Source organism: Demequina aestuarii, from assembly GCF_000975095.1.
Taxonomy (GTDB): domain Bacteria; phylum Actinomycetota; class Actinomycetes; order Actinomycetales; family Demequinaceae; genus Demequina; species Demequina aestuarii.
This window is the reverse complement of sequence record NZ_BBRD01000001.1, coordinates 691,602-749,154: the sequence shown is the minus strand read 5'-3', so window position 1 is coordinate 749,154 and position 57,553 is coordinate 691,602. Positions and strand designations below refer to the sequence as shown.

The window sequence follows — 57,553 nt, the reverse complement described above, 5'->3', positions numbered from 1 at the left end:
CGCGTTTCGCGACCAACAAGTGGGCACTGATCTTCCCGCCTGCCATCTTGGGGCTCAACATCCTCGAGGCCTGCATCCGCGACTTCCAGGTGGGAGCCATGCAGGCGGACGGCATCGTCGACGGCGTCTACATGATCTCCGGCTCGTGGAACTACATGAACGGCATCGCGGGCCTCATCAACCTGGTGGCGATCACCGGCTGGATGGGCATCTACATCTCGAAGGACAAGTCCAAGGACATGATGTGGCCCGACATGATCTGGCCATGGATCATCGCGTACGACCTCTGGAACTTCGCCTACGTCTACAACTGCGTGGGCGACCATGCGTTCTATGCCGGTGCCGCTCTGCTGATCAGCTGCACCATCCCGGCGTTCTTCATCCGCAAGGGAGCCTGGCTGCAGCACCGAGCCCACACGCTCGCACTGTGGATGATGTTCACCATGGCGGTGCCAGCGTTCGTGGGCGACTCTCAGTTCTCGGTCGAGGCCTCGCACGACCCGGCCGCTCTCTTCACTGTGTCGGCCATCGCGTTGGCGGCCAACCTCGCCCTGGCGGCGCTGCAGATCACGAAGATGGTCAAGCGTCGCAAGAACCCGCTCAAGGAGGAGATCTACGACGACACCGCGGCCTACCGCCGCGTCATCGAGACGATCCCGGGGTCGGCACGCATGGAGGACGCCCGCAGGGAGCCCGCCACTGTCTGACGCTCGTCATCGTCAGAGGGGGCACGGCGGATCACGGCGCGGTCAGTGCGCGGGCGAGAGATAGAGGCCCGGCGTCCAGCTGTCGGGGCCGAACGCATCAGTGAGGATCCAGCGCCCATCGGGCGACCACGCTGGCGTCGTGATCTCCGCCCAGCCCTGCCCGAGGTCGTACACCTGCGCACTGTCGAGGCTCTCATCGAGCACGATGGTGCGCAGGGTGCGATCCGGGCACGCGCTTCCGTAGAGAGACATCCGATCGCTCCCAGGGATCCACTGCGGGGAGCCCCCGGGCCCGCGCTCGACTGTCGTCACCGTCGTGGCGTCCAGCTCGAGGACCAGGACCGTACTGCCGGTATCAGTCATGACGGCGGTGCCGTCGTCGTTCCAGAGCGGCGCCTCGAGGATGTACCGGTCCGCGAACTCGAGGGTCGAGCGGCTGTCGAGATCCGCGACGTACGCGCCGACGAATCGCCGGTTCTCCCCCGACGGTGCGGCGAACGCGAGCTGAGAGCCGTCCGGCGACCACTGCGGGGTGAAGCGCTCCCAATAGGCGGGAAGGAACTCGTCGAACTCGAACTCGCCCAGCGGCGCCCAGGCATCGCCGGTCTCGAGGTCGATCACCCACGTGCCGAACGTCCCGTCGCCGCCGCGATCGGCGAACACCGCGAGCCGTAGGCCGTCGGGAGAGAATGCCGGGAAGGCTCCCTGCTCCACCACCGTGGCGATCGAATCGTCGGCCAGATCGAAGACCTCGACGGTGCTGCCGTGGACGCTGCCCCGAGCATGGGGCTGAGCCTCCGACGTCGACATGGCCACCGCGTCTCCGTCAGGAGCCCAGGCCACCCCATTGACGTGCGCCGCGCCCAGCATCACCCGGCTGTCACGGTCTCCAGGCGCTGCGATGCGTACGCCGTCGACCGCCCCCGCCGTCACCACGTAAGCGAGTCGAGAGCCATCCGGCGACCACACCAGCGGATGCGCACTCGACACGGTGGTGGCATCCGGCATGGTGGTGAGCTGCTGCGTGGCGACGTCCAGCACGAACAGCGTCGCGTCGGACTCCCTCACGAAGGCGACCTGACTCGAGTCAGGTGACCATGCGACCTGACGTGCCGTAAGCAGGGCGTCCCCAACGGTGGGATCGGAGGGGTCGCGCGTGAACTCACTCGCGATGACGAGGGAGGCGCTGTCGTCGCCCGGGTGGACGGGCGTGCGACGGGATTCGTCGCGCATCGCCTGGAAGCTGATCGAGACGTAGCCCTCGGCGTCAGCGCCCTCGTTCGGCACGGCGCATGCCACCACGCCGCGCCCGGCCGTGTCACTCTCAGCACGCTCGAGGGGGCCACCCAGGGTGACGGTGGCCTCACGCTCAGTCGGCGAGGGCGACGGTGAGGGCTTGGCAGACGGGGCGGGAGGAGTCGCAGTCGCCACGGGCGCGGTCGGCGAGAGAGATGGCGTGGGCGTGGCCGCAGGGGTGGTCGCGGCCTCAGGCTCCGGCGTCGGCGCTGGTGCCACTGCGGCGGCGATGCCGGCGCCTGCGGCCACCACGAGCAGTGTCGCCGCCACGATCGCGATCGCCTGCTGCCAACGCGGCATTCGCTTGAGCGTCCCCACGAACGTCGTCCACACCTGTGTCATCGCAGCCCCCTTGACCCGACGTCCACCGTATCGGGGGCATCACCGCACGCAATCACGCCCGCATCACATCCTGGTCACGATGTCGTGACTCGTGGGGGCGCCAGCACACCGCGCGCCGCCCAGGTCCCGCCTGGGAGGTCGGCCTACTCGAGCACCGCGCCCCGCGAGGCCGACTGCACGAGCTTCGCGTACTTGGCGAGCACGCCCTTCGTGTAGACGGGAGGCAGCGGCGCCCAGCCCTCACGGCGGGCCGCCAGCTCCTCCTCGGAGACGTCGAGGTTCAGCAGCCCGTTCTCCACGTCGAGCGTGATCTGGTCGCCGTCACGCACGAACGCGATGGGGCCACCGTCCACGGCCTCGGGCGCCATGTGACCCACACAGAGCCCGGTCGTGCCGCCGGAGAACCGCCCGTCGGTGACCAGCAGCACGTCCTTGCCCAAGCCCGCGCCCTTGATGGCGGCGGTGATCGCGAGCATCTCGCGCATGCCAGGCCCGCCCTTGGGCCCTTCGTAGCGAATCACCACCACGTCCCCGGCGGTGATCGTCCCGTCCGCGAGCGCATCCAGAGCAGCACGCTCACGGTCGAAAACGCGCGCCGTGCCGGTGAACACCGAGTCGTCGAAGCCCGCGGACTTCACGACAGCGCCCTCGGGGGCGAGAGACCCCTTCAGGATCGTGATGCCGCCGGTCTTGTGGATGGGGTTGTTCAGCGCGCGCACCACGCGGCCGTCGATCGTCGAGGGCTTGAGCTCTTCCATGTTCTCGGCGAGCGTCTTGCCGGTCACCGTCATCACGTCGCCGTGCATGAGCCCCGCCTGCAGCAGGGTGTTCATCACCGCGGGCACTCCGCCCACGCGGTCCACGTCGTTCATCACGAACTGGCCGAACGGCTTGAGGTCGCCCAGGTGCGGCACCTTGGCGGCCACGCGCGAGAAGTCGTCGAGCGTGAGGTCCACCTCGGCCTCGTGCGCGATCGCCAGCAGGTGCAGCACCGCGTTGGTGGAGCCGCCGAATGCCATCACCACGGCGATCGCGTTCTCGAACGCCTCCTTGGTCATGATGTCGCGCGCGGTGATCCCCTGGCGCAGCATCTCGACGACGGCCTCGCCCGACTTGCGCGCGTACATGTCGCGGCGGCGGTCGGCGCTGGGCGGCGACGCGGAGCCGGGTACCGACATGCCGAGCGCCTCCCCCACCGACGCCATGGTGTTCGCGGTGAACATGCCGCCGCAGGCGCCCTCTCCGGGGCAGATGGCCTTCTCGATCGCGAGGCGGTCCTCCTCCGACATCAGGCCGCGAGCGCACGCGCCCACCGCCTCGAACGCGTCGATGACGGTGACGTCCTTCTCGGTGCCGTCCGAGAGCTTCACGTGGCCCGGCATGATCGAGCCGGCGTACAGGAACACCGATGCTAGGTCGAGCCGCGCGGCCGCCATCAGCATTCCGGGCAGGGACTTGTCGCAGCCGGCCAGCAGCACGGATCCGTCCAGGCGCTCGGCGCTCATCACGGTCTCCACCGAGTCGGCGATGAGGTCGCGCGACACCAGCGAGAAGTGCATGCCCTCGTGGCCCATCGAGATGCCGTCGGAGACGGAGATGGTGCCGAACTCGAGAGGGTAGCCACCGCCGGCGTGCACACCCTCCTTGGACGCCTGCGCGAGGCGCTGCAGCGACAGGTTGCACGGCGTGATCTCGTTCCACGAGCTCGCGATGCCGATCTGCGGCTTGACCCAGTCGTCATCACCCATGCCGACGGCGCGGAGCATGCCGCGCGACGCGGTGGCCTCCAGACCGTCGGTGACCTGGCGGGAGCGGGGCTTGATATCAGGCGTCGTCGTCATAGTCCGGAGTCTAGGACGGCCCGATGGGGTCGTGTGCAACTCTCGCGAAAACCGGGGTTGACATTGACGCGGCGTCAACTTCTAGAGTCGAGCCATGACCACGAGAGACACCATGTCCGGCGACACGACGGACGCCCTCGACATCGCCCAGCTCGCCCGCCTCACCGGGGTGACCAGCCGGACGCTGCGCCACTACGACAGCATCGGCCTGCTGACCCCCGCCTGGACGGGCGCCGACGGCCGCCGCCACTACTCGCGCCCGGAGCTCCTCCGGCTCCAGCACATCCTCGTGCTGAGGGAGCTGGGCACGGGACTCGACCGGATCCGGCGCATCGTCGATGCACACGATCCCGCCGAGACCATCGCGCAACTGCGCGACCACCACGCCGGCCTCACCGCCGAGCGCGACCGCTACGCGCGTCTCGCGGCCACCGTCGCGAGAACCATCGACTCACTCGAGAAAGGCAAGACCATGACCACCGACCAACTGTTCGACGGGTTCGACCACGCTCAGTACGAGCCCGAGGCCCGCGAGCGCTGGGGCGACGCCACCGTCGACGCCTCGAACGCCCAGTGGGAGAAGCTCGGCGAAGACGGCAAGCGCCGCCACATGCAGACGGACCGCGAGATCGTCGAGGCCCTCGGCGCCGCAGTGCGGGTCCACCTGGCCCCCGACAGCCCCGAGGTCCAGGACGTGATCGCCCGCCACCACGCGTGGGTGAGCGTCATCTGGACCCCGGACGCCGACGCCTACCGCGGCCTCACTCAGATGTACGTGGACGACGAGCGGTTCCGCTCCCACTACGACGAGGTGGCCCCGGGCGCCGCGCAGCTCCTGCGCGACGGCGCCGAGGTCTACGCGGACACGCGCCTCTAGCGCCCCCGCGCCCCTCCGGCCGATGCGATCGTCACTTGGGTGACGACCGCATCGGCCGGTCTGCATCAAGGGGTGCGATGTCGCACAGAACTTCGCTGTGCGGGAATAGTTGAAAGATCATCTATTGTTGGACAGGTGTCGCCATCGCTGCCGACAGCCATGACCACCCGTACTCAACGATCAAGGACATCCCATGACTCGCATCGGTATCATCGTCGGCTCCGTCGCCGAAAGCTCCATCAACAAGAAGGTCGCAACCGTGCTCCCCACGCTCGCGGACGACCAGAGCGTCGAGTTCGTCCACCTGGACCTCACCGCGCTCCCCATCTACAACTACGAGCTCGACGGCAACTGGCCCGACGTGGCCACCGAGTGGAAGCAGTCCATCGAGGACGTCGACGGCATCATCATCGTCACCCCCGAGTACTCGCGCTCGATCCCCGGCGCCCTCAAGAACGCCCTCGACTGGGCCTCGCGCCCCTGGGGTCAGAACTCGTTCACCGGCAAGCCCGTCGCGATCATGGGCGCCTCGATCGGCACCACCGGCACCGCGATGGCGCAGCAGCACCTGCGCAACATCCTCGCGCACTTCTCGGCGCCCACGCTGGGTCAGCCCGAGACGTTCTTCCACTTCAACCCGGCCGCCTTCGGCCAGGACGGCTCGCTTCAGGACGACGCGCAGGCGGCAGTCCTCGGCGGCTTCGTCAACGCGGCCGTGGATCACATCCAGTCGCACGCGCGCATGAACGCGAACGTCTGACTCTCCGCATGGGCGTAGCGCCTACGCAGAACGCAGGACCGTCCTCAGAGTGCTCATGAGCACCACGTAGGACGCACGACGCCTCACCACCACGGCCGCCGGGATTGCCCGGCGGCCGTGGTGCGTTGTGCCGGGCATGACGCAACTGTGGTGGGCCCGGCGCGACCTGCGCCTCGACGACAACCCCGCGCTCATCTCGGCGCAGAAGGACGGCCCAGCCGCGGCGGTCTTCGCGTGGACGCCAGCCCTGCACTTCTGGTCCGGCAGGCGCCGCGCTCACCTGGCCCGGGCCCTGTGGTCGCTGCGTGACGACACCGGCGGCGGCCTTGCAGTGCGCCGGGGAGAGCCGGCCGATGCGGTGCTCGCCGCCGCCCGGCAGGCCGATGCGCCGGTGGTCTGGGCGGCACAGGAGTACACCCCGTCCGGCGTGCGCGAGCAGGAGGCCGTCGCCGCGGCGCTCGGGGCCGACGGCCGCGAGCTGCGCATGATCGGCTCGCCGTACGCCGTGGCGCCCGGACGCGTCACCAAGGGAGACGGGACCCCGTACCGGGTCTTCACGCCGTATCGCGGCGCGTGGCGCGAGCACGGCTGGCGCTCCCCCGCCGCCCCCGCGGACGCCGACGCCTTCGCGCGCCTTCCGGCGGACTCCGCCGATGCCGACCTCGACCAGATCGCCGCGCACGCGGACGCGGAGGATCCGCTGGAGCGCACCCACGAGTTCAGAGAGCGCCGCGTGCGCGAGGACCTCGAGGAGTTCGTCGACGACAGGATCGAGCACTACGGCGAGGAGCGCGATCGCCCCGATCTCGACTCGACGTCGCACCTGTCGACCGCACTGGCCTTCGGACTGGTGCACCCCCGGACCGTGCTCGCGCTCACCGGCGCCGTGGACCACTCGGCCGCCCGCGCCTTCGAATCCGAGATCGCCTGGCGCGAGTTCCATGCCGACACGCTGTGGCACGAGCCGCAGGCGCGGCGCGAGTCGTTGTCGACCGTCGTCCTGGAGGACGACTGGGCGACCGGCGCGGAAGCCGACGCGGCGTTCATCGCCTGGCGAGACGGTCGCACCGGCTTCCCCCTCGTGGACGCCGGGATGCGGCAGCTCGCCTCCACGGGGTGGATGCACAACCGGGTGCGGATGGTGGTCGCGAGCTTCCTCGTGAAGGATCTGCACCTGCCGTGGCAGCGCGGCGCCGACCACTTCAGGCGTGCGCTCGTGGACTACGACCACTCGCAGAATCAGCTCAACTGGCAGTGGGTGGCAGGCACCGGCCGGGACGCCTCACCGTACTTCCGGGTGTTCAACCCGCAGACGCAAGCGGACAAGTTCGACCCGCATCGGCGGTACGTCGAACGCTGGGTGCCCGATCTGGACACCCCTGCCTACCCAGGGCCGATGGTCGACCACAAGGCCGAGCGGGAACGGGCGCTGGAGCTCAACCGACGCGCGAAGGCCCGCGCGCAGCGGTAGCGTCAAGACCATGCGGAGGGATGAGGTCGACCAGTGGATGGGTCACTACGACAATCCGATGAAGGATGTCGTGCAGCGCATCCGACAGATCCTTCTGGCGAGCGACGACCGCGTGAGCGAGTGCCTCAAGTGGTCGACGCCCACGTTCGTCTACAAGGGGAACATCGCGAGCTTCTTCCCCAAGTCCACGCACTACGCGACCCTCATGTTCCATCAGGGTGCGCTGATCCCGGGACACTTCCCCAGCCTGGTGGGCAGCGGCCCTGAGGCTCGCGCCATGAAGATCGTGTCGATCGCCGAGGCCGAGGAGCATCGCGACGAGATCAACGCCCTCATCAAGGCGTGGATCGAATGGAAGGACATGAACCCCTCGGGGTCGTGAGCCCTCAGGCGGGGAACGCGCCCATCATCACGAAGTTGACCGGATCGTCCCCGTGGCGCACTGCCTCGACCTGCTTGCGCACCAGCGTGATGTAGCGCTTGTCGGTGAGCAGTGCGAAGCCGGCGACGTGCGGCACCACGATGCACCCGGGCGCGGAGAACAACGGGTGGCCGTCGGGAAGCGGCTCGGGGTCCGTGACGTCCAGCGCTGCGCGCAGCCGCCCGGCCTGGAGCTCGCTCAGCAGAGCGTCGGTGTCGACGACCTTGCCTCTCCCCACATTGATCACGAGCGCTTCGTCGGGCAGCGCCGCCAGGAAGTCGGCGTCGACAAGCCCCTCGGTCTGCTCGGTGAGCGGGGTGACGAGGAACACGATCTCGGCGTCGGGCAACAGTGCAGGCAGCTCGTCGATGGCGCGCACGTCGGTGCCGTCAGGTGCGGTCCGCGCTGACCGCGCCACACCGGTCACCTGGGCCTCGCACGCACGCAGTCGCGCGCCCAGCGCCGCGCCGATGCTCCCGTATCCGATGACGAGGCATCGACGGTCAGCGAGCGACGGGGCGTGGACGTCCGCCTCCCACGTTCCGCGCGCCTGCGCGTCCCAGAACTGAGGGAGGCGCCGCTGGCTCGCGAGCGCGAGGGCCAGGGCCATCTCTGCGGTCCGCGAATCGTGCACTCCCCTGGCGTTGGCCAGCTTCTTGCCCGCGGGGACGAACGGGGCAGCGTGCTCGTAGCCGGCGGAGGGGATCTGGATCACCCTCGCGTCAGGGCATTCGGCGATGCGGTCGTAGACGGCCGCTCCGCCGGACAGGTGCGGGATGCACACGATGGTGACGCGCTCGCGCTCGCCCTCGGGGACCGGACCCGCACTGGGGTCCCAGACGATGACCCGGGCGTCATCGCCCAGTTCTCCGAGCGCATCGGCGATCTTCTGGTGTGGCACGGCGACGGTGATCATGGCACCAGTCTTCCATCCGCCCGATCAGGTCAGGGGATGGAGGCGGGACGCACGGTGGCCGGCGGCGGCGCAGTGCTGCCGCGCACCACCAGCTCGGTCGACATCCGCACGTGGGTCTCGCGCTCGACGCCATTGATGATGTCCAGCAGCATCTCCATCGCGGCACGGCCCATCGCCTGCATGGGCTGCCGCACCGTGGTGAGCTGCGGCACCGCGAGGGACGCCTCGGGGATGTCGTCGAACCCGACCACCGACACGTCCTCCGGGACGCTCAGCCCGTACTCGTGGGCGACCTCCATGGCGCGGATGGCCGTGACGTCGTTCGCGGCGAAGATCGCGGTGGGGCGGTCGGGGAGCTCGAGCAGGTCCCTGGTGATCTCAGCGGCGCGGTCGGGAGCGTAGCGGGACTCGCGGACGAGCGACGGGTCCACCGGGACGCCTGCCTCCTCCATAGAGTCGCGGTAGCCGGCCTCGCGCAAGTGGGCGGAGTCCAACTCGGAGCGGCCTCCGAGGAAGGCGATGCGGCGGTGCCCCAGCGAGATCAGGTGCTCGGTGGCCTGCTTGGCGCCCGAGTACGAGTCGGCATCGATGGTGGGCATCGAGGAGGGGCCGAAATGGGGGTCGACCGCGACTGCGGGCACGATGGTGCGGGCGTCGAGGACGGTGGGGGTGACAAGCACCGCGCCGGCGATCAGCGTGCCGCCCAGGCGCGACAGCGAGCGGCGCTCCCAGCCGTGCTGGTCGCCGCCCGAGTGCGACAGAAGCTCGTAGCCGCTTCCACGGGCCCCGAGCGCGGCGCCCTTCAGGAGCTCAGCACTGAAGGGTTCGAAGTCTGGCACCAGGATGCCGAGCACGTTGCTCGTGTGGCTGCGCAGCGATGCGGCGATGAGGTTGGACTCGTAGCCCATGTCGTTGATGACGCCCTGCACGAGTTCCACCGTGTCCTTGGCGACGCCGTAGCGGCCGTTCACGACTTTGGACACGGTCGCGACGGAGACGCCCGCCTTCGCGGCGACGTCCGCCATCTTGACGCGAGGGGCGGGTTCCATGGGCTGATGCTACCGCGCCGAAGGACTGCAACCTTGTTGTGACTAAAACGTTATCCATAACGATTGACACCGCATCGAAGCGGGTGCCATAGTTCCCGTGTTCAGCTGGTCAACGAAGATCGAAAGGACAGGACATGGCGAACATGCGACGAGTGGGTGCCTTCGCGGCATTCACCACCTCTGCCGCTCTCCTGCTGGCTGCTTGCAGCAGCGGAGACGGCGACACGACGGATCCCACAGATTCCCCCACCAACGGTGAGGCGGAGCAGAGTGCGGAGCCGGTCACCCTCACCTGGTGGCACAACGCTGTTGCGGGCGACAACGGGGAGAACGCCCTGGGCGACTACTGGCAGACCGTTGCCGACGCCTACACAGCGGAGAACCCGCACGTGACCATCGAGATCGAGCAGGTCCAGAACGAGGATCTGCAGCGCACGCGCATCCCGCTGGCGCTGCAGTCCGGGGACGCTCCCGACCTCTTCCAGGCGTGGGGCGGTGGCGAGTTGGCGAGCCAGGTCGAGTCCGGTTACGTCCAGGATCTGTCGGACACGCTCGCGGACGACATCGAACGCCTCGGCGGCGGTGTCTCACCGTGGCAGCACGAAGGGTCGACCTACGGCCTGCCCTTCACCTTCGGCGTCGAGGGCATCTGGTATCGCGAGTCGCTCTTCGAAGAGGCTGGCATCACCGAAGAGCCGGCCACCATGGACGAGCTCAACGCGGCCGTGCAGGCGCTCAAGGACGCGGACATCACCCCCATCGCGGTGGGTGCCGCAGACGGATGGCCCGCAGCTCACTGGTGGTACAACTTCGCGCTGCGCTCGTGCTCGCAGGAAGTCATGGCGGCCGCAGGCGTCGACCGTGACTTCTCGGACCCGTGCTGGGTCCAGGCTGGCGAGCAGCTCGAGGAGTTCATCGCCACCGAACCCTTCCAGGACCAGTTCATCTCCACCGTCGCCCAGACGGGAGCGACGTCCTCTGCCGGACTCGTCGCCTCGGGTGACGCAGCGATGGAGCTCATGGGTCAGTGGAACGTCTTCGTGTACGAGGGCTTCACCGACGGCACCGACGAGGGGATCGCTGCGCTGCAGGATGACCTCGGCTGGTTCCCGATGCCCGCGACTGACGGCGGCAACGGTGACCCCAGCGCCGCTCTGGGTGGCGGCGACGGCTTCTCCTGCTACGTGGACGCTCCGCCAGAGTGCGCTGACTTCCTGTCGTTCATCGTGAGCGACGAGAACCAGATGGCCTTCACCGAGGCCACGGGCGCCCTGCCCGTCGCACCGGCCGCGGCGGACGCCGTGAGCAACCCGGTGCTGGTCGAGCTGGCCCAGGTGGCCGGAAACGCTGAGTACGTCCAGCTCTGGCTGGACACCTCCTTCGGCACCAACGTCGGCGGCGCGATGAATGACGGAATCGTCAGCATCTTCGCCGGCACCGGTGAGGCTCAGGACGTGGTGGATCTCATGACCGCCGCCGCCCTGACCGAGTAGGACTCATCCACCCGACCCCCTGATCCCAAGAAAGCGAGGCTCCCTGGTGACTGCACTAGAGGCCTCGGGTACGGGAACGGGCCCCGCCACCGATGCCAAGGCATCGGTGGCGGGGTCCACCCCTGTCACCCCCGCCGCATTCAACCCCCGCCGTGATCGCCGCCGCAAGTGGTTCGAGATCGCCATCTTCGTCGGCCCCGCGCTGCTGATCTTCCTGGTCTTCGTGATCTTCCCGATGATCATGGCCGCGCGCTACAGCCTCTACAAGTGGGACTCCCGCCAGCCGTTCGAGCTCGCGGAGTTCATCGGATTCGATAACTACACCCGCGCGCTGATGGGCGGGACGGATCCGGAGACCAAGGAGATCTTCTGGAAGGCGTACGCCGAGCCCTTCTGGAACGCCGTGGGCAACAACGCGCAGATCATTGCGCTGTCCATGCTCATCCAGCTGCCGATCGCGATGATCATCGCGCTGGTGCTGAACCGGAAGTTCCCCGGCCGTTCGAGTGTGCGGCTCATCATCTTCGCGCCCTACGTCCTCAGTGAGGTCGTCGCGGGTCTGATGTGGCTCATGCTGCTCGACCCTCGCGGCCCGGTGACGGAGATGCTGGCGGCGATAGGGATCTCCGATCCCGCAGGAGGCTGGCTCGAAGATCCGCAGGCGGGCTTCTGGACGTTCTTCTTCATCGTGTCCTGGAAGTACATCGGCCTGGCGATCATCCTGTTCCTGGCAGGTCTGTCAGGCGTGCCGCCGGAGCTTCAAGAGGCTGCCTCGATCGACGGCGCGAGCTGGTGGCAGGTGCAGTGGCGCATCAACATCCCGCTCATCGGCCCCACCGTCCGTGTCTGGGCATTCCTCTCGATCATCGGCTCGATCCAGCTGTTCGATATGGCATGGGTGCTCAACAAGGGCGGCTCGACGGGCCAGTACTCCACCATCGCGACGCTCATGGTCGACATCGGCACGCAGCGCAACGACGGTGGCTACGCCTCCGCCCTCGCGATCATCATGTTCATCTTCTCCATGGTCGCCGCGATCACGTACATGACCCTCGTCATGCGTCGTGACAACGGTGCTCGTGCCGGAAAGGGGGCCTGACATGGCCACCGCTGTCAAGGACGACACCACACGCAAGGCCGGCAAGTCGCGCGCCCGCACGCGGCTCGGTGGGGACTCGTCGATCTATGTCACGATCTTCGTGGCCCTCATCGCCGTAGGACTCACGCTCGGCCCCATCCTCTTCTTGGGGCTAGGCGGGTTCCGCACCAATGGCCAGATCGCCTCCGACCCGACCGGCCTCCCGGACCCCTGGGTGTGGGAGAACTACCGGAACATCCTCACCGGTTCCACCTTCTGGGAGTTCACGCTCAACTCGGCGATCATCTCGATCGCCACCACCGCCGGCGTGGTGCTGTTCGGCACCATGGCGGCGTACCCGCTGGCCCGGTACTCGTTCCGTGGTCGCGAGGGCGTGTTCCTGATGTTCACGGCCGGGCTGATGTTCCCCCTCACCGTCGCGATCTTCCCGCTGTTCCTGCTGCTGCAGGACCTGGGGCTGGGCGGCATGTGGGGCCTGATCATTCCGCAGATCGCCTTCGCGCTGCCGGTGACGGTCATCATCATGCGCCCGTTCCTCGCGGCGCTTCCGGACGAGCTCGAAGAGGCCTCGTTCATGGACGGCCTCACGCGCGTGGGCTTCTTCTTCCGCATGGTCATCCCGCTGGCGCGGCCCGGCATGGTGACCGTGGGCGTGCTCGCCTTCCTGGGCTCGTGGAACGCCTACCTGCTGCCCCTCGTCATGCTCACCGGCCGCGACGCGCCGACGACGCTGCCGCTGGGCGTGACCCAGTTCCAGGGCCAGAACGCCGCGAACTTCGCGGGCATCATGGCGTACACGTTCCTGGCGATGATCCCGGCGCTGGTGTTCTTCCTCATGATGGAGAAGCGCATCGTCGACGGCCTCTCGGGCGCGGTGAAGGGGTAGTGACGATGAGCACCAATTCCATCAGCGCACCCCCGCGCGCCAGCGGACGCCCCGATGGCATCAGCCCTCGGGTGCGTGCGATCGTCGCGGAGATGACGCTGGACGAGAAGCTCGCGCAGATCGTCGGGTTCTGGGAGGGCGAGGAGGGCGACTCCGTCGCCCCGCTCCAGGGCGAGCTTGCCAGCACGGGCAAGCTGGACGATGCGATGATGCATGGCCTCGGTCACCTCACTCGGGTCTACGGCACCAATCCCGTCGACCCTGACGAGCGTGCCGCGTACCTGTGGAAGCGGCAGCGGTCGCTCATTGCGGACACGCGGCCCGGCATCCCGGCGCTGGTTCACGAGGAGTGCCTCACCGGCCTGGCGGCGTGGAAGGCCGCCACGTTCCCCACGCCCCTGGCGTGGGGAGCGACGTTCGATCACGAGCTCGTCGAACGCATGGGCGCGCTGATCGGCGGCTCCATGCACGCGCTCGGCATCCACCAGGGCCTCGCCCCGGTGCTCGACGTCATCCGCGACGTCCGGTGGGGACGTGTCGAGGAGTGCATCGCCGAGGACCCGTTCCTCGTGGGAACCATCGGCACCTCGTACGTGCGGGGCCTCCAGTCGGAGGGAGTCGACGCGACGCTCAAGCACTTCGTGGGCTATTCGGCCTCCCGTGCGGGACGCAACTTCGCACCAGTCCACGCGGGCCGGCGAGAGTTGCAGGACACGCTCCTCATCCCGTTCGAGATGGCGGTGCTCGACGGCGGCGTGCACTCGATCATGCACTCGTACGCCGAGATCGACGGCCTTCCCGTCGCGGCCGACCCGGAACTGCTCACCACCAAGCTCCGCGACGAGTGGGGCTTCACCGGAGTCGTCGTCGCCGACTACTTCGGCGTCGCGTTCCTCCACCTGCTCCACGGGGTCGCGGCGGACCTGGGCGACGCCGCAGCGCAGGCGCTGGCCGCCGGCGTGGACATCGAGCTGCCCACGGGCGACGCCTACCTGGCGCCGCTCAAGGCCGCGCTCGAGTCCGGTGTCGCGGACATCGCGCATGTCGACCGCGCCGCAGAGCGAGCGCTGGCGCAGAAGGAGCGGCTGGGCCTGCTCGACGCCACGTTCGATGAGGACCCGCCCACTGGCGTCGACCTCGACTCCCCCGCCCACCGCGCGGTGGCCCGGGAGATCGCCGAGAAGTCGGTGGTGCTCGTCTCGAACGACGGCACGCTGCCCCTCGACGCCACGGACGACCGTCAGGCGGTGGGCGTCATCGGCCCCAACGCGGACACGTTCGCGGCGCTGTTCGGGTGCTATTCGTTCGCGAATCACGTGCTGTCGCAGCGTCCCGGCGTGGAACTCGGATTCGAGGCGCCGTCCGTGCTCGAGGGCATCCGCGAGGAGTTCGCTGGCACCGTCCTCGCCGCTCGCGGCTGCGGCATCGACGACGACGACCGCTCCGGCTTCGACGATGCGGTCACGGTCGCGCTCGAGGCCGACACCGCGATCGTGGTGGTCGGTGACGAGGCTGGCCTGTTCGGCCGCGGCACCGTCGGGGAAGGCTGCGACCGCGACGACCTCGAGCTGCCAGGCGTGCAGCGCGATCTGGTCGAGGCCATCCTCGACACCGGCACCCCCGTGGTGCTGGTGATGCTCACCGGCCGCCCGTACGCCGTGTCGTGGGCGATCGAGCGGTGTGCGGCCGTCGTCCAGGCCTTCTTCCCTGGAGAAGAGGGCTCGGGCGCGATCGCGCGCGTGCTGTCCGGACGGGTCAATCCCTCCGGCCGCCTGCCCGTGACGCTCCCCCGGTCGGTGGGCGCCCAGCCGTACTCGTACCTGCATCCCAAGCTCGGGGGGGATGGAGAGGTCACCAACCTCTCCACCGGACCGGCGGCGTGCTTCGGGCACGGACTCTCGTACACGACGTTCGCGCACGAGGACCTCGAGACGGCGGATGCCCCCACGGACGGCGAGATCATCGCCGCCGTCACCGTGACGAACACGGGCGAGCGCCACGGCGAGGACGTGGTGCAGCTCTACGCCCACGACGTCGTCGGCTCCATCACCCGGCCCGTCGCACAACTCGTGGGCTACCACCGGGTGACCCTCGCCCCCGGCGAGAGCGCGCGGGTGGAGTTCACCGTGCCCACGACGCGACTCGCGTTCTCCGATCGCTCGTTCACGCGAGTGGTCGAGCCCGGCGCCGTCGAACTGTGGACGGGCACGAGCGAGGAGCGCTTCGCGGAGGCGACCCTCGCCCTGGTCGGTGACACGCACCCCGTCACCACCGCTTCGGCCCGGTGGACCGCGACGAGGATCGCATGACGTCTGGCCGCGACGTCGACCACCGCATGGGCGAGGGGACGGTGACCGTCACTGACGGCGCCGGCACCCCTCTCGCCGAGCGGGAAGTCATCGTGGAGCAGACGCGCCACGACTTCTCCTTTGGCAACATCGGGTTCGACCTGGTCGAGTGGATCGGCGGCGACGGCGAGGCGGGCACCCACCTGTTCGGCGGCGCCTCTGCGGCATCGGCTCCCCTGCTCGCCGAGAAGTACCTCGAGCTCCACAACGCCACCACGCTGCCGTTCTACTGGCGTGGCTTCGAGCCGCGTCGTGGCTCGCCCGACACCGACCGCCTTCACCGTGCGGCGCAGTGGTTCGTGGACCGCGGAGTCGCCGTCAAGGGTCATCCCCTGCTGTGGCACACGCTGGCGCCACAGTGGCTGCTCGACCTCGACGACGAGGAGGCGGAATCCGTGATGCGGGCCCACATCGCGCGCGAGACCCGCGAGTTCGCGGGCGTCGTGGACCTGTGGGACGCGATCAACGAGGCCGTGATCCTCCCCGTCTTCACCGCCGAGCGCAACGCCGTCACTCGGCTCGCGCAGTCCAAGGGACGCCTCGAGATGGTGCGCCTCGCTTTCGAGTCCGCGCGCGAGGGCAACGGTCACGCCAGGCTGGTCCTCAACGACTTCGACCTGTCCTTCGACTACGAGCGCGTCATCGAGGAGTGTCTCGACGCCGGCATCGAGATCGACGCGATCGGCCTGCAGACCCACATGCACCAGGGGTACCGCGGAGAAGAGGCCGTGTGGGACATCCTCGAGCGGTTCGCGCGGTTCGGCCTGCCGCTGCAGATGACTGAGACCACGCTCGTCTCCGGCGACCTCATGCCCGCGCACATCGTCGACCTCAACGACTACGTGGTGGACGACTGGCCGTCGACGCCCGAGGGAGAGGCCCGCCAGGCGGACGAAGTCGTGCGCCACTACCGCACCCTCGTCTCCCACCCCGCGGTGGAGTCGATCACCTATTGGGGCCTGACCGACGAGGGCGCCTGGCTGGGCGCGCCCGCCGGGCTGCTGAGGCGCGACGGGAGCGCCAAGCCCGCGTTCGACGCACTGGTGGAGCTCATCAAGGATGAGTGGTGGATGTCACCCACCGCCGTACGGACCGACGGCGACGGCCGGGTGCAGATACGCGGCTTCGCCGGGGACTATCGCGTCTCTGACGGCAGTGGCAGCGCCAGCATTCACCTTGATCGCGGCGCCACCACCTCCCTGCGCGTGGCCCTGGAGTAGGCGTCACGATGACCGTCGACCGACAACGACGTCGATCGCCTCGGGTCACGATCTCGCAGATCGCGGAAGAGGCAGGCGTCTCCATGCCGACCGTCTCACGCGTGCTCAACGGTCGCACAGGCGTCTCTGACAAGACCCGCACCGCGGTGCAGTCCCTGCTCGACGAGCACGGGTATCGGCGCCGCGGCACGTCCCAGCGACAGCGCGTGGGGCTCATCGACTTCGTGCTGCGCGACCTCGACCCGATCTGGGCGATGCCGCTCATCCAAGGGGCGGAGACGGAAGCGTTGAGGTCGGGTGCCAGCATCGTGCTCACCTCCACGCACGGGCGGTCCGTCAGCAACCCTCGCTGGATCCAGCACCTCGCGAGCCGCCGCACCGACGCGGTCGTCATCGTGGTCTCCGAACTCTCGACGGGCGCGGCAGCCGAACTGGGCCGGCTCCACACACCCGTCGTGCTCGTCGATCCCGTGGGGTCGACCCCGGGAGACATGCCCACAGTCACCGCTGCCAACCGTGCCGGCGGCCGCATGGCCACGGAGCATCTGCTCCGGCTCGGCCACCGACGCATCGGCATCGTGACGGGCCCGCAGGGCGTCCGATGCTCCGAGGACAGACTCGAGGGATACCGGGACGCGCATCGACGCCACGGAATCCCCCTCGACCCCCACCTCCAGGACTACGGCGACTTCATGCCCGCATCGGGCCTGACGTCCGCGCGGCGCATGCTGGGAATGTCCCGCCGTCCCACGGCGATCTTCGCCGGCACGGACCAGACCGCATCGGGCGTCTACACCGCCGCCCGCGAACGCCGGCTGCGCATCCCCGAGGACCTGTCGATCGTGGGGTTCGACGACGTCATCGTGTCCGAATGGCTGCAGCCGCCCCTCACGACAGTGCACCAGCCGCTCGAGCAGATGGCGCGCGCGGCGATCCGAGCCGCCGCCCAGATCGCCTACGAGGGCCGCGCTCCGTCCGGGCGTCTGGAGCTGCCGACGTCGCTCACGCTCCGCTCGTCGACGTCCGCACCCGCGCGGGCGGCCGCCTGAGCATCCCCTTCACGAGAGTGCCGGGTGGCCGATGCGCGCGGGGCCGGAGATCACCGGGTCGCGTCCTCCGGGCGGAGGCTGACGCGGCGCAGCAACTGCGCATTCGCGGCCACCACGATGGTCGACAGGCTCATCGCGATCGCCGCGGCAGCCGGCGGCATCGTGACTCCCGCCCACGCAAGAGCACCGGCCGCAACCGGAATGGCGATCACGTTGTACCCCGTGGCCCACACCAGGTTCTGGCGCATCTTCCGGTACGAGGCATGCGATAGGTCGATCACCGACAGCACGCCACGCGGGTCAGAGCTCGCGAGCACCACGCCCGCGGCCTCCATCGCGACATCGGTGCCGGCGCCGATCGCCAGGCCAACGTCCGCGCGGGCGAGTGCCGGTGCGTCATTGACGCCGTCCCCGACCATGGCGACCTTCCTGCCCTGGCTCTGCAGCGTGCCAACGGCATCGTCCTTGTCGCCCGGAAGCACCTCGGCGAACACGTCATCGATTCCCACGTCGCGGGCAACGGCATCGGCCACCGCCTGGGAGTCACCGGTGACGAGCGCGACCGCGATGCCCCGTGCATGGAGCGCATCGACGGTGGCGCGTGACTCCTCTCGCACCGGGTCTGCGGTCGTGAAGGCGCCCACCACCTCGGCGTCGACCACCACGTGGAGCACGGCGCCACCGCGCTCGTTCCACGGTGCCGTGGCACGCGCCAGCGAATCGGGTTCCGCCAGGCGGAGATCGGACAGCAGCGCCGGGCCTCCCACCGCCACCTCGTGACCGTCGACGACCGCACGCACGCCCTTCCCGGGCACGGTCTGGACGCTGTCCGCGGACGGAACCGCAATGCCCCGATCCGCGGCAGCAGCCATGACGGCGCGGCCGACGGGATGCTCGGAGTCGCGTTCGGACGCCGCCGCGAGAGCGAGCACTCGATCGAGCCGACCGTCGGCGGCCGCCGCGTCCGTCACCACATGGGATCCCTCGGTCAGCGTGCCCGTCTTGTCGAACAGCACGGTGTCCACCGTGCGCATCGACTCCAGCGCCTGGGTGTCCTTGACCAGGATCCCGTGCTGCGCGCTCGACGACGTGCTGATCGCGATCACCAGGGGAATCGCGAGGCCGAGCGCGTGGGGGCAGGCGATCACCAGGACGGAGACGGCTCGCGTCAGGCCAGTCGCAGGGTCGTCGACGATGGAGGTCACGATGAACGTCAGGGCAGCGACGCCGAGCGCGACCCAGAACAGCCACGCGGCCGCGCGGTCGGCCAGTCGACGCGTGCCGGAACGCGACTCCTGTGCGGACTGCACCATGCGTTGGACGCCCGCAAGCGCGGTGCCCTCCCCTGTGGCCGTCACTCGAATCCTGAGAGCGCCGTCGGTCGCCACGGTGCCCGCCACCACCCCGTCACCCGGGTGCTTCGCGACGGGAGCGGACTCGCCCGTCATCAGCGACTCGTCGACCGCAGCATCGCCCTGCAGGATCGTGCCGTCCGCCGGGATGCGGCCTCCAGGGCGGACCACCACCACGTCGCCTTCACCGAGTTCGGAGATGGGGACGGTCTCCGTGGCATCGTTGTCCACCACTCGTTCGGCGTCGTCGGGCAGCAGTTCGGCGAGTGCCTGAAGCGCACCCCGGGCCTGCCCCACCGCCTTCATCTCCTGCCAGTGGCCAAGGAGCATCACGACGATGAGCGCTGCGAGCTCCCACCAGAAGTCAAGGTCGCCGAGACCGAGGGTCGCGGCCGCCGACGCGAGGAATGCGACGGTGATGGCGAGCGAGATCAGCGTCATCATGCCCGGTCGGCGGGACGCGATCTCGTCCCGCCACGCCATCGACAGGAACGGCCAGCCGCCCCACACGAAGATCACTGATCCGAGCAGTGGAGGGATCAACGCCGTGCCGGGCAGGTCATAGCCGAACCAGTGCTCGACCATCTGGCTGGTCGCGATCACCGGAACCGCGATGACCAGGTTCCACCAGAACAGTCGACGAAACATGTCGGCATGGCCCGAATGGTCCGTGCCGTGGTGCTGGTGCTGCTCGTGCGCCGCGTGCTGTGCGTGCTGCTGATGCTCCATGAGGACCTCCTGGTAGGAGAACGTTCCCTCACTGTAAACCTTCCAGTTGACTGGAAGGTCAAGCGGTCATGTGCTCCGCATCGGCGCGTGACTGTCGCCCTCGCGCGCGGTCAAGCGGCTCAGGCGTACGAGGCGCCTCAGGCCGCTCCGGCACGGCGCCGGTTGACCACGTCGAACGCGACTGCCGCCAGGAGCACCAGACCCTTGATGACCTGCTGCCATGCCGAGTCGATGCCCATGATGGACAGTCCCTGGTTCAGCACGCCCATCACGAGCGCACCGATCACGGCACCCGACACTCTTCCCACGCCGCCCTGGACGGCTGCACCTCCGATGAAGACCGCAGCGATGGCGTCCAGTTCGTAGAAGTTTCCCGCGCCGGATTGCGCCGCACCCGCACGGGAGGTGGTCACCACTGCCGCGATGGCCGCGAGGACGCCGATGTTGACGAAGATGAAGAAGTCCACCCACTTGGTCTTGACGCCCGACATCATCGCGGCGAAGCGGTTGCCGCCCATGGCGTAGATGTGGCGTCCGAACACCGTGCGGTTGAGGACGAACGAGTAGGCCAGCACGAGCACGCCCAGCAGAATCAGCACGTACGGCGTGCCGTTGTGCTGAGCGAGCAGATAGGCGAAGAACAGCATGGCGCCCGCGATCAGGACGATCTTGCCGACGAAGAGCGGCATCGACTCGCGCGGCAGGTCACGACTGATGAGCTTGCTGCGGGCACGGAGCTGAGAGAACGCGTAGCCGATCGCACCGGCCGCGCCGATCAGCATCGTCAGCACGTCGAGGTCGTTCACGCTGCCGAGCCAGTCGGGAATCCATCCTGCACCGATCGCCACGTACCCCTGGGGCAGGCCGCCGATGGTGCCTCCGGTGAGGAACACGATGGCCAAGCCGCGGTAGATCAGCATGCCGGCCAGTGTCACGATGAAGGCCGGCACCCTGACGAATGCCACCCAGAACCCCTGCCACGCCCCCACGACCGCACCCACGAGGAGCGACACGGCGATGGAGACCCAGACGGGCTGGCCCCACTCGCTGATGGCGAGCGCCGACACGGCACCGATCATGGCGACGAGCGAACCGACCGACAGGTCGATGTGGCCCGCGATGATGACCATGACCATCCCGATCGCGAGGATCACCACGTAGGCGTTCTGGCTGATCAGGTTGTTGAAGTTCGCGGGGAGCAGGAGCTTTCCGTCGGTGAACCAGAACTGGAACAGTGCCACGATGACGACGAGGGCGCTGAGCAGTCCGTAGTCGCGCGCGCTGACACCGACCGAGGACTTGCGCCTCTCGGCCGCTTTCTTGGTAGATGACTCGGACATCGTCAGTTCTCTCCCACCGTCATGAGTTGCATCAGTCGTTCCTGCGTTGCGTCCTTGCGAAGCACATCCCCCGTGACGCGGCCTTCGGAGATGGTGTAGATGCGATCAGAGAGCCCCAGCAGCTCCGGAAGCTCGGACGAGATCACCACGATCGCCTTGCCCTGGGAGGCGAGCTTGTTGATGATGCCGTAGATCTCGTACTTCGCCCCCACGTCGACGCCTCGCGTCGGCTCATCGAGGATCAGCACGTCAGGCGTCGTGTTGAGCCACTTGGACAGCACGACCTTCTGCTGGTTCCCGCCCGACAAGGTGCCGACGACCCGGCTGACCGAGTCCGTCTTGATGTTGAGCGATCTCTGGTACTCCTCGGCCACCTCGATCTCGTCGTGCAGGTCGATGACGCCATAGTTCGACACGCCACGGAGGTTCGCACCCGTGATGTTGGCGGCGATGGTCGCAATGAGGTTCAGGCCGTAGCGCTTGCGGTCCTCGGTGACGTACGCGACTCCGTTGGCGATCGCATCGTTCACGGAGCGCGTCGAGATCTCCTTGCCGTGCTTCAGCACCCGTCCCGAGACGTGCGCACCGTACTGGCGGCCGAAGAGGCTCATGGCGAGCTCGGTGCGCCCGGCCCCCATCAGGCCCGCGAAGCCCACCACCTCTCCAGCGCGGACGTAGAACGACGCATCCTTCACGACCTGGCGGCCGGTATCGACCGGGTGAAAGGCGTTCCAGTTCTCCACCCGGAACACCTCGTCGCCGATGTCCGGCGTGCGGGGTGGAAAGAGGTTGTCCAGCGGGCGACCCACCATGGAGCGGATGAGGCGCGACTCGGAGTTGTCCTCGTCGGACATGCTGAAGTCATCCACGGTCTCGCCGTCACGGATCACCGTGATCGTGTCGGCGACAGCGCGAATCTCCGCAAGCTTGTGCGAGATGATGATGCTGGTGATGCCCTCATCCCTCAGGCCCCTGATCAGGTCGAGGAGGTGCGCCGAATCGTCGTCGTTGAGGGCGGCCGTCGGCTCATCGAGGATGAGGAGCTTGACGTCCTTCGAGAGCGCCTTGGCGATCTCGACGAGCTGCTGCTTGCCCACACCAAGATGGAGCACCTGGGTCGTCACTTCCTCATTGAGGCCGACTCGCTTCAGGAGTTCCTGCGCCCGCTCGTTGGTCTCGTGCCAGTCGATGACGCCGCGCGAGGCGCGTTCATTGCCGAGGAAGATGTTCTCGGCGATCGACAGGTACGGGGAGAGCGCCAGTTCCTGGTGAATGATGACGATTCCGGTGTGCTCGGAGTCGTTGATCGAACGGAACTCGACAGGCTCGCCGTCGAACTCGATCCGACCTTCGAAGTGGCCATGCGGGTACACGCCTGACAGCACCTTCATCAGCGTCGACTTGCCGGCGCCGTTCTCGCCGCAGATGCCATGCACCTCGCCTCGGCGGACATCGAGAGAGACGCCGTCGAGTGCGCGCACCCCGGAGAACTCCTTCACGATGTCCGTCATCTTCAAGATGAGATCCGACACAGTGCTCCTTCCCATTGTGCCCACGGTGGGCAGATGGTGGTGGCCGTCGCGTGCGACGGCCACCACCATCAGTCGAGACTTACAGGCCCACGTCCCCGGGCTGGAGGAAGCCCGAGTCGATCAGCTTCGACTGCACGTCATCCGCCGTCACGACCTCAGGGGTGATGAGGTACGAAGGAACGACCTTGACGCCGTTGTCGTACGTCTCGGTGTCGTTCACCTCCGGCTCTTCGCCCGCAAGGATGGACATGATCATCTCCTCGACGCGCTCGCCGAGAAGACGGGTGTCCTTCCAGACCGTCATGGACTGCTCACCCGCGAGGATCTGCGTCACCGCGGCCTTGTCGCCGTCCTGACCCGTGAGGATCGGGAAGTCGTCGGCGGTGTAGCCGGAGGTGCGCAGGGCCTGGGCGATGCCCACCGCGAGGGAGTCGTTGGGCGAGAGCACCACATCGACCTTCTCGCCGCCGGCGTAGAACGAGCTGAGGCGGTTCTCCATCTCAGCCTGAGCGTCGTCGGAGCCCCAACCGAGGATGCCGATGGACTGCCAGTCGTCGACAGAGGCCGGTGCCTTGCCCGACGGCACGACGAGCTGTCCGCTGTCGACGTACGGGCTCAGGACGTCCCACGCGCCGGCGAAGAAGAACCGTGCGTTGTTGTCGTCGGGGCTTCCAGCGAAGGGCTCGAAGTTGTACGGCCCGTCACCGTCCGCGAGACCGAGCTCCGACTCGATGTACTCACCCTGGAGGGTGCCCACCGAGTAGTTGTCGAACGTGGCGTAGTAGTCCACGTTCTCCGACTCGAGGATGAGGCGGTCGTAGGCGATCACGGTCGCATCTGCGTCGCCGGCCGTCTGGAGCACCGGTCCCAGCGTGGTGCCGTCGATGGAGGCGATCACCAAGATGTTCGAGCCGTTGGCGATCATGTTCTGCAGCTGCGAGATCTGCTGGTCGGTCTCGTTGTCTGCGTACTGCAGGTCGACGGTGCAGCCGTCCTCCTCAAGGCGCGCCTTGAGGCCTTCACCGTCATTGATCCAGCGCTCGAGCGAGCGGGTGGGCATTGCGATGCCCACATTGCATTCGTCGCTCGCGGCCGGGGCGCCCCCGGACGTGGAGTCGGCGTCCGGCGACTCCTCCCCCGACGAACATGCGGCGAGCGAGAGCGCCATAGCGCTGAAGCCCGCGACAAGCGCAAACCTGTTCCTCTTGATCATGCGTAGAACTTCCTTCCTTGAGTGCCGATCGGCACCGTGCGGTGGCGCTCGTCCACCCTCGGGGACCGCGGCGTCGCGCTCCCCGAGGAGATGAACGTGCGGATGATGCTGCCGCCGAAGGAGTGGGGCGTGGCGAACGAGGCGTCTTCCAGCACTGGGTCAACCCCCCTGGTCACAGATGCTGTGCTCATACCTCACTCCTTTGTCAGGCTGTCGCATCACAGACGTCACACTATGTTGACTTCGCAAACATATCGCCGGCGAGGCGCGAGCGCAGGGCGAGAGGGCGACCGTTACGGGATCGTGACCAAAAGGTGACGGGGTGCGCAGGCGCGGATGTTAACGAACCGCATTGCGATGCCTCACGCCCGTGCTCACAGGCCGCAGGCGCGCTCGCGCAGGGTCTCTCCCTACCCATGGCGGCAGGGACGTGGCTCGCTCGTCACGCGAGAACGGAGAGGGTGTCAGCCCGCGCTCATGTACGCGGGCGCGCACGCTGGCGACCACCTCCGGGCACGCGTGCCCGGAGGTGTGGCTGCTGCCGGCGTCAGCCCTCGACGCCCGCTCGCTGAAGGATGATCTCCCGGACCCGACCTGCATCGGCCTGACCGCGGGTGGCCTTCATGACCGCACCCACGATCGCGCCCGCTGCCTGCACCTTGCCGCTCTGGATCTTCTCCAGCACGTCGGGCTGGGCCGCAAGCGCCTCGTCCACGGCTTTCTCGAGAGCCGAGTCGTCAGACACGACCTCGAGGCCACGAGCGGCGACCACTTCCGCGGGCGATCCCTCGCCCGCGAGCACGCCCTCGAGCACTTGCCGGGCCAGCTTGTCGTTGATGCGCCCCTCGTCGACCAGCCCCTGGAGCTCGGCGACGTGCTCGGGGGTGACCGGCAGGTCGCGCATCGCCACGTCGCGGTCATTCGCGGTCCGTGCGAGCTCGCCCATCCACCACTTGCGCGCCGCCTGGGGCGTGGCGCCCGCGGCGACCGTCGAGGCGATGAGGTCCAGCGCATCGGCGTTGACCGCGTCGCGCATCTCGAGATCGCTGAAGCCCCAGTCCTCCTTGAGGCGCGCGCGCATCTTGGCGGGGTGCTCGGGCAGCGTGCCGCGCAGCTCCTCGACCCACTCGCGGCTCGGCTCGACCGGCAGCAGGTCGGGCTCAGGGAAGTAGCGGTAGTCCTCCGCCTCCTCCTTGGACCGTCCTGGCGTGGTCGAACCGGTGTCCTCGTGCCAGTGACGGGTCTCCTGCACCACCGGCTCGCCGGCGAGCAGCAGCCCGGCCTGGCGAGAGGCCTCGTGATGGATGGAGCGCTCGATCGCGCGCAGCGAGTTGACGTTCTTGGTCTCGGACCTCTTGCCGAACGGCACAGAGTTCTGGTCCTCGCCCGGACCAGCCTTGACGCGCAGCGACAGGTTCACGTCCGCGCGGACGGAGCCCTGCTCCATGCGCCCGTCGGAGATCCCGAGGGCCTTCACGATGTCGCGGATGGTCGCCACATACGCGCGCGCGACCTCCGCGGTGCGCGCCCCCGCGCCCGTGATGGGCTTGGTGACGATCTCGACCAGCGGGACGCCGCCGCGGTTGTAGTCCACGAGGGAGTGGCTCGCGCCCTGGATTCCGCCGGTGCCACCCACGTGGGTGTTCTTGCCGGCGTCCTCCTCGATGTGCGCACGCTCGATTCCGATGGTCACCACGGTGCCGTCGTCGAGCACCACGTCGAGGCTGCCCTCGAAGCACGTGGGCTCGTCATACTGCGAGATCTGGTAGTCCTTCGCCAGGTCCGGGTAGAAGTAGTTCTTGCGGGCGAAGCGGCTCGACTCGCGGATCTGGCAGCCGAGCGACAGCCCCAACCGGATCGCCGACTCCACAGCCTTCTCGTTCGTCACCGGCATCGACCCCGGGAGGCCCAAGCACACCGGGCACACCTGAGTGTTGGGCTCGGCCCCGAACTCATTCGCGCAGCCGCAGAACATCTTGGTGGCGGTGTTGAGCTCGACGTGGACCTCGATCCCGAACACCGGGTCGAACTGCTCCATGGCCTGCTCGTACGTCAGCGCGGTCACTTACGACACCTCCAGCTCGGGGGCCAGCGCCGCCAAGGGGCCGCCCCAGTCCTCGGCGAGCGCCTTCTCGAGCGCCGCGCCGATGCGGTAGAGCCGCGCGTCTTCGTGCGCGGGGGCCAGAATCTGGAATCCCGCAGGAAGACCATCCTCGGGTGCCACACCAGACGGCAGCGACATTCCCGGGATTCCCGCGAGGTTCGCCGGGATGGTGGCGACGTCGTTGAGGTACATCGCCAGCGGATCGTCGATGCGCTCGCCAAGCTTGAACGGCGTGGTGGGCGTGGTGGGGCTCACCAGCACGTCCGCCTTCTCGAACGCGGCCGCGAAGTCACGCTGAATGAGCGTACGGACCTTCTGCGCCGATCCGTAGTACGCGTCGTAGTAGCCCGCGCTCAGGGCGTAGGTGCCCAGAATGATGCGGCGCTTGACCTCGTCACCGAAGCCCTCGGCACGGGTCGCCCCCATGGTGCGCTCGATGGTGCCCTTCTCGACGCGCATGCCGAAGCGCACCGAGTCGAACTTGGCCAGGTTGGACGAGGCCTCCGAGGGCAGGATCAGGTAGTAGGCCGCGAGGGCGTACTCGAAGGACGGGCAGGACACCTCGACGACCTCGGCGCCCAGCGCGCGGAGCTTGTCGAGCCCCTCCTCGAAGCGCTGCTCGACACCGGCCTGGTATCCCTCGCCTGACAGCTCCTTGATGACGCCCACTCGCACGCCCGCGAGGTCGCCCTCCCGGCCCTGGCGCGCGGCCTCGACGCAGCCGGGGACCGGCTCGTTGAGGCTGGTGGCGTCCATCGGGTCGTGGCCGCCCATCACTTCGTGAAGCATCGCGGCGTCCTCGACGGTGCGCGCACACGGGCCGAGCTGGTCGAGCGAGCTGGCGAGCGCGATCGCACCGTAACGGGACACCCCGCCGTACGTGGGCTTGACCCCCACGGTGCCGGTCACCGATGCGGGCTGGCGGATCGACCCGCCGGTGTCGGAGCCGATCGCGAGCGGGGCCTCCCACGCGGCGATCGACGCCGCGGAGCCGCCGCCGGAACCGCCCGGGATGCGGTCGAGGTCCCACGGATTGTGGGTGGGGCCGAAGCCAGAGTGCTCGGTCGAGGACCCCATGGCGAACTCGTCCATGTTGGTCTTGCCGAGGATCGGCATGCGGGCCTCGCGGATCTTGCGAGTCACCGTTGCGTCGTACGGCGGCTCCCAGCCCTCGAGGATGCGCGAGCCAGCGGTCGTGGGCATGCCCCGGGTGACGAGGATGTCCTTGATCGCGATGGGCACGCCCGCGAGCGGCGGCAGGTCCTCGCCAGCGGCGCGGGCCTCGTCGACCTCACGGGCCGTCGCGAGCGCGCCCTCGGTGTTGAGGTGCAGGAACGCGTGGACGTCACCGTCCACAGCGCCGATGCGGTCCAAGTGGGCCTGCGTGAGCTCGACCGACGTCACCTCGCCTGCCTTCATCGCCGCGGCCATCTGCGCCGCGCTCAGGCGGGTCCAGTCGTGAGGGGCGGTCATGCCTCCTCCCCCAGGATCTGTGGAACGCGGAACCGGCCGTCCTCGGCTTCCGGCGCGCCGGAGAGCGCCGCCTCCTGAGACAGGGAGGGGCGCACCACGTCGGGACGGTGCACGTTGGCCATCGGGATGGGGTGGCTGGTGGCGGGGACGTCCTCGCCTGCGACCTCGGCGACCTTGGCCACCGAGTCCACGATGGCGTTCAGTTGACCCCCCAGGCGGTCGAGGTCCTCGTCGGTCATGTCGATGCGTGCGAGCGCCGCGAGGCGTGCCACGTCTGCGCGTTCAAGAGACATGCCCCAGAGTCTAGTGGCGACGCATGCGTCGAATCCCCGGACCATACGTCGACGCTCGGAGACGACACCGGAAGCCTTCCCTGCTGCCTGGCCGGGACGTCCGCCGGCTCGCCCCGCGCAGCGGTGGCCGTCGTATCGCGATGAGGGCGCTGCTCGTACAGCATCGATCGTTTCCGGTCCGAGTGCGGCGCCGCTGATTCAGGCCGGTCCGCACGCGCAGGTCGATTCTCCCAGCGGGCAGGCGCCAGTCTCGCCTGAACGTTAGGGACTCCAGCTCACCACCGCGTCACGAAGTTCGAGCGGCGGGATCGCACTATTCAGCCGAAGAACTGGCCGATCGCATCGTTCAATCCACTTCTCGTGGGCGACCCGGCTCCTGCCGTCGAAGGATGGATCGTCGTAACCTCGCGCCCATTCCAGAAAGGCAGACCACGCCGCCTCGTCGTACTCGTGACCGTCCCGGCGATGGACCTCACGGGCTTCCAGGCGTCGCAATCGCTCCTCAGGATCGAGTGTCAAGAAGACGACTGCGTCGCATTCGGCGACGATGCTCTCACCCCAACCCATGAACGACCCCGACAACACCCAGCCCTCGCGCGGGACGAATACGTCGTGCATCAACTCCAGTCGTGCGCTCGACGAGCGCTTGGTTGTGTAGGGCGGAACGGTGGGCGCCCAGAAGTAGTCGTCGGCATCCGCATGGGGCACTGACCAGTAGTCGGCCAACGCTCGGCCGAGCGTCGTTGTCCCAGTCCCGCTCGCCCCCATCACATGAACTCTCGAACGTCGCATCGTTCACGTGTGGCGTGGCAGGGAGCGTCGCGGCGCCCGACCCTGCCGCTCAAAGGACAGTAAGAGCCTGCCTGTAGGCCGTCCGGCAACCGGGCGCCGTCGTCGCCAGCGCTGAGTCGGTCACCGCAAACGTGGCCATTGAAGCCCCCTTCTTGGGAGGTTCGGTTTCGGGCCCTAGTCTCGAGCCCGAATCACTGAGTCGAGTTCACTCATGAGCTGCGCCACTCGTGAACTGCCCGACGGGGCGGACGGATATCGACGAAGTATCTCGGGCAGGGGTGAAGTCGCGCGATCGGCTAGAGCGCGAACCCCATCGCTGTCCGCGGCGCCTGTTCTCAGTTCGGAAACCCGCGCGGCGCAGGCAGCGGCACGGAGTATATGTCCGACCTGCGATGACTTCGCGATCGGGTGGAGGTAGGCCGCCGCTGCGGCATCGCCGCAGGCCACTGCTGCGAGCTGGGCGGCTCCCTCAGCGACGCCCTTGGCGGCGCGGTGTGATGCAAAGGCGGCCGTTCGTTGCAGGTTTGAGCGCGGAGCGCCGCCAGCGAACAGTCGCGCAGCGTCAATCGCATCGCGTGGTCGCGAGTCATCTGGGGAGGCGGCTTCGAAGTCGGGCAGCAACGCCTCGGCGACGTCGGCGGCGAACCGGACGACTGCTCGCAGTTCGTCCGTCGTCAGATCAAAGTCTCCGGTACTCATCGCCCCCTCGTCCCGTGTACTTGACGCAGTTCTCAGTCGTTCGAGAATGATCGTTACCGGAGGGTCCGCCGATGTCTAACTTCGCGCAGCTCGTGCGCTCCGCCAGCATCGTCGATCTTCTCGTTGCCATCGGCCACCCAGTGATGGCCCTCGTAGAAGCGAACGGCTCTCTCGTTACCGAAGAGCACCCACAGGTACGCGTCGTGGAAGCCCTCGCGTTGAAGCTCCGCTTCAACGCGCTCGATGAGTGCATGCCCTACTCGCTTCGACCAGTGCTCAGGGTGAACGTACAGGCCCGCCAACTCACCTGACCTGCTCTGACCCTCATCGCGTCCCGCTCCAAACGCAGCCCAGCCCACGATCTGTCCGTCTAGCTCTGCGACGAGCATGGTGTGCGGGGCGTTCGCGTCGCCGCCAGTGGGCTCTCCAGCGTTCGATGCGTGGATCCAGTTCGACCAGCGAGCTGCGCGGTCGTCGATGTCGAGTGCATCAAGGACGGAATCGTCAATCACACCGCGGTATGCGCTCTGCCACGTTCTCACATGGACGACGGCAACACCGCGGGCGTCATCCAACCTCGCCCGCCGGATCTCGAGACTCTGCATCGCCCGACGCTATCGAAGCATCGCAGAACGCGCAGTGTCGCGCGGCTACTTGAGGCGGACGGTGACGGCAGGCGCGGGCGGCAAGCTCAGGGCGCGGACCGAAAGCGACCGCTATGGGGTCAGGGCTCCCAGGAGTAGCCGATGAGCCGAATCCCGCCCTCAGCCTCGGAGACCTTGGAGACGGTGCCATCCGCATTGTCGATCACGGTCCAGTCGAGGTCCTCCCGGCGCTTGAAGCCCATGCGCTCGTACAGGCGGTGCGCGACGTGCATGGACTCCATGGTGGACAGCACGATGCGCGAGGCGCCCCTCTCGACAGCGAGGTCCATCGCGGCGCGCGTGAGCGTCCGGCCGATCCCGCGGCCCCGCTCGATGGGCGAGACGGCGAGCATGCGGAGCTCGAACTCGTCCCCCTGCGCAAGCTCGACGAAGCTGGAGCCCGGCGGCACCACCGTGATGGTGCCCACGACGGGCCCCTCCCCCGTCTCGCCGTCCGCCATCATCAGCAGCATGGCGTCCTCGGCGCGCGCGTGGGCGTCCTTGAGCTGCGGGATGTACGGGTGCGCCTGGTCGACGAGGCCGTCCGCCAGGTATGCCAGCGCGGTCAGCTCTCCGATCTCCGTGAGCCGGCTCGACTCGCTCGGATCGACGATGCGGATGGTCTGGGCCATGACACTCCTTGGACGACCTGCGTGCGGGCTGAGTCCAATGTAGCCCACCACTCGCGGGCGCGAGCGGGGCGGCGGCCGTGCCTAGGCGAGGGCCTGCGGCCCTCCCTCAAGCAAGCGTTCGAACTGCGCCTCGTCGAGCGTCGGGACCCCCAGCTGCTCGGCCTTGGCCGCCTTCGAGCCGGCGTTCGCCCCTACCACCACGTAGTCCGTGTTCTTCGAGACGGACGACGCGGCCTTGCCGCCGCGCGTGATGATCGCCTCCTTGACTGAGTCCCTCGTGAAGCGCTCGAGCGACCCGGTGGCGACCACCGTCAGTCCCTCCAGGGTGCGCTCGACGGCCTCGTCCCGCTCATCGGCCATCCGCACTCCGGCCGCCGCCCATCGTTCGACGATCTCGACGTGCCAGTCGACCGCGAACCAGCTGCGTACGGACTCGGCAATCACCGGGCCCACGCCCTCGACCGCCGCCAGTTCCTCTTCGCTCGCTGCGCGGATGGCATCCATGGATTCGAATGCGGTCGCGAGCGCGCGCGAGGCCGTGGGGCCCACGTGCCTGATCGACAGCGATACCAGCACGCGCCAAAGCGGCTGCTTCTTCGCCTTCTCAAGCTCTTCCAACAGCTTGCTGGCATTCCGCGTGAGGTCACCAGGTTGGCGGGGAGTCTCGCCCGCATCACGTTGGGCCTTGGTGAGCGACTCGGTCGCCTTGAGCGTGAACAAGTCAGCCAACGCAACATCCTGCGCGCCGAGATCGAAGAGGCCGGCCTCGTTGACGAGCACGCCCGACTCGACCATGGCCGCCGCGGCCTTCTCCCCCAACACCTCGACGTCGAGCGCACCGCGCGAGCCGATGAACGCGATGCGGTCGATGATCTGTGCAGGGCAGGACTGCGAGTTGGGGCACCGCAGGTCCTTGTCGCCCTCCTTCTGCTCCGCGAGAGCCGTCCCGCATGAGGGGCAGTGCGTGGGCATGGACCACTCACGCTCCTTGCCCGTGCGCGCCGCGGCCACCGGGCCGACGATCTCGGGGATGACATCCCCCGCCTTCCGCAGCACCACTGTGTCGCCGATCAGCACGCCCTTGCGCTTGACCTCGTGCTGGTTGTGGAGGGTCGCGTAGGTGACGGTGGATCCCGCCACCGTCACGGGCGTCATCACCCCGTACGGCGTGACGCGGCCGGTGCGCCCCACGTCGACGCGAATGTCCTCGAGCGTGGTGTGGACCTCTTCAGGGGGGAACTTGTACGCGATCGCCCACCGTGGCGCGCGCGAGGTGGACCCGAGCTCCGCCTGCACGCTGCGGTCGTCGACCTTCAGCACCGCGCCGTCGATCTCATGCACCATGTCGTGGCGACGCTTCTCCAAGTCCACGAGGTAGTCCTCGATGGGGCCGATGCCGTCCAGCACCCGCGCGAACTCGCTCACCGGCATGCCCCACTGCGCGAGGACGTCGTAGATGCCCGACTGCGACCCAATGCTCGGGTGTGGCTCCGTGCCGCCCCACTCCAACGCGCCGAGGGCGTACGCGGTCAGCGCCAAGGGGCGGGTGGCCGTCACCTGGGGGTCCTTCTGCCGCAGCGACCCCGCCGCCGTGTTGCGCGGGTTCGCGTACGGGTCCTTGCCCTCGTCGCGCAGTCGGTCGTTGAGCTGCTGGAACGCCTCGACCGGCAGGTACACCTCGCCGCGCACTTCGACCAGCGCGGGCACGTGATCGCCAGCGAGGGAGTGAGGCAGCCCGGCGATGGTGCGCACGTTCGCGGTGACGTCTTCGCCCGTGGTGCCGTCGCCCCGCGTGACGCCCTGCGTGAGCTCGCCATCGACGTACGTCAGCGAGATGGACAGCCCGTCGATCTTGGGCTCGCAGACGATCCGCCGGTCGCCCGCCTCCTTGCCGATGCGCGTCAGCCAGGACTCGACCTCCGCCAGGGAGAATGCGTTGTCGAGGCTCATCATGCGTTCGCGGTGACGGACCGACGCGAAGCCGGTGTCCCCCCGCGCCGCGCCCACCACCTGCGTGGGGGAATCGGGCTCGATCAGCTCGGGGTGGCCCGCCTCCAGGTCCTTCAGCTCGCGCTCCAGAGCGTCGTACTCCGCATCGGAGATGGTGGGGGCGTCGTCGCCGTAATAGCGGGCGCGATGCTCTTCCACCTGCTGCACCAGGTCTTGGTGACGGGCGCGAGGGTCGACCTGCGCGGGACGGGATTCGTTGGTCTCGCTCACGCCCCTATCTCACCACGCAGGACCGACAACAGCGATGCGCGCATCGGCCCTCGCCAGGCCGAGCGCCGCCCCCGTATCCTGGAACGGTGCCCTCCCGTCTCGCCCTCCTGACGCTCGCCGCCGCCGTCGCCCTCGGCGGCTGCTCCATCCTGTCGCCGACCCCCACGCCGACGGTGACCGTCGAGGCAGTGACCACAGCGACGGCCACGCCCGAGCCGGAGCCCGAGCCGGTGGTCTCCGAGCAGCCGGACCGCGACGACCACGATGACCTCTATGCACGCCCGATGTGGCTCGGCACGATCCCGCTGCCCATCCAGCCCGACAACCTGGGGCAGCGCAAGCCCACGCCGGAGGAGCTGCAGGACCGCAAGCTCGCGCCGCGCCCGTGGCTTCCGGACCCCGAGTCCGAGGACTTCGCCTACGAGATCACCGAGGTTCCGGACGACGTCGCCGCCCGCTCGTCGTGGCGCAACGAGTGCCCCATCGGCCTGGATGACCTCAGTTACATCACCATGACCTACTGGGGCTTCGACCAGCAGGCCCACACGGGGGAGATGCTGATCCACCGAGACCGCGCCGAAGAGGTGGTGGGCGCGTTCGAGAAGATCTACGACGCCCGCTTTCCCATCGAGGAGATGCGCGTGATCTCCCTCGAAGAGCACCTGTCCCCTCCCACCGGCGACCAGAACACCACCAGCGCGTTCTGGTGCCGACGCGTGGTGGGAGCCGCGACGGTGTGGTCCGAGCACTCCAAGGGGCTCGCGGTGGACATCAACCCGTTCCACAACCCGTACTACAAGGGCGAGGAGCTGTTCCCCGAGCTCGCCGAGTCGTACAAGGACCGCGCGTGGGAGCGCGACGGCATGATCTACGACCCCAGCGTGGTCTACGACGCGTTCGATGAGATCGGCTGGACCTGGGGCGGCCATTGGGAAGGCCGTGAAGACTGGATGCATTTCTCTGCCGAAGGCGGATGACCAACACAGTTCTGCCGAAGGCAGATGACGCACGGCCGATGCGCGGGTCCCAGACGATTCGCGGCATGGCACGGCAGACTGGTGGGGTGACCACGATTCCCACTGCTGACGACATCGCGCGCGCGGGCGAGGCCATCGCCGCCCACGTGCGCCACACCCCCATCATCGAGATCCCGGGGCACACCCTCGGCATCGACGCCACCCTGGTGTTCAAGCTCGAGTTCCTGCAGGTCACCGGGGCATTCAAAGCCCGCGGCGCGACGCACTACGTCGCGACGCAGCCCATCGCGCCTGCCGGAATCGTCGCGGCCTCAGGAGGCAACCACGGCGCGGCCGTCGCCTACGCCGCCCGCGAGTTCGGCCACGAGGCTCACATCTTCGTGCCCACCACCGCCAACCCGTCCAAGGTCGAGCGGCTCCTGAGCCTCGACGCGCAGGTCCACTCCATCGGCATCACGTACGGCGATGCCAGGGACGCCGCCGTCGACTACCTCGCGGAGCACGACGCGACCAGCATCGAGGCCTTCGACGACCCGGTGGTGATGGCGGGCGCGGGCACCGTCGCGATGGAGCTCGATCAGGACGACCGCGCGCAGTCCGGTCGCCACCTCGACGCGATGATGCTGGCCGTGGGCGGCGGCGGGCTCGCCGGCGGCGCTGCCGCCTGGTGCGGCGACCGCATGCGCATCATCGGCTGCGAGACCGCCGGCACCGCCTCGTATGCGGCTGCGGTCGAGGCCGGCGAGCCGGTGACCGTTCCCGTGTCCGGAGTGGCGGCGGATCACCTGGGCGCCCGGCGCATCGGCGACGTGCCCTGGGCCGCCCTCTCCCGGGCGAAGGCCGAGTCGGTCGTCCTGACCGACGACGAGGTGCTCGACGCGCAGGCGCGGCTGTGGCGACTGCTGCGGGTGGTCGTCGAGCCGGGCGTCGCCGCCCCCTTCGCCGCGCTGCTCACTGGACGCTGGGTGCCGGAGCCGGGGTCGCGCATCGGCGTCGTGCTGTGCGGGGCGAACGTGGTGATGCCCGCGGTCGGACGCACTCCCGTGGTCGAAACGATTTGATCCTCAGCTCGATATCCGATTGGATGGGCGCATCACGGCGCCCAGGACCGTCGGGGGGACCGTCCTGGGCGCCGTGGATCCAATCCGTCCGCGCGCGACCCCGCGCCATCGGCGCCGTCTGACCCACCCCGACACGGGCCACCACCGTTCCCCTGGTGTTTCGCGGACGTAAATTTCCCGTCGAATGGCGAGAACGACCCCTGCACTCGTGGCAGATTCGTCAGGAAGGCCGCCGAGGCAACGGCCGTGAGACAGGGGTCAGAAGAAGGTGGAGACGTGGATCTGACGGCGGTGCAGGGGGTCAGGACGGCGCGCTCACGGGCGGACCTCACGCTCTCCCCTGGCGAGCGCTACCTCGCCGGCGGCACGTGGCTGTTCTCGGAGGACCAGCCGGGCGTCACGGGCCTCGTCGACCTCTCCGCGCTGGGCTGGGACGAACTCGCCGTGACGGCCGAGGGCGATCTGCGCATCGGCGCGATGACCACCATCGGAGCGCTTGAGCGCTGGGCGGCGACGGCCCCGTTCCCTGCGGCTCCGCTGTTCGGCCAGTGCGCCGAGTCCCTGCTCGCGAGCGCCAAGGTGCGCTCGGCCGCCACCGTCGGCGGCAACATCGTGCGCTCATATGCGGCCTCATCGATGGTCGCGCTCGCCGCCACCCTCGATGCCACCGCCACGATCTGGAGTGCGGACGGAGCCGAGCGCGCCGTTCCCGTCGCGGACCTGCCCACGGGCAATGGCACCACCGCCCTCGCTGCGACCGAGGTGCTGCGCGACGTCATCGTTCCCGCATCGGCCCTGGAGGCGCGCACGGCCCACCGCCGCATCGCGCTGGCGCAGCATGGTCGCTCCGGAGCGCTGCTCACTGGGAGGCGCGACGCGGACGGCGCCTGCACGTTCGTCATCACCGCGGCGACCGTCACGCCCACGGTGCTGCGCTACTCCGGGCTGCCAGCGGCGGCCGCGCTCGAGGCCGACGTGCGCGACGCCGACGGGTACTACACCGACCCCCTGGGCACCGCGGACTGGCGGCGCCAGGTGAGCGCGGTGCTGCTGGCCGAGGTGCGCGAGGAGCTCGCGCCATGAGAGTCGACGGCGAGGAGGTCTCCGGCACGCCGGCGCCCGGGCAGTGCCTGCGAACGTTCCTGCGCGAGTCCGGACGCACGTCGGTCAAGAAGGGCTGCGACTCCGGGGACTGCGGGGCGTGCACGGTGCTCGTCGACGGCACAGCGGTGCACTCATGCCTCACGCCGGCGTTCCGCGCGATGGACAGCGACGTGACGACGGCGGCAGGGCTCGCCCCCGGCGATGACCTCAGCGCGCTGCAGGAGTCCTTCGTGGATCACTTCGGCTTCCAGTGCGGGTTCTGCACACCGGGCATGGTCGTGGCGGCATCAGCGCTGACCGAGGACCAGGCCGACGACCTCGAGCGCCAGATGCGCGGCAACCTGTGCCGCTGCACCGGCTACCGCGCGATCGAGGAGTCGATCCGGCACTGCGGCGATGCGCAGCAGGGGTGCGGCGGGTGCGAGCGCGGGCTGGCCCGAGTGACGTCGGCCGATGCGGGGGTCGAGGGCGTCGGCGCGGATGCGTCGCCTCCGGCGGCGAGGCGGGTGGTGCAGGGCCGCGAGCCGTTCACGTTCGACGAGCTTCCCGAGGGCACCGCTCACCTCGCGGTGGTGGGGTCGCCTCACGCCCACGCGCGCATCGTCGCGATCGACGCCTCCGCCGCGCTGGCGATGGACGGCGTGCTCGCCGTGCTCACCCAAGAGGATGCGCCGCGCGGTCGGTACTCGACGGCACGCCACGAGCACCGCACGGACGATGCGGACGACACTCGCGTGCTCGACGACACGGTGCGGTTCATCGGTCAGCGTGTCGCGGCGGTGGTGGCGGAGGACCCGCGCGTCGCGCGCGAGGCGGCGCGCCTGGTGAGGGTCGACTACGAGGTGCTGCCCGCGGTGCTCGATCCGGAGGCGGCGCGAGCCCCTGGAGCCCCGCTGCTGCACCCCGACCGCACACCGTCGGAGCGCGTCGCCGACGCCGGACGGAACGTCGTCGCCAGCGCCCACAGCGAGGTGGGCGATGTGGAGGAGGCCCTGGGGCGCTCCGCCGTGACCGCATCGGGCACCTGGACCACCGCGCGGGTGACGCACGCGCAGCTCGAGACCCACGGTTCGATCGCGTGGGTCGCCGAGGACGGCCGCCTCACGGTGCGCACCAGCTCGCAGGTGCCGTTCCTGGTACGCGACGAGCTCGCACGGCTGCTGGACCGTGACCCGCAGAGCGTGCGCGTGTTCACGGCGCGTGTGGGCGGCGGGTTCGGCGGCAAGCAGGAGATGTTCACCGAGGACATCACGGCGATCGCGGCATTGGCCGTGGGCCGGCCCGTGGCGTACGAGATGACCCGGGACGAGGAGTTCACCCGGACGGCCGTGCGCCATCCGTTCCGCGTCACGGTGCGAGCCGGCGCGGACTCCGCTGGGCGGCTCACGGCGCTGACGGTGGACGCGCTGAGCGACACGGGCGCGTACGGCAACCACGCGGCGGGCGTGCTGTTCCACGGCTGCCACGAGTCGATGGCGCTCTACCGGGTGCCCGCCAAGCGGCTCGACGCCGAGGCTGTCTACACGAACAACGTGCCCTCCGGGGCGTTCCGCGGCTACGGGCTCGGACAGGTGATCTTCGCGATCGAATCCGCTCTCGACGAGCTCGCGATCTCGCTCGACATGGACCCTTTCGAGTTGCGGCGGCTCAACGCGGCGCGGCCGGGCGACCCGTTCGTGGTGGCGGGCGAGCCCGACAAGGACCTCATCTTCGGCTCCTACGGACTCGACGAGTGCCTCGAGCTGGCGCGCGACGGCCTCGCGGCGCCGGACGACGTCCCGGCCCCTCAGGGAGACGCGTGGGCGCTCGGCGAGGGAATGGCCGCGTCGATGATCGCGACGCTGCCGCCGCGCGGGCACCGGGCAGTCGCCACGGTCAACGTGGGCGCCGACGGCGTGTACCGCGTAGGGGTCGGCACCGCCGAGTTCGGCAACGGCTCCATCACGGTGCACTCTCAGGTCGTCTCGGAGGCGCTCGGCGTGCCCCGAGCGCGCGTCGCCATCACGCACGCCGACACGGACGCGGTCGCATACGACACGGGCGCATTCGGCTCCACGGGCATCACGGTGGCGGGCAAGGCGCTGCACGCGGCGTGCCTCGAGCTGCGCGACGCACTGGTCGCTGCTGGCGCTCGAGTGCTGGGCGTGAACCCGGCCGACTGCGAGCTGGGACCTGACGGGGTCGGCGCCGGGGGCATCACCGCGTCCTTCGGCGACGTGGTGGCCGCAGTGGACACCGAGCACTCCCGTGACGGGGCGGCCCACGCGGAGGTCTCCCTCAATCAGCTCATGCGGTCCGTGTCCTACAACGTGCAGGCCTTCCGCGTCGCAGTCAACGCTGACACCGGCGAGGTGCGGATCCTGCGGTCCGTGCAGTCGGCGGATGCAGGGACGGTCATGAACCCCGAGCAGTGCCTGGGTCAGATCGAGGGCGGCGTCGCTCAAGGCATCGGCTCATCGCTGTACGAAGAGGTGATGATCGACGGGTCCGGTGCCGTCGAGAACGCGGCCTTCCGGCAGTACCGGGTTCCCCAGATGGCCGACGTGCCGCGCACCGAGGTGCTGTTCGCGTCCACCTCGGACGCCCTGGGACCGTACGGTGCCAAGTCGATGTCGGAGTCGCCGTACAACCCCGTCGCCCCGGCGCTGGCGAATGCGATACGGCGGGCCCTGGGCGCTCGACCGTACGCGCTGCCGATGTCGCGCGATCGCCTCTGGCGCCTGATGGCCGCCGCGGACTGACGGTGGCCCGCCGGCCCGCGAACCGCCTCAGGCGAGAGCGGCACGCACGTGAATCGGCCCCTCGGCCTCGCTGAGGCGAGGAGCCCGAGCCGCCCGCGCATCGGCCACCATCTCGGCCACGATGGCGACGGCCGTCTCAGCGGGCGTCACGGCGCCCAGGTCGAGCCCAATGGGACTGCGCAGGCGGCCGAGCGCTTCTGCACCCACACCGGCCTCGTGCAGCAGCTCGCGACGGCGCGCATCCGTGCGACGCGATCCCATGGCGCCCACGTAGGCGGCGTCGGTCGCCAGGGCTGCCGCCAACGCGGGGATGTCGAAGCGCTCCTCGTGGGTGAGGACGCAGATCGCGTCCCGGGCGCCCACGTCGGTGCCGGCCAGGTACTCCCCTGGCCAGGCGCGGACCACCTCGTGCGCGTCGGGGTGGCGTGCCGCGGTGGCGAACGCCGGGCGCGCATCCACCACGGTGATGCGGTAGCCGAGAGGGCGCGCCGCCGTCGCGAGCGCGGACGAGAAGTCGACCGCGCCCACGATGATCAGCCGCGGTGCTGCGGGGCGCCTCAGGTGGAGCACGCCGTCCTCGAGCCGAGTCCCGGCGGAGTCGGTGGTGGCCGGGGTCGACGCCGCGCCCTCGTCGAGCACCAGGTCCAGCGCGGCTGCCTGACCTCGCGAGGCCGCTCGCAGCTGCTCCCGCACCCCCGCATCGACCGGAGTGAGGACCGTCGCGACCACGGAGAGATGACCACCGCAGGACAGTCCCGCCGCGAGAGCATCGCCGTCGGTCAGGCCGAGCGTCGTGGCCGGCTCGGCCTGGCCCGCGAGCGCGGCCGATGCGAGCGCGTGCGCCTCTGACTCCACGCAGCCGCCCGAGATCGCGCCGATGACCTCGCCGTGATCCGTCACCGCCATCGCGGAGCCGACGGCCCGTGGCGCGGATCCGTGCACGGCCGCAACCGTCACGACTCCCACCCGGTGTCCGGCCTCGAGCGCCCGCTCGAGCTCGGCGGCGATGTCCAGCATGAGCCCAATGTAGGCGGAGGACGTTTCGCGCGCGTTGCGGCGTCACTGCCACGCCCATGCGTCACCGCTTGGACACGCGCGCGCAACATCGGGGCCGTACTCTCACGCCATGACGGACTTCGACCTCGTGCTGCGCGGCGACCGTGTGCTGATCGACGGTGCCTGGAAGCGCGCCGCCGTGGGCGTGACGGACGGCGTCATCGCGCGCATCGGCCCTCGCCACGCCGAGTGGACCGCGACGCAGGCAGTCTCGCTCGCCACCGACGAGGTGCTGATCCCCGGCGTGGTCGACACCCACGTGCACGTCAACGAGCCGGGGCGCACCCACTGGGAGGGCTTCGCGACCGCGACCCGCGCCGCCGCTGCGGGCGGAGTGACGACCATCATCGACATGCCGCTCAACTCGATCCCGCCCACCACCACCGTGGCAGCGTTGGAGGCCAAGCGCGCGGCGGCGATGGAGAACGCGGCCGTGGACATCGGGTTCTGGGGCGGCGCGATTCCCGCCTCTCTTGGCGCCCTCGAGCCGTTGCACGACGCCGGGGTGTTCGGCTTCAAGGCTTTCCTGTCGCCGTCGGGGGTCGACGAGTTTCCGCATCTGAGCGCCGCGCAGCTGCGCGAGGCTCTCGGCGAGACGGCTGCGTTCGGAGGGCTCGTGATCGTCCACGCGGAGGACCCTGCGCGCCTGGAGACGTACGGCGGCGGTCGCTACTACGAGGACTTCGTCGCCTCGCGGCCCGAGAGTTCCGAGACGAGCGCGATCGCGACCATCATCTCCGCGCTGCGCGCGACCGGCGGCCGCGCCCACGTCCTGCACCTCAGCTCCGCCGCTGCGCTGAATCAGATCCGCGGGGCCAAGGCTGAGGGCCTCCAGCTGACGGTCGAGACGTGCCCGCATTACCTGACGTTCGACGCGGACCACATCCCGGACGGAGCGACCGAGTTCAAGTGCTGCCCGCCGGTACGCGACGAGGACAACCGCGAAGCATTGTGGGCCGCACTCGTCGACGGCACCATCGACTTCATCGCCTCCGACCACTCCCCCGCGACCGCCGAGCTCAAGGTGGGCGCGGACGGCGACTTCGGCCGCGCGTGGGGAGGCATCTCCGGGCTGCAGGTGATGCTGTCGGCGGTGACGTCCGGCGCTGCGGCACGGGGGATATCGTTCGAGACCGCCGTCTCGTGGCTGACGTCGAAGCCGGCGTCCTTCGTGGGCCTCGACGACAAGGGCACGATCCGCGAGGGCGCCCGCGGGGACCTCGTGGCGTTCGCGCCGGGTCGCGCATGGACGGTCGAGGCCGCGGACCTGGAGCACCGCAACAAGGTGTCGGCGTTCGACGGCCGCAGCCTCACCGGGCAGGTCACGCACACGTGGGTGGGCGGTGCGCAGGTGCACCCGCCCGTTCCAGACGCGCCACTCGCGGGCCGTATGATCGCGCGGCCAGCGCTCGCTGTGCAGAGCGCGGCAGCGGTCGACCCGGGCTAGTCGCGACGTCCGAGGGCGAACAGCGGATCTCCCGCACTGATCGCGTCGCCCTCGGACACATAGATGGCCGTCACCACGGGAGCATCGTGGTCGGTTCGCTCGGTCCCCGGCTCGACGTCACCGATCCACACCAGCCGGCTCTCATCAAGCTCATCGCTGTCGATTCCCTGGTCGGCGTTGAACTGCCGGATGGCCTCGCGAGAGTTCGAGCCGATGGCCCCGTCGAGCTGTCCCTCGTAGTATCCGAGACGCGCCAGAATGTGCTGGATCGCGTGGTCGCGCGTCCACGCTCCCTCTGCCCTGTTGTCCTCGTCAGGCGTCCATCCGTCTTCCGATGACAGCGGGCCTGGGCCTGGATAGGCGATGATGGGCAGGCCGTCGATCTCCGCGACCACGTCTCCGGCCTCGAGCGTGTCGCCCGTCGTCACGCGAAGCGACGTCACCTCGCCCGACGTCTCTGGGCCCACGCCGAAGGGCATCGGGCTGAAGCCGCCGGCTGCCGCCACATCGATCTCGTTCCGAGGAGGCTCACTCGACCCAGCGTCGACGCACGAGACCGTGCCCAACGCCGTGATGGCACGCGCGCCAGCGTCGATGGTGAGGGACCAGCAGCCGCCGGCGTCGCCGGACCCCGCGAACCAATCCGATCCCCCACCCGTGGTCGCGGAGGCCGAGGTCTTGACAGCGAAGGTCACGCCACCGCTGCCCATGTCCTGTTGCAGGATCTCGGTGAACGACCTGCCGCGTGGCTCGTCCACACAGTCTCGGAATGCGCTGCCCGCGTCGGAGGCGGCGGCGCCTGCGGGGAGGCTCGACACCGCATCGGCCGTGCAGGCGGTCACGATCTGGAATGCGACGATGCTCGACGACTCAGCGGCGCCTCGCGCATCGCGGTCCTCGGATGACTGGTGCAGGCCCACCAGGACGATCGGCACCAGGACCACGAGCGCCAGGCCGACAGCGATCACGATCGCCGCGACTGCCGCCGCCTTGCGCGCGGTGCGGCGCCACTGTGGTGCCGAAGTGTCCTCGGGCATCTGTCCCCCCAGTCCCCGCTGTCCACATTACCGAAGGTGAGAAGAAGCCGCTGCTTCGCACGATGCACCGCTCGCGAAACGCCACCGAAACTCGGAGTGGATAACGTGAGGGGATCCGCAGGCGTGCCACCGCGCCGGCACTCGTGTGAAAGGCGTGATCATGGCGATCGTTCTGGGCGACCATCAGTACGGCAAGGCGGAGAACCGCATCGTGCGCATCGTGCGCAACACGGCCCGGCACCAGATCGCGGACGTCAACGTCTCGACCTGCCTGCGCGGCGACTTCGACGCGGCGCACCTCACCGGCGACCAGGCCACGGTGCTCCCCACGGACACCCAGAAACAGACCGCGTACGCCTACGCGAAGACGGTCGGCCTCGAGTCGATCGAGGCCTACGCCCTGGCCCTCGCGTCTCACTTCGTCGACGACGTGGAGCCGGTGCACGAGGCGCGAGTCGAGGTCGAGCACTACGAGTGGACGCGCGTGGACGCCGACGGCAGCGGCGCCGGGCACGATCACACCTGGGTGCGCTCGGGGCAGGAGGTCCGGACGGCCTCTGTCACCGTGACGGGCACGGCCGATGCGCGGCGCTCCTGGGTGACGGGCGGCCTCAAGGACCTGATCATCCTGAAGTCCACGGGCAGCGAGTTCCACGGCTTTCTCGAGGACGAGTTCACGGTGCTCGAGCCCACGCACGACCGCATCATGGCGACGGCGCTGAACGCCAAGTGGCGGTTCGATGGCACCGATGTGGACTGGAACGCGGCGTACGCGACCATCAAACGAGCGCTGACGAGCACCTTCGCCGAGCACCACTCGCTCGCGCTCCAGCAGACCCTGTATGCGATGGGCACCGCCGCCCTCGAGGCCGTGCCGGAGCTCGTCGAGGTGCGGATGTCCGCGCCCAACAAGCACCACTTCGAGTACGACCTGGGACGGTTCGGCATCGAGAACCACGGCGAGGTCTTTCACGCAGACGACCGCCCCTACGGCCTCATCCAGGCCAGCGCGATCAAGGACGACGCGCCCGACGCCGGCCCCGCGTGGAGCCAGTACACCGGTCTCGTCTGAACGGCGGCGGCATGTCTCACACCCCCGGCACGCGCGTCTTCCGCGCACACCTCTTTCACATCGCCGGCTCGCCCGCGCAGCAGGACGTGACGCAAGCGCTGGTGTCGATCCCCGACGGCGCACTGGTGGTGAGCGGCGACCACGGCGAGATCGCGTGGGTGGGCCCGTGGGCGGACCTGCCTGCGGAGCACGCGGCCGCCCCCGTCACCCGAGCCGACTACCTGATCCCCGGATTCGTCGACTCGCACGTCCACTACCCGCAGTCGTACGCGACCGCGGCGCACGGCGGCGGTCAGCTGCTCGAGTGGCTCGACCACTGCATCTTCCCTACCGAGACCCAGTACGCCGACCCGGAGTTCGCCGGCCGCGCTGCCCGGTACTTCACCCGCAGACGCATCGCCGCCGGGACAACGGCGGCCATGGTGTTCGGCAGCGCCTTCCCCGTGGCGCAGGACGCGCTGTATCGCGAGACGCTCGCCTCTGGCCTGCGGATCGTGTCGGGTCGCGGGATTCAGACGGTCGGTCCCGATGCCGCATCGGCTCTCATCACCGACGAGAAGACGGCCATCGACCTGGTCTCGAAGGAGATCAACCACTGGCACGCCGTGGACACGGGCGACCCCCGCACCGCGCGCGTGCAGGTCGCGATCGTGCCGCGCTTCTCCCTGTCGGTCACAGCCCAGACCCTCGGAGCGCTCGGCGAGCTCTACGACGAGGCGCGCATGCGCGGCGTGTACTTCCACAGCCACCTGAACGAGAACAACCGCAAGGGCGACGGCGAGATCGCCGCGGTGCTTGGCACCTACGGAGTCGAGACCTACCTGGACACCTACGACGGCAGGTTCCTGAGCGGCTCGCGCGAGGGTGGGCGCACGCTGCTGGGCCGGCGCTCGTCGCTCGCGCACGCTGTCCACTCGCAGCCGCGCGAACTCGCCCGCATGGCCGAGACCGGCACGTCCATCGCCCACTGCCCCACGTCGCAGCTGTTCCTGGGCTCGGGAACCATGCCGTGGCGACGGACGATCGACGCGGGCGTGAATGTGGCCTTGGGCACCGACATCGGCGCCGGCGACGAGTGGCTGATCTCCCGCGTGGCCGGCGACTGCTACAAGGTCCACATCTCCGAGGAGGGCGACGCCGGCACCGCGCTGCACCCCGCCGAGCTGCTGTTCGCCGCGACCCTCGCCGGCGCGCGCGCCCTCGACATGGAGCACGCCTTCGGCAACCTCGATGTGGGCAAGGAGGCGGACTTCCTGCTCATCGAGAAGTCCAGGTGGGAGCCGCTGGACGGCATGCTCACCATGGGCATCCGCTCGGATGACGAGGCGGAGGCGACGCTCGAGGAACTGTTCACCCTGCTGATGGGCCTGCGCCAGCCCGCGATCGCCGGCGTGTACGTGCAAGGCCAGGAGGTCGTCACTCCGGGCCTCGACCCGGACTAACCCCTCGCCCCTCCCTCCTCCCGCCCCCTCCCGCTCCTTCCCGCCTTAGCGTCCCAGGGGGCGCTCAGTGTCGGTTTCGGCGGGTCCGTGTCGCCTGGAGCACGCTGACTGTCGCTTGCTACCGTGTCGGCCATGCACCCGGTCGCCAAACGCTGACTCATCTGGGCCGCCGTCCTCGCCGTGGTGGGGTCCATCACGTTCGTCTACGGCCCCGATATCCTCTACCGCCTCAGCGGAGGACTGAATGCACAGGACCGAGCAGGTGGGCGCGTGCTCGGATTCGCCCTGAACATGGCTCACAACTTCGCGCTCCCGCTCGCGGCGGGCCTGGTCACGGCAGCGATTGTGATCCAGACCGTCGGCCCGCGCGCGGAACCGGAACCCATCGACGACTGACCACCCGGCGCCCGCATCGGCCTCGCACGAGGTCAGCCCGCTAGCGTGGAGGGGTGATGCGCTGGTCGACCCGAACCGACGAGGCCACGTGGTTGGCGAGTGACGACGAGACCGACCTCGTGCTCGGGCCCACCGGCTACGAGGCCTATGCACGCCTGCGCCTGCTCCCCGATCCCGTTCGGCCACGCCAGCAAGAAGGCGACGTCCCCTCGTGGCCGGACGAATACCCCACCCGCACCGCCCTGTTGGCGGATGCCGTCGATGCCCTCGCACCTCACACGACGACGGCGGACGACGCCCTCTTCCTCGTCTGGGACAGTGGCGTCAGCACGATCCCGGCGGAGGTCCGTGCGCGCTCGCACCTCCCCCTCACCAACCGCGACACCTACCTGGCCGAAGGCACCCTTGCGGAGCTGAGGAACTGGCACGACAACCTGCGACTCGACGAGTACGACAAGCCGTGCTTCATCTGGCCCCGCGACCGCGCATGGTGCCTCGTGCACGACGTCGATCCCCACTTCGCGGGTGCCTGCGGCACGCCCGCCGCGATCGCCGCCCTCCTCGCCGTCCCCCGCCTTCATGCGGTACCCCAGGACCGCGCCACAAGGCCGCCCCTCTACTACTGACCACCCCGCCCGAGCATGGGCTGGGTGGGGCGCCAAGGCCTGAGGCGGACGCCTAGCCGCAGTACTCGTACGCGGGCACCTCGGTGCCCACTGCCACGCCAATGACCTCGTCGCTATCGGAGGAGATCTCAAATGCGATGGGCACGCCATCTCGCTCGATCACCAGGTTGTACGGCGGCGGGGAGTCCAGGATCTCACCCTCCGTACGCCGCGCAGAGGGATAGGCGGCGCGTACGTCGTCAGCGGTCGAGTCCAGCCCCACACCCTCGGCGGTAGCTGCCTGCGCCACGTTCTGGCCGCCTTCGCCGACGACGATCTGGGCGATCACCCGCTCGTCCTCCGAGTCCCCTTCGGCGACCATGCCCCACCCCTCGTGGACCTCGTCGTCCCACTCATCGAGGAAGAGGACAGGACACCACTCGAGCTGTTCCCGCGCATCGTCGTCGAGTTGGTCCTCGTAGGCGGAGAACGGCTCGCCAATCTCCACCGGACCGATGCCCGCAGAGCTCACCAGCCACTCGCCCGTCTCGGGATCGACCGCTGGCGGCTCAGGGTCAGCCGACGGAGCCGTCGATACCGTCACATCTGGACCACCAGCGGGGGCACTCGCAGATGGGTCTGCCCGGATGGATGACGTGACAGTGGGTTCATCGGCACCCGGAGAGGGATCGACGCTCTCCTCTTCCCCGGAGCCCGAGCATCCGGCAGCGACAAGAGCGACCGCGGTGGCGAAGATGACGGACGGGAAGGCGCGCGCCGTCCGTGTCCCCGCCTGAGCGTCCCAGGGGGCGCTCAGTGTCGGTTTCGGCGGCCCCGCGTCTCCTGGCGAGCACTCAGTGTCGCCTCGTCCACGTGGAAGAATCGCGTCCATGGCCGTCATCACCGATCGCATTCGCGAGCACCTGGTCGAGGCGTTCCGCGCATCGGCGCCCGGAGTGCAGAGCCGTCTCGAGCGCCTTCCGGTGGGCACGGGAGTCGACCCCGAGCGACTCCACGCCGGCGTCCTGATCGCAGCCCGCGGCAACCTCAGCCTGTTCGATGACGCCATCGAGCACGCACGCGACGACTGGCGCGACCTGCTCGATCGCGCGAATCTCGCCGATGCTGACTGGCCGGACCGCATCGACGCTCAGTTCGGTCGCGCGTAGCGGGTGCCCCTGCGCGCTGTGAGTGCATGAGTGCACGGTTCGGGGCAAGGGCGTGCACTCATGCACTCGGGGGGCGATCGACCGCGCAGCCCAGGCGGGCCCACCGTCCCGGTGACGGAGCCCGCGAACGGCACTAGCCTGGGAGGCGTGAACTCTCCCATTGATGCCACCGCCACTTCCGCCTGGGCCGAACTCGAGGCCCACCACCGCGACTTCGCGCCCGACCTGCGCGGCTGGTTCGCCGCTGACGCCGGCCGCGTGGGCCGCATGAGCCTCCCCCTGGGCGATCTCCACGTCGACCTGTCGAAGAACCTCGTCACCGACGAGGTCATCGCGTCGCTCGTCAAGCTCGCGGAGCAGACCGGCGTCGCCGACCGCTACCAGGCCATGCTCGCGGGCGAGCACATCAACACCACCGAGGACCGCGCCGTGCTCCACACCGCGCTGCGCCGCCCGGCCGATGCGACACCTGAGCTGGTCGTCGACGGCCAGAACATCGACGAGGACGTCCAGGAGGTGCTGGGCCGCGTCAACGAGTTCGCCGACCGCGTGCGCTCCGGCGAATGGGCCGGCGTCACCGGCAAGCGCGTCGAGACCATCGTCAACATCGGCATCGGCGGCTCCGACCTGGGCCCTGTGATGGTCTACGAGGCGCTCGAGCCCTACGCCAACGCCGGCATCTCGGCGCGGTTCGTGTCCAACATCGACCCCACCGACATGGGCCAGAAGGTCAAGGGACTCGACCCCGAGACCACGCTGTTCATCGTCGCGTCCAAGACGTTCACCACGCTCGAGACGCTCACCAACGCGCGCCTGGCACGGACGTGGCTCTGGGAGCAGCTGGGCGCGGCAGGCGTCTCGGTGGGCACCGACGAGGAGAGGGCCGATGCGGTCGCGCACCACTTCGTCGCCGTCTCCACCGCGCTCGACAAGGTCGAGGCATTCGGCATCGATCCCACGAACGCCTTCGGGTTCTGGGATTGGGTGGGTGGCCGCTACAGCGTCGACTCCACCATCGGCCTCTCTCTCGCGATCGCGCTCGGACCGGACGTGTTCGGCGAGCTGCTCGACGGCTTCCACACGGTGGACCAGCACGTCGCCGAGACCCCGCTCGAGCAGAACGTCCCCGTCCTCATGGGGCTGCTCAACATCTGGTACGTGAACTTCTTGGGCGCGCAGTCGCACGCCGTGCTGCCCTATGCGCAGCAGCTCCACCGCTTCCCTGCGTACCTGCAGCAGCTGACCATGGAGTCGAACGGCAAGTCCGTGCGGTGGGACGGCTCTCCGGTGACCACCGAGACCGGCGAGATCTTCTGGGGCGAACCCGGCACCAACGGCCAGCACGCCTTCTACCAGCTCATTCACCAGGGCACCAAACTGATCCCCGCGGACTTCATCGCGGTGGTCAACCCGGCCTACGACCTCAAGGACGGCGATCAGGACGTCCACGCCCTGTTCCTCGCCAACTTCCTCGCGCAGACCAAGGCGCTGGCGTTCGGCAAGACCGCCGAGGAGGTCGAGGAGGAGGGCACCACTGGCGCGTTGGTGGCAGCGCGGACGTTTGCGGGCAACAAGCCCACCACGTCGATCTTCGCGCCGTCGCTGACCCCTGCGGTGCTCGGTCAGCTCATCGCGCTGTACGAGCACATCACGTTCGTCCAGGGCGTGATCTGGGGCGTCAACAGCTTTGACCAGTGGGGCGTGGAGCTCGGCAAGCAGCTCGCCGTGCAGATCGCGCCCGCCGTCGAGGGCGACCAGTGGGCGTTCGCCGCTCAGGACGCCTCAACCCAGTCGCTGATCGAGTACTACCAGGCGCACCGCAACTGACACCACGACGCACACGAAGGGGCCCAGCCGGTTGGCTGGGCCCCTTCGCGCGTCAGCGTTCCCATCGCTCGTCTCCTGAGGTGCGGCCGATGCGGTCGCTGGGCTGAGCGCGGCCCGGTCAGTCGACCGAGCTCAGGGTGAGCGTGCTCAGCTTGCGCACGCCCAGGTACACGGCCCCCGCCGTGGTGAGCGCGAGCAGGATCAGGCCCGTCGCCATGCCCACCTCGGCCGTGAACGACCACTCGGCTGCCTGCGAGCCGAGCATCTGCTCTCCCACCGACATCGCCCATTGCCGGACGCTCACGGCGCGGACGCCGGGCACGTACCCCCCGAGCACGTTCTCCCACAGCAGGGCGTACAGCAGCCCGAACACCACGGCGTTCCGGGAGACGATGCCGAGCGTCACGAAGATCGCGGTGTAGGCGATCGCCGCGAAGAAGGCGGAGGCCCCATAGGCGAGCGTGAGCTGGCCGCCCTCGTCTCCCGCGATCGCGACGGCGGCCATGGTGGGCAGCACCGCGAACACGATCACAGCGGCCAACCCGACCGCGAGCTTCGAGAACAGGATCACCCGTCGCTTGAGCGGCTTGGCGAGCATGTACACGATCGAGCCGTCGTCGATCTCCGCGCTGATCACGCCGGTGGCGACCAGCAGGCACATGAGCGGCAGCAGGGTGCCCATGGCGAAGCCGCTTCCCAGAAGACTCGACGCACTCGGGGACGCGTCTGACGCCCACCGGGTGAGCGCGGCGAGCACGAGCAGCAGCGCCGGCAGGATCACCAGCAGCAGCGCCCGGCGCCGTCCCAGCAGACCGCGTGCGGTGAGTCGCATGACGGTGACGTTCATCGTGAGGACCCCATTCCGTGCGCGATCATCGCGCCACCAAGTACGCGAACACGCTCTCGAGAGACTCGTCGGCCGGAGTGACCTCCAGCAGCCGCACCTGGCCGTCCTGGGCGAGCCTGGGCAGCGCCTCCACGAACCGACCGAAGTCGGATGCCTGGACGGCGAGCGACCCGGACGAGACGTCGACGCTGTCCGCCGAGCCGTCCGCGATGATGGCGGCCGCGAGCGCGCGGTCGTCGCTCGACCGGATCGTGTACTGGTGCGGCCGCTGAGTCATGAGCTTGCGAATGCGCCGGAAGTCACCAGACGCGGCGTGCCGTCCTGCGACGACCACCTCGATGGTGCCCGCGATCTCCTCGACCTCTTCGAGGATGTGGCTGCTGAACAGCACGGTGCGCCCCTGCGCCGCGAGGGCCTGCAGCAACTCCATGAGGTGCAGGCGCTGGCGCGGGTCCATGCCGTTGAAGGGCTCGTCCAACAGCAGCACGGCGGGGTCGTGGACCAGGGCGGTCGCCATCTTGATGCGCTGCTTCATGCCCTTGGAGTAGCCGGAGATGTCACGGTCCTTCGCGTCCATCATGTCCACCTGCTCGACGGCGGCACGCGCGGCGGCGACGGGATCGGCGAGCCCGTGCAGTCGCGCGTTGGCGAGCACGAACTCCCACCCCGAGACCATGTCGTACATCGCCTCGGTCTCCGGCACCAGACCGATCGAGCGGTAGGCCTCCGTGTGGCGCCACACGGGTGCGCCGTCGAGCGTGACGGTGCCTGCCGAGGGCGGAAGGAAGCCGCCCATCATCGAGATCAGAGTCGATTTGCCCGCGCCGTTGGGGCCGAGAAGCCCGGTGACGCCGGGGCCGACGGTCATCGTGACGTCGTTGACCGCCACCACGTCGCCGTACCAGCGGGAGACGCCAGTCAGCTGAAGCGTGCTCATGCGATACCCACCTTCGTGTAGCGGCGCATCAGCAGGGCGATGCCACCGCCGACGATCGCAGCGGCCGCGGCCGTGAAGATCACGCCGCCCAGGGCCCCAAGGCCAGCCTCGACACCGATCGCCGAGTCGACGCCGAACCACGACATGGCGATGCCGTCGACCAGGAGGAACGGATCGATCGCCGCGAGGTACCCGCCGAGGGTGGCGCTCCCGTTCTGGGTCAGCAGCGTCGACACGACGGACCCGATGCCCCCCAGCACCACGAGCACCGTGATGATCGCGGCCACGCCCATTCCCCGGCGAGGGGTGAAGGCCGCGAGGACCAGGCCGATGGCGCTGAGCACCAGCGACAGCACTGCCGATGCGATGAGGCCCTGCGCGTAGCCCGCAATCTGAGCGCCCACGGAGAGCTTCGCCAGCAGTGCGCCTACGAACAGCAGAGTCTGCGCGGCGGCCAGCACTGTGAACACACCCAATGCCAGGCCCGCGAACTTGGCGAGCACGTAGTCGTTGCGGCGAATGGGCCGCGACAGGTACAGCGGCATGACGCCGTGGCGAAGGTCGCGGGAGACGCAGTACGGGGCCCGGCTGGCGACGAACAGCGACACCACGAATCCCATGGTCGGCAGGTACTCGGTGTAGGACGTCGGCAGTTCGTCCAGGCCGAGCAGCACCGCGATGAGTGCGAAGATCAGCGGCGGCGCCATCAGGATGCCGACGAGCACCCACGGCATGATCTTGGCCTTGGCCGGGCGACCGAAGCCGAACACGCCGCGAAAGGTCTCCACGAGCAGCGATCGGACGATCCAGCCGCGGCCCAGGCGCGGGCCGTCGTAGTGCCGGAAGCCGATGTCGTGAATGACGCTCTGCGACTGCGGGGCGGCGGGCTCCGCGCCCCCAGCGGTGGCCGATGTGAGCGGCGGCGTGTGGTCAGCCATGGCGCGCCTCCTGCGGGGTCGAGAACATCTCGGTGAGGTGATGACGGCCGCGCTGCATGCGGATGAGGCCGACGCCGAGGTCCACCACCACGGACCGCACGTCGTCGAGCACCTGTTCGTCCCTGATCGCCACCGCGAAGCTGTTCGCCTGAGCGCTGGGGGTCACGGCGGCTCCGATGGCCCTCAGCCGCTCGGCGACCTCCGGTCCGCGGTCGGTCACCTCGACCAGCACCACACCGCTGTACTCCGTCGCGGCCGCCGTCGAGGTGGAGTGCTGGAGCACGCCCGCCTCGATGGACACGATGTGGTCGGCGATGCGTTCCAGCTCTCCCAGCAGGTGCGACGTCACCACCACGGAGATGCCGAAGTCCGCGCTGATGCGCCGGATGAGCTCGAGCATGTCGTCGCGGCCCGCGGGGTCGAGCCCGTTCGTCGGCTCGTCGAGCAGCACCAGCTGGGGGTCGTGCACGAGCGCCTGGGCCAGCTTGACGCGCTGACGCATGCCCGTGGAGTAGCCGCCGATCGGGCGGTATCGCTCCTCGTACAGACCCACGTGCCTCAGCGTGTCCGCGGTGCGCTCCCGCGCCACATCAGTCGGCAGCCCGGACATGCGCGCCATGTGCACGATGAATTCGGTGGCCGAGACGTCGGGCGGCAGGCACTCGCTCTCGGGCATGTACCCCACGACCTCACGGATCGCGAGACCGTCCGTGAGGCAGTCCATTCCGAGCACGGTCGCCGTTCCCGACGTGGGGGGAAGCAGCCCCAGAAGAATCTTGATGAAGGTCGACTTGCCGGCTCCGTTGGCGCCGACCAGTCCGACCACCCCGGTGGGCATCTCGACGGTGAGCTGTGACAGCGCGGTCACGGGGCCGAAGGACCTCGTCAGGCCTTGCGTGGCGATGGCGGGCATGGGACCGAACCTACCGCGACGTCCGTGCCTCGCCCGTCCTCCGCGTGGATGACCAGTCCCCTGATTCGGCCTCCGGGAGAACCCCGGCGTCCGGGAGGCGGACGGCGGGAATGGGACGCGTATCAGCGAGGTTATGCGCGGACAACAGGTCGGTTCACCACTCGACGAAGAGGGACACCATGGACACCGCGCTCGCCAAGCTCCGCCCGTTCAACCTGATCGCCGGCCTGCTTCACCTCGCGTCCTTCGTGGGCATCGTGCTGCTCGCCAACGACGCCACCCTGCCCGTGCGCGCCACCTACCTCAACGGACCTCCCGGTTCGGACGCGTTCGGCGAACCGGTGACTCTGCTGGACATCAACATCGCCTACGCGGTGGCGGGGTTCCTGCTGCTCTCGGCGGTGTTCCACTTCCTCGTGATCTCGCCGGCCTCCTTCCCGCGCTACACGGCGGGCCTGCGCGAGAACCGGAACACGTTCCGCTGGGTCGAGTACTCACTGTCGTCGTCCATCATGATCGTGCTGATCCTGCAGCTCAACGGGATCTCCGAGTTCGCGGCGCTCGCGGGGCTGTTCACCGTCAACGCCAGCATGATCCTGTTCGGCTGGCTGCAGGAGCGCTATGCGACTCCCGGCGACGGCGATCTGCTGCCGTTCATCTTCGGCAGCATGGTCGGCATCGTCCCCTGGCTCATCATCGCCATCACCCTCACCGGCCCTGGCAACACCAGCGACCAGGCAGTGCCCGGCTTCGTGTGGGGCATCATCATCTCGCTGTTCGTGTTCTTCAACACCTTCGCGGTGGTGCAGTGGCTGCAGTACCGCGCGAAGGGCAAGTGGGCGAACTACCTGCGCGGAGAGCGTGCGTACATCGTCCTCAGCCTCGTCGCCAAGACAGCGCTTGCGTGGCAGGTGTTCTCAGGAGCTCTCGCGGCTTGACCTGGAGCGCGCTCCAGGGTGTTGCCTGGCGGCATGAACACCATTCACCAGGGACAGATCGCGCTCGGCGCGATGTACTTCGGCACTCGCCAGGACCGCGACGAGTCATTCGCGATCCTTGACCGCTTCGCGGAGCTCGGCGGGCGCTGGCTCGACACCGCGGACAACTACAGCTTCTGGGAGAGCGCCACGGGTCACGGCGGCGCGAGCGAACGCATGCTCGGCGAGTGGTTCGCCGCCAACCCCGGCCTCCGCGAGCAGATGTGGGTCTCGACCAAGCTGGGCGCCGAGCCCCTCGTCGTCGGCCACTGGCCCGAGTCGATGGAAGGCCTGTCCTTGGCCGCGATCGACTCCGCGCTGACCGGGTCGCTCGACCGACTCGGCACCGATCACGTCGAGCTGCTGTGGGCTCACGTCGAGGACAGGTCCGTGCCCCTGAACGACCAGGTCGCCGCACTGGGCGCCACGGTCGCCGACGGCCGCGTGCGTCAGCTGGGCGCGTCGAACCATGCGATCTGGCGCGTCGAGCGAGCGCGCGCCACCGCATCGGCCGCCGGAGTCCCGCCGTACTCGGCGATGCAGCTGCGCCACACGTACCTGCAGCCGGTGCCGTTCGCACCGCTGCCCGACGGCGGCCACGTCGTAGCCACCCCAGATGCGCTGGACTACGCGAGCAGCGAGGGCCTGGCCTTCTGGGCATACAACACGCTGATGGCGGGCTCATACGCGCGCCCGGCCCGCCCGCTCCCGGACCCTTACGCGCATGCCGACTCCGACCGACGCCTCGCGGCCCTGGATCGGGTGGCGACGTCCACGGGCGCGACGCGCAACCAGGTGGTGCTGGCGTGGCTGCTGGGCGGCACCCCTCCCATCACGCCGATCGTGGGCGTCTCCTCCGTCGCCCAGCTGAACGAGGCCATGGAGGCCCGCCACCTCGCCCTGGACGCCGAGTCGCTGCACGTGCTGAACTCGGTGTCATGACAGTGAGACAGGGGCGCACCATCGGCGACGTCGCCCACTCCACGGGGCTGACCGAGGACACGTTGCGGTATTACGAGCGCGAGGGCCTCGTGGGGCCCATCGATCGAGACGCGTCCGGCCACCGGCGCTACGGCGACAACGAGGTGGCATGGATCGGCGTCGTGACCTGTCTGCGGGAGGCCGGCTTGGGCATCGCGGACCTGCGACGGTTCACCAGCCTCCTCAGGGCTGATGGCGTCGCCACGGAGCGCTCCGAGTTCCTGCGACAGCGCCGGGCCGAGCTGGTGCGCCAGGCCGATGCGCTGGCGGCGGCGATCACGGTGCTCGACGACAAGATCGCCCACTACAGCGACGATCCGTCGTAGCAGCCGCGCTCACCACCGGACAGCGTTGGACCCCACCGCCGCGATGTGGCTACGATGCAAGGGCAAACGCGGGGAGCTCGGGGCAACCGAGCTGAGAGGACGGCCACCAGCGCGCCGTCGACCCGAGAACTTGACCTGGGTAATGCCAGCGTAAGGACGTGTCGACGGCACGGGCGTGAGCATCGTGGGGCCTGCCATGGCTCCGGAGCGCACCCGCCCGCAAGAGCCGTCGACGGCTGACTGTGCGCCGTGCGGACCCCAGGTCCGACGCCAAGGAGTCACCCGTGATCGCCGAGATCCAAGTCCTTCCCCGCCCCGTCGGCACCCCCGACGACCACTACGCCCACGTCGACGCCGCCATCGCCACCATCGAGGCGTCCGGCCTGTCCTACGAGGTGGGTGCGCTGGGGACCACCATCGAGGGAACGCCCGACGAGGTCTGGCACCTGCTTCGCCGGGTGCACGAGGCCACCATTGATGCCGGCGCCGAGGGCTGCCTCTCCGTCATCAAGGTGTCCGGCGCGGCCGGCGACGGTGGGCCGAGCGTCCACGATCTGGTGGGCAAGCACCGCCGATGACGCGCGGCACTCGCGGGCGCGCCGCGCTCATCGGGACCGCCACCGTCGGGCTGCTGCTGGTCGCCTGGGAAGCGTCGGTGCGGCTGGGCGATCTGCCCGAGTTCGTGCTGCCCAGCCCCTCCCAGGTGGCGGCCGCAGCCATCGATCAGGCCCCGTCGCTGGGCCAGCACATCGCGACGACGGCCACGGAGGCGGTGCTGGGCCTCGCTCTCGGCACCGCACTCGGCTGGCTGCTGGCCGTGCTTGCCTCGGCCGTGGCCTCCGTCGGCCACGCGACCCGACCCGTCGTGCTGCTCAGCCAGACCATCCCCACGGTGGTGCTCGCGCCGCTCATGATCCTGTGGGCGGGCTTCGGCCTCACGTCGAAGGTGGTGCTGGTCGCGCTCACGGTGTTCTTTCCCGTGCTGGTCGCCGCCACCGCCGCCATTCGCAATGTGGACGCCGAGTACTCGGACACGGTGGCAGGGCTCGGCGGCGGGCGCGTGCATCAACTGTGGCTGGTGCGGCTGCCGGCCTCGATCCCGGGCGCGCTTGCGGGCTTGCGCATCGCGGCCACCTACGCCGTGGGCGCCGCCGTGGTGTCGGAGTACCTCGCGGGCGAGTCCGGCATCGGCGTCTTCATCCAGCGCTCGCGCAAGGCCTACGCCGTCGATCAGATCTTCGTCGGAATCCTGCTCATCGCGCTGCTCTCCGCAGTGATGGTCGCGGCCATCACGCTGCTGCGACGCGTCGCCACCCCGTGGCAGAGCGCCGCCGCTCACCACTGACACCCCTCCCCCACCACCCCAAATCCGCTCCACCCCCGACCTAGGAGAAACCCTCATGACCCCCACTGTCCGAACAGCATCGCTCGCGGCCGTTGCCGCCGTCACGGCCACCACGCTGGCCGCCTGCTCCAGCGCTCCGGTCGAGGTCGACCCGACCGATGCCTCAGCCGAGCCGACGCCCGTGACCGTCGTGCTCGACTGGACGCCCAACACCAACCACTCCGGCCTGTACCTCGCTCTCGAGAACGGCTGGTACGCGGACGCCGGACTGGATGTCACCGTCATCGAGCCCGGCGAGACCTCGGGCCTGCAACTGATCGCCGCCGGGCAGGCAGACTTCGCGTTCTCCGTGGCCGAGGGGCTGCTCCCCGCCCGTGCCGCTGGCGCCGACGTGGTGTCGGTCGCCACCGTCGTCGAGCACAACACCTCGTCGCTCCTCTCTCTCACGGAGGACGGCATCACCCGCCCGCGCGACCTCGAGGGCAAGCGGTACGGCTCGTACGGGTCCGAGTTGGAACAGGCGATCATCTCCAGCCTGGTCGCGTGCGACGGCGGCGACCCCGCCCTCGTCGAGCACGCTCCGCTGGTGAGCAACGACTTCCGCATCGGGCTCACCCAGGACGAGTTCGACGCGACGTGGGTCTTCGACGCGTGGGACACGGTGCGGCTGGGCACGGTAGACGGCCTGGACGTGTCGACGATCGCCTTCCGTGACTGGTTCGACTGCATTCCGGACTGGTACACGCCGCTGCTCGCCACCACCGCAGAGACGATCGACGAGTCGCCGGAGACCGTGAGCGCGTTCGTCGAGGTGACCGCGCGTGGCTACGCCATGGCCATGGACGATCCCGAGGCGGCGGCCGATGCGCTCATGGACGTCGCTCCCGAGCTCGACCAGGAGCTCGTGACCGCGAGCGCCCGGTGGCTCGCGGACGAGTACGCCGCGTCGTCCGAGGCGTGGGGCATCCAGGAGGCGTCCACCTGGTCCGCTTTCTCCCAGTGGCTCGCCGACGGCGGCATGCTCGACGGCGACCCCGACGTGGAGGGGGCATGGACGAACGCGTTCCTGCCCTCGCAGCCGTGATGGACGTCACCGCCAGGAGGGCCGATGCGCGGGCCGGGTCGATCCCCGCGCCCGTCCTGGCAGTGCGAGACCTGAGGATCTCCTTTCCCGCGATGAGCCGTGGCGCGCGCGATCTCGAGGTGCTCGACGGGCTGGACCTCGAGATGGGAGACGGCGAGTTCGTCGCTGTCCTGGGCCCCTCTGGGTGCGGCAAGTCCACGCTGCTGCGTGCGCTCGGAGGGCTGATGGATCCGCGTGCGCGGGTGTCCGGCGAGATCGTGGTGCCGCGCGACGGCGCAGGTCGCCGCGCCACCGCGTGGATGCCCCAACGGGATGGCCTGCTGCCCTGGCGCCGGGCGCTGCCGAACGCGATGGTCGGAGCCATCGCGGCTGGGATCCCCGGGGAGCGAGCACTCCCGCGTGCGCGGCGGCTGTTCGACGAGTTCGGTCTCGGCGGGTTCGAGCGGGCGTGGCCGCACGAGCTGTCAGGAGGG

General features: G+C 69.1%; 53 protein-coding genes and 1 riboswitch (2 of these 54 only partly in view). Of the genes, 29 read left to right on the top strand and 24 right to left on the bottom strand.

What is annotated here, in order from left to right; genetic code table 11:
* Window positions 1-707: the 3' portion of a DUF5692 family protein gene (locus tag AOP72_RS03540; protein ID WP_062132472.1), read on the top strand. Its footprint begins 262 nt before the window's first position; only the last 707 of its 969 coding nucleotides appear in the window; the start codon falls outside the window, past its left edge; it ends in the stop codon at window positions 705-707.
* A gap of 42 nt (window positions 708-749) precedes the next feature.
* Here the strand turns inward: AOP72_RS03540 and AOP72_RS03535 are convergent, their stop codons facing one another.
* Together AOP72_RS03535 and ilvD are read right to left on the bottom strand one after the other, a co-directional pair.
* On the bottom strand, window positions 750-2,345 hold the full coding sequence (locus AOP72_RS03535; protein WP_062132469.1) for a TolB-like translocation protein: 1,596 nt from the start codon (window positions 2,343-2,345) through the stop codon (window positions 750-752).
* Between the two features lie 143 nt (window positions 2,346-2,488).
* Complete coding sequence (gene ilvD, locus AOP72_RS03530; protein WP_062132466.1) at window positions 2,489-4,186, bottom strand: dihydroxy-acid dehydratase; 1,698 nt, start codon at window positions 4,184-4,186, stop codon at window positions 2,489-2,491.
* 94 nt (window positions 4,187-4,280) lie between these two features.
* Here ilvD and AOP72_RS03525 point away from each other — a divergent pair, with 94 nt between their 5' ends.
* The 4 genes from AOP72_RS03525 (at window position 4,281) to AOP72_RS03510 (ending at window position 7,676) form a co-directional block, all read left to right on the top strand.
* Complete coding sequence (locus tag AOP72_RS03525; protein WP_062132463.1) at window positions 4,281-5,063, top strand: MerR family transcriptional regulator; 783 nt, start codon at window positions 4,281-4,283, stop codon at window positions 5,061-5,063.
* A gap of 193 nt (window positions 5,064-5,256) precedes the next feature.
* Complete coding sequence (locus AOP72_RS03520; RefSeq protein WP_062132460.1) at window positions 5,257-5,823, top strand: NADPH-dependent FMN reductase; 567 nt, start codon at window positions 5,257-5,259, stop codon at window positions 5,821-5,823.
* 136 nt (window positions 5,824-5,959) lie between these two features.
* Complete coding sequence (locus AOP72_RS03515; RefSeq protein WP_062132457.1) at window positions 5,960-7,294, top strand: cryptochrome/photolyase family protein; 1,335 nt, start codon at window positions 5,960-5,962, stop codon at window positions 7,292-7,294.
* A 10-nt stretch (window positions 7,295-7,304) separates the two neighbouring features.
* Window positions 7,305-7,676 (top strand): DUF1801 domain-containing protein, encoded by a 372-nt coding sequence (locus tag AOP72_RS03510; protein ID WP_084631223.1) that lies wholly within the window; start codon window positions 7,305-7,307, stop codon window positions 7,674-7,676.
* Window positions 7,677-7,680: 4 nt separating this feature from the next.
* Here the strand turns inward: AOP72_RS03510 and AOP72_RS03505 are convergent, their stop codons facing one another.
* Entirely contained in the window at window positions 7,681-8,631 is a 951-nt protein-coding gene (locus tag AOP72_RS03505; protein ID WP_062132452.1) for a 2-hydroxyacid dehydrogenase, read from the bottom strand.
* Between the two features lie 29 nt (window positions 8,632-8,660).
* Window positions 8,661-9,680, bottom strand: a complete 1,020-nt coding sequence (locus AOP72_RS03500) for a LacI family DNA-binding transcriptional regulator (protein ID WP_062132449.1) — start codon at window positions 9,678-9,680, stop codon at window positions 8,661-8,663.
* A 134-nt stretch (window positions 9,681-9,814) separates the two neighbouring features.
* Here AOP72_RS03500 and AOP72_RS03495 point away from each other — a divergent pair, with 134 nt between their 5' ends.
* From AOP72_RS03495 to AOP72_RS03470, 6 genes are read left to right on the top strand one after another with little or no spacing between them, the layout of a single operon-like run.
* On the top strand, window positions 9,815-11,173 hold the full coding sequence (locus tag AOP72_RS03495; RefSeq protein WP_062132446.1) for an ABC transporter substrate-binding protein: 1,359 nt from the start codon (window positions 9,815-9,817) through the stop codon (window positions 11,171-11,173).
* Between the two features lie 46 nt (window positions 11,174-11,219).
* The gene (locus AOP72_RS03490) at window positions 11,220-12,272 is read left to right on the top strand and encodes a carbohydrate ABC transporter permease (RefSeq protein ID WP_084631221.1); all 1,053 of its coding nucleotides are present in this window, start codon (window positions 11,220-11,222) and stop codon (window positions 12,270-12,272) included.
* A 1-nt stretch (window position 12,273) separates the two neighbouring features.
* A complete protein-coding gene (locus AOP72_RS03485; RefSeq protein ID WP_062132441.1) occupies window positions 12,274-13,158 on the top strand; it encodes a carbohydrate ABC transporter permease in 885 nt (294 codons plus the stop codon).
* A gap of 5 nt (window positions 13,159-13,163) precedes the next feature.
* Window positions 13,164-15,467, top strand: a complete 2,304-nt coding sequence (locus AOP72_RS03480) for a beta-xylosidase/alpha-l-arabinosidase (protein WP_062136789.1) — start codon at window positions 13,164-13,166, stop codon at window positions 15,465-15,467.
* Window positions 15,464-16,726, top strand: coding sequence for an endo-1,4-beta-xylanase (locus AOP72_RS03475; protein WP_062132439.1), 1,263 nt, complete (start codon window positions 15,464-15,466; stop codon window positions 16,724-16,726). The genes AOP72_RS03480 and AOP72_RS03475 overlap by 4 nt, the downstream gene beginning before the upstream one ends.
* An 8-nt stretch (window positions 16,727-16,734) precedes the next feature.
* Complete coding sequence (locus AOP72_RS03470; protein WP_062132436.1) at window positions 16,735-17,775, top strand: LacI family DNA-binding transcriptional regulator; 1,041 nt, start codon at window positions 16,735-16,737, stop codon at window positions 17,773-17,775.
* Between the two features lie 50 nt (window positions 17,776-17,825).
* Here AOP72_RS03470 and AOP72_RS03465 read toward each other — a convergent pair whose 3' ends face one another.
* The 13 genes from AOP72_RS03465 to ligA form a co-directional block, all read right to left on the bottom strand.
* On the bottom strand, window positions 17,826-19,856 hold the full coding sequence (locus tag AOP72_RS03465; protein WP_062132433.1) for a heavy metal translocating P-type ATPase: 2,031 nt from the start codon (window positions 19,854-19,856) through the stop codon (window positions 17,826-17,828).
* 137 nt (window positions 19,857-19,993) lie between these two features.
* On the bottom strand, window positions 19,994-21,196 hold the full coding sequence (gene mmsB, locus AOP72_RS03460; RefSeq protein WP_062132430.1) for a multiple monosaccharide ABC transporter permease: 1,203 nt from the start codon (window positions 21,194-21,196) through the stop codon (window positions 19,994-19,996).
* 2 nt (window positions 21,197-21,198) lie between these two features.
* Window positions 21,199-22,728 (bottom strand): multiple monosaccharide ABC transporter ATP-binding protein, encoded by a 1,530-nt coding sequence (gene mmsA, locus AOP72_RS03455; RefSeq protein WP_193746343.1) that lies wholly within the window; start codon window positions 22,726-22,728, stop codon window positions 21,199-21,201.
* Between the two features lie 79 nt (window positions 22,729-22,807).
* The gene (chvE, locus tag AOP72_RS03450) at window positions 22,808-23,941 is read right to left on the bottom strand and encodes a multiple monosaccharide ABC transporter substrate-binding protein (RefSeq protein WP_062132427.1); all 1,134 of its coding nucleotides are present in this window, start codon (window positions 23,939-23,941) and stop codon (window positions 22,808-22,810) included.
* Complete coding sequence (locus AOP72_RS13365; RefSeq protein ID WP_152650236.1) at window positions 23,938-24,132, bottom strand: hypothetical protein; 195 nt, start codon at window positions 24,130-24,132, stop codon at window positions 23,938-23,940. Before AOP72_RS13365 ends, chvE begins: the two co-directional genes overlap by 4 nt.
* Before the next feature lie 356 nt (window positions 24,133-24,488).
* On the bottom strand, window positions 24,489-26,006 hold the full coding sequence (gatB, locus tag AOP72_RS03445) for an Asp-tRNA(Asn)/Glu-tRNA(Gln) amidotransferase subunit GatB (RefSeq protein ID WP_084631219.1): 1,518 nt from the start codon (window positions 26,004-26,006) through the stop codon (window positions 24,489-24,491).
* A complete protein-coding gene (gene gatA / locus AOP72_RS03440) occupies window positions 26,007-27,518 on the bottom strand; it encodes an Asp-tRNA(Asn)/Glu-tRNA(Gln) amidotransferase subunit GatA (RefSeq protein WP_062132424.1) in 1,512 nt (503 codons plus the stop codon).
* Window positions 27,515-27,811: an Asp-tRNA(Asn)/Glu-tRNA(Gln) amidotransferase subunit GatC gene (gene gatC / locus AOP72_RS03435; RefSeq protein ID WP_062132420.1), complete on the bottom strand. Its 297-nt coding sequence runs from the start codon at window positions 27,809-27,811 to the stop codon at window positions 27,515-27,517. The genes gatA and gatC overlap by 4 nt, the downstream gene beginning before the upstream one ends.
* 261 nt (window positions 27,812-28,072) lie before the next feature.
* A complete protein-coding gene (locus tag AOP72_RS03430; protein ID WP_238581593.1) occupies window positions 28,073-28,537 on the bottom strand; it encodes a P-loop NTPase family protein in 465 nt (154 codons plus the stop codon).
* A 240-nt stretch (window positions 28,538-28,777) separates the two neighbouring features.
* Window positions 28,778-29,302, bottom strand: coding sequence for a putative immunity protein (locus AOP72_RS13935; protein ID WP_084631217.1), 525 nt, complete (start codon window positions 29,300-29,302; stop codon window positions 28,778-28,780).
* Window positions 29,303-29,355: 53 nt separating this feature from the next.
* Complete coding sequence (locus AOP72_RS03425; RefSeq protein ID WP_238581592.1) at window positions 29,356-29,844, bottom strand: GNAT family N-acetyltransferase; 489 nt, start codon at window positions 29,842-29,844, stop codon at window positions 29,356-29,358.
* Window positions 29,845-30,026: 182 nt separating this feature from the next.
* Entirely contained in the window at window positions 30,027-30,578 is a 552-nt protein-coding gene (locus AOP72_RS03420; protein WP_084631213.1) for a GNAT family N-acetyltransferase, read from the bottom strand.
* A gap of 81 nt (window positions 30,579-30,659) precedes the next feature.
* Complete coding sequence (gene ligA / locus AOP72_RS03415; protein WP_062132411.1) at window positions 30,660-32,798, bottom strand: NAD-dependent DNA ligase LigA; 2,139 nt, start codon at window positions 32,796-32,798, stop codon at window positions 30,660-30,662.
* An 86-nt stretch (window positions 32,799-32,884) separates the two neighbouring features.
* On the opposite strand from ligA, the gene AOP72_RS03410 reads away from it, so the two are divergent.
* The 4 genes from AOP72_RS03410 to AOP72_RS03395 all read left to right on the top strand — a co-directional run bounded on the left by AOP72_RS03410 (window position 32,885) and on the right by AOP72_RS03395 (window position 38,681).
* Complete coding sequence (locus tag AOP72_RS03410; protein ID WP_062132408.1) at window positions 32,885-33,775, top strand: M15 family metallopeptidase; 891 nt, start codon at window positions 32,885-32,887, stop codon at window positions 33,773-33,775.
* 86 nt (window positions 33,776-33,861) lie between these two features.
* Window positions 33,862-34,836 (top strand): serine/threonine dehydratase, encoded by a 975-nt coding sequence (locus AOP72_RS03405; protein WP_193746342.1) that lies wholly within the window; start codon window positions 33,862-33,864, stop codon window positions 34,834-34,836.
* Window positions 34,837-35,112: 276 nt separating this feature from the next.
* The gene (locus AOP72_RS03400) at window positions 35,113-35,919 is read left to right on the top strand and encodes an FAD binding domain-containing protein (protein ID WP_062132402.1); all 807 of its coding nucleotides are present in this window, start codon (window positions 35,113-35,115) and stop codon (window positions 35,917-35,919) included.
* Window positions 35,916-38,681 (top strand): molybdopterin-dependent oxidoreductase, encoded by a 2,766-nt coding sequence (locus AOP72_RS03395; protein ID WP_062132399.1) that lies wholly within the window; start codon window positions 35,916-35,918, stop codon window positions 38,679-38,681. The genes AOP72_RS03400 and AOP72_RS03395 overlap by 4 nt, the downstream gene beginning before the upstream one ends.
* Before the next feature lie 27 nt (window positions 38,682-38,708).
* On the opposite strand, the gene AOP72_RS03390 is transcribed toward AOP72_RS03395, so the two are convergent.
* A complete protein-coding gene (locus AOP72_RS03390) occupies window positions 38,709-39,698 on the bottom strand; it encodes an XdhC family protein (RefSeq protein ID WP_062132396.1) in 990 nt (329 codons plus the stop codon).
* A 109-nt stretch (window positions 39,699-39,807) separates the two neighbouring features.
* Here AOP72_RS03390 and allB point away from each other — a divergent pair, with 109 nt between their 5' ends.
* On the top strand, window positions 39,808-41,184 hold the full coding sequence (gene allB, locus AOP72_RS03385; RefSeq protein ID WP_062132393.1) for an allantoinase AllB: 1,377 nt from the start codon (window positions 39,808-39,810) through the stop codon (window positions 41,182-41,184).
* On the opposite strand, the gene AOP72_RS03380 is transcribed toward allB, so the two are convergent.
* Window positions 41,181-42,221, bottom strand: coding sequence for a peptidoglycan-binding protein (locus tag AOP72_RS03380; protein WP_062132390.1), 1,041 nt, complete (start codon window positions 42,219-42,221; stop codon window positions 41,181-41,183). The genes allB and AOP72_RS03380 overlap by 4 nt on opposite strands.
* Before the next feature lie 160 nt (window positions 42,222-42,381).
* Here AOP72_RS03380 and pucL point away from each other — a divergent pair, with 160 nt between their 5' ends.
* The 4 genes from pucL (at window position 42,382) to AOP72_RS03360 (ending at window position 45,757) form a co-directional block, all read left to right on the top strand.
* Window positions 42,382-43,293: a factor-independent urate hydroxylase gene (gene pucL, locus AOP72_RS03375; RefSeq protein WP_062132387.1), complete on the top strand. Its 912-nt coding sequence runs from the start codon at window positions 42,382-42,384 to the stop codon at window positions 43,291-43,293.
* Between the two features lie 11 nt (window positions 43,294-43,304).
* The gene (locus AOP72_RS03370; protein WP_062132383.1) at window positions 43,305-44,735 is read left to right on the top strand and encodes an amidohydrolase family protein; all 1,431 of its coding nucleotides are present in this window, start codon (window positions 43,305-43,307) and stop codon (window positions 44,733-44,735) included.
* Between the two features lie 270 nt (window positions 44,736-45,005).
* Entirely contained in the window at window positions 45,006-45,131 is a 126-nt protein-coding gene (locus AOP72_RS13875) for a hypothetical protein (RefSeq protein WP_274519724.1), read from the top strand.
* Between the two features lie 53 nt (window positions 45,132-45,184).
* Window positions 45,185-45,757, top strand: coding sequence for a hypothetical protein (locus AOP72_RS03360; protein ID WP_152650235.1), 573 nt, complete (start codon window positions 45,185-45,187; stop codon window positions 45,755-45,757).
* A 52-nt stretch (window positions 45,758-45,809) separates the two neighbouring features.
* On the opposite strand, the gene AOP72_RS03355 is transcribed toward AOP72_RS03360, so the two are convergent.
* Window positions 45,810-46,340: a hypothetical protein gene (locus AOP72_RS03355; protein WP_062132373.1), complete on the bottom strand. Its 531-nt coding sequence runs from the start codon at window positions 46,338-46,340 to the stop codon at window positions 45,810-45,812.
* A 286-nt stretch (window positions 46,341-46,626) separates the two neighbouring features.
* On the opposite strand from AOP72_RS03355, the gene AOP72_RS03350 reads away from it, so the two are divergent.
* The gene (locus tag AOP72_RS03350) at window positions 46,627-46,905 is read left to right on the top strand and encodes a hypothetical protein (RefSeq protein WP_062132370.1); all 279 of its coding nucleotides are present in this window, start codon (window positions 46,627-46,629) and stop codon (window positions 46,903-46,905) included.
* Between the two features lie 147 nt (window positions 46,906-47,052).
* Window positions 47,053-48,732 (top strand): glucose-6-phosphate isomerase, encoded by a 1,680-nt coding sequence (gene pgi, locus AOP72_RS03345; protein ID WP_062132367.1) that lies wholly within the window; start codon window positions 47,053-47,055, stop codon window positions 48,730-48,732.
* Between the two features lie 118 nt (window positions 48,733-48,850).
* Here the strand turns inward: pgi and AOP72_RS03340 are convergent, their stop codons facing one another.
* From AOP72_RS03340 to AOP72_RS03325, 4 genes are read right to left on the bottom strand one after another with little or no spacing between them, the layout of a single operon-like run.
* Entirely contained in the window at window positions 48,851-49,579 is a 729-nt protein-coding gene (locus AOP72_RS03340; RefSeq protein ID WP_062132364.1) for an ABC transporter permease, read from the bottom strand.
* Window positions 49,580-49,604: 25 nt separating this feature from the next.
* Entirely contained in the window at window positions 49,605-50,516 is a 912-nt protein-coding gene (locus tag AOP72_RS03335; RefSeq protein ID WP_062132361.1) for an ABC transporter ATP-binding protein, read from the bottom strand.
* Window positions 50,513-51,454: an ABC transporter permease gene (locus AOP72_RS03330; protein WP_062132357.1), complete on the bottom strand. Its 942-nt coding sequence runs from the start codon at window positions 51,452-51,454 to the stop codon at window positions 50,513-50,515. Before AOP72_RS03330 ends, AOP72_RS03335 begins: the two co-directional genes overlap by 4 nt.
* A complete protein-coding gene (locus AOP72_RS03325; RefSeq protein WP_062132353.1) occupies window positions 51,447-52,367 on the bottom strand; it encodes an ABC transporter ATP-binding protein in 921 nt (306 codons plus the stop codon). The genes AOP72_RS03330 and AOP72_RS03325 overlap by 8 nt, the downstream gene beginning before the upstream one ends.
* Window positions 52,368-52,546: 179 nt before the next feature.
* Between AOP72_RS03325 and heR the strand changes: the two genes are divergently transcribed.
* The 7 genes from heR to AOP72_RS03290 all read left to right on the top strand — a co-directional run.
* Entirely contained in the window at window positions 52,547-53,305 is a 759-nt protein-coding gene (gene heR / locus AOP72_RS03320; RefSeq protein WP_062132350.1) for a heliorhodopsin HeR, read from the top strand.
* Between the two features lie 33 nt (window positions 53,306-53,338).
* Entirely contained in the window at window positions 53,339-54,286 is a 948-nt protein-coding gene (locus tag AOP72_RS03315) for an aldo/keto reductase (RefSeq protein ID WP_062132347.1), read from the top strand.
* Window positions 54,283-54,651 (top strand): MerR family transcriptional regulator, encoded by a 369-nt coding sequence (locus tag AOP72_RS03310; RefSeq protein ID WP_062132344.1) that lies wholly within the window; start codon window positions 54,283-54,285, stop codon window positions 54,649-54,651. Before AOP72_RS03315 ends, AOP72_RS03310 begins: the two co-directional genes overlap by 4 nt.
* A gap of 59 nt (window positions 54,652-54,710) precedes the next feature.
* Window positions 54,711-54,825, top strand: a riboswitch (TPP riboswitch).
* A 110-nt stretch (window positions 54,826-54,935) separates the two neighbouring features.
* Window positions 54,936-55,229, top strand: a complete 294-nt coding sequence (locus AOP72_RS03305; RefSeq protein WP_062132341.1) for a thiamine-binding protein — start codon at window positions 54,936-54,938, stop codon at window positions 55,227-55,229.
* Window positions 55,226-55,996 (top strand): ABC transporter permease, encoded by a 771-nt coding sequence (locus AOP72_RS03300; protein WP_062132337.1) that lies wholly within the window; start codon window positions 55,226-55,228, stop codon window positions 55,994-55,996. The genes AOP72_RS03305 and AOP72_RS03300 overlap by 4 nt, the downstream gene beginning before the upstream one ends.
* Before the next feature lie 55 nt (window positions 55,997-56,051).
* Complete coding sequence (locus AOP72_RS03295) at window positions 56,052-57,080, top strand: ABC transporter substrate-binding protein (protein WP_062132334.1); 1,029 nt, start codon at window positions 56,052-56,054, stop codon at window positions 57,078-57,080.
* A protein-coding gene (locus tag AOP72_RS03290; protein WP_062132331.1) for an ABC transporter ATP-binding protein crosses the window boundary here: on the top strand, window positions 57,047-57,553 show its 5' portion. The gene runs 360 nt beyond the window's last position; only the first 507 of its 867 coding nucleotides appear in the window; it begins with the start codon at window positions 57,047-57,049; its stop codon lies beyond the right edge, outside the window. Before AOP72_RS03295 ends, AOP72_RS03290 begins: the two co-directional genes overlap by 34 nt.

Coding starts and splice junctions, on each gene's coding strand:
- chvE (WP_062132427.1), bottom strand. CDS start 23,941: ATGATCAAGAGGAACAGGTTTGCGCTTGTCGCGGGCTTCAGCGCTATG.
- pucL (WP_062132387.1), top strand. CDS start 42,382: ATGGCGATCGTTCTGGGCGACCATCAGTACGGCAAGGCGGAGAACCGC.
- AOP72_RS03535 (WP_062132469.1), bottom strand. CDS start 2,345: ATGACACAGGTGTGGACGACGTTCGTGGGGACGCTCAAGCGAATGCCG.
- AOP72_RS03520 (WP_062132460.1), top strand. CDS start 5,257: ATGACTCGCATCGGTATCATCGTCGGCTCCGTCGCCGAAAGCTCCATC.
- AOP72_RS03495 (WP_062132446.1), top strand. CDS start 9,815: ATGGCGAACATGCGACGAGTGGGTGCCTTCGCGGCATTCACCACCTCT.
- gatA (WP_062132424.1), bottom strand. CDS start 27,518: ATGACCGCCCCTCACGACTGGACCCGCCTGAGCGCGGCGCAGATGGCC.
- allB (WP_062132393.1), top strand. CDS start 39,808: ATGACGGACTTCGACCTCGTGCTGCGCGGCGACCGTGTGCTGATCGAC.
- AOP72_RS13365 (WP_152650236.1), bottom strand. CDS start 24,132: ATGAGCACAGCATCTGTGACCAGGGGGGTTGACCCAGTGCTGGAAGAC.
- AOP72_RS03370 (WP_062132383.1), top strand. CDS start 43,305: ATGTCTCACACCCCCGGCACGCGCGTCTTCCGCGCACACCTCTTTCAC.
- AOP72_RS03300 (WP_062132337.1), top strand. CDS start 55,226: ATGACGCGCGGCACTCGCGGGCGCGCCGCGCTCATCGGGACCGCCACC.
- AOP72_RS03505 (WP_062132452.1), bottom strand. CDS start 8,631: ATGATCACCGTCGCCGTGCCACACCAGAAGATCGCCGATGCGCTCGGA.
- AOP72_RS03480 (WP_062136789.1), top strand. CDS start 13,164: ATGAGCACCAATTCCATCAGCGCACCCCCGCGCGCCAGCGGACGCCCC.
- AOP72_RS03335 (WP_062132361.1), bottom strand. CDS start 50,516: ATGAGCACGCTTCAGCTGACTGGCGTCTCCCGCTGGTACGGCGACGTG.
- AOP72_RS03330 (WP_062132357.1), bottom strand. CDS start 51,454: ATGGCTGACCACACGCCGCCGCTCACATCGGCCACCGCTGGGGGCGCG.
- AOP72_RS03395 (WP_062132399.1), top strand. CDS start 35,916: ATGAGAGTCGACGGCGAGGAGGTCTCCGGCACGCCGGCGCCCGGGCAG.
- AOP72_RS03295 (WP_062132334.1), top strand. CDS start 56,052: ATGACCCCCACTGTCCGAACAGCATCGCTCGCGGCCGTTGCCGCCGTC.
- AOP72_RS03340 (WP_062132364.1), bottom strand. CDS start 49,579: ATGAACGTCACCGTCATGCGACTCACCGCACGCGGTCTGCTGGGACGG.
- AOP72_RS03325 (WP_062132353.1), bottom strand. CDS start 52,367: ATGCCCGCCATCGCCACGCAAGGCCTGACGAGGTCCTTCGGCCCCGTG.
- mmsB (WP_062132430.1), bottom strand. CDS start 21,196: ATGTCCGAGTCATCTACCAAGAAAGCGGCCGAGAGGCGCAAGTCCTCG.
- AOP72_RS03510 (WP_084631223.1), top strand. CDS start 7,305: ATGCGGAGGGATGAGGTCGACCAGTGGATGGGTCACTACGACAATCCG.
- AOP72_RS13935 (WP_084631217.1), bottom strand. CDS start 29,302: ATGAGTACCGGAGACTTTGATCTGACGACGGACGAACTGCGAGCAGTC.
- ilvD (WP_062132466.1), bottom strand. CDS start 4,186: ATGACGACGACGCCTGATATCAAGCCCCGCTCCCGCCAGGTCACCGAC.
- AOP72_RS03470 (WP_062132436.1), top strand. CDS start 16,735: ATGACCGTCGACCGACAACGACGTCGATCGCCTCGGGTCACGATCTCG.
- AOP72_RS03525 (WP_062132463.1), top strand. CDS start 4,281: ATGACCACGAGAGACACCATGTCCGGCGACACGACGGACGCCCTCGAC.
- AOP72_RS03515 (WP_062132457.1), top strand. CDS start 5,960: ATGACGCAACTGTGGTGGGCCCGGCGCGACCTGCGCCTCGACGACAAC.
- AOP72_RS03390 (WP_062132396.1), bottom strand. CDS start 39,698: ATGCTGGACATCGCCGCCGAGCTCGAGCGGGCGCTCGAGGCCGGACAC.
- AOP72_RS03500 (WP_062132449.1), bottom strand. CDS start 9,680: ATGGAACCCGCCCCTCGCGTCAAGATGGCGGACGTCGCCGCGAAGGCG.
- heR (WP_062132350.1), top strand. CDS start 52,547: ATGGACACCGCGCTCGCCAAGCTCCGCCCGTTCAACCTGATCGCCGGC.
- AOP72_RS03475 (WP_062132439.1), top strand. CDS start 15,464: ATGACGTCTGGCCGCGACGTCGACCACCGCATGGGCGAGGGGACGGTG.
- AOP72_RS03380 (WP_062132390.1), bottom strand. CDS start 42,221: ATGCCCGAGGACACTTCGGCACCACAGTGGCGCCGCACCGCGCGCAAG.
- AOP72_RS03420 (WP_084631213.1), bottom strand. CDS start 30,578: ATGGCCCAGACCATCCGCATCGTCGATCCGAGCGAGTCGAGCCGGCTC.
- AOP72_RS03315 (WP_062132347.1), top strand. CDS start 53,339: ATGAACACCATTCACCAGGGACAGATCGCGCTCGGCGCGATGTACTTC.
- AOP72_RS03350 (WP_062132370.1), top strand. CDS start 46,627: ATGGCCGTCATCACCGATCGCATTCGCGAGCACCTGGTCGAGGCGTTC.
- AOP72_RS03310 (WP_062132344.1), top strand. CDS start 54,283: ATGACAGTGAGACAGGGGCGCACCATCGGCGACGTCGCCCACTCCACG.
- AOP72_RS03465 (WP_062132433.1), bottom strand. CDS start 19,856: ATGGAGCATCAGCAGCACGCACAGCACGCGGCGCACGAGCAGCACCAG.
- AOP72_RS03485 (WP_062132441.1), top strand. CDS start 12,274: ATGGCCACCGCTGTCAAGGACGACACCACACGCAAGGCCGGCAAGTCG.
- gatC (WP_062132420.1), bottom strand. CDS start 27,811: ATGTCTCTTGAACGCGCAGACGTGGCACGCCTCGCGGCGCTCGCACGC.